The organism is Pseudarthrobacter siccitolerans, assembly GCF_001046895.1.
Taxonomy (GTDB): domain Bacteria; phylum Actinomycetota; class Actinomycetes; order Actinomycetales; family Micrococcaceae; genus Arthrobacter; species Arthrobacter siccitolerans.
The window spans coordinates 1-55,370 of the sequence record NZ_CAQI01000041.1 but is presented as its reverse complement, the minus strand read 5'-3'; the positions used below and the strand labels follow the sequence as shown (position 1 = coordinate 55,370).

General features: G+C 64.5%; 55 protein-coding genes (1 of these 55 running past the window's edge). 27 read left to right on the top strand and 28 right to left on the bottom strand.

Features of this window, described 5'->3' with window-relative positions; genetic code table 11:
* The 9 genes from ARTSIC4J27_RS09050 to ARTSIC4J27_RS09015 all read left to right on the top strand — a co-directional run.
* Nucleotides 1-362 carry the 3' portion of an HNH endonuclease gene (locus ARTSIC4J27_RS09050; protein WP_050054904.1) on the top strand. The gene continues 517 nt to the left of window position 1, outside the view, so the window shows 362 of its 879 coding nt (coding positions 518-879); its start codon lies off the left edge, out of view; its stop codon occupies nt 360-362.
* Nucleotides 363-372: 10 nt separating this feature from the next.
* Nucleotides 373-891 carry a DUF2087 domain-containing protein gene (locus tag ARTSIC4J27_RS09045; RefSeq protein WP_050054871.1) on the top strand — a complete coding sequence of 173 codons (519 nt, stop codon included), beginning with the start codon at nt 373-375 and terminating at the stop codon, nt 889-891.
* Between the two features lie 132 nt (nt 892-1,023).
* Nucleotides 1,024-2,046, top strand: coding sequence for a LacI family DNA-binding transcriptional regulator (locus ARTSIC4J27_RS09040; protein ID WP_050054870.1), 1,023 nt, complete (start codon nt 1,024-1,026; stop codon nt 2,044-2,046).
* A gap of 127 nt (nt 2,047-2,173) precedes the next feature.
* Complete coding sequence (locus ARTSIC4J27_RS09035) at nt 2,174-3,469, top strand: extracellular solute-binding protein (RefSeq protein ID WP_050054869.1); 1,296 nt, start codon at nt 2,174-2,176, stop codon at nt 3,467-3,469.
* Nucleotides 3,470-3,544: 75 nt separating this feature from the next.
* The gene (locus tag ARTSIC4J27_RS09030) at nt 3,545-4,513 is read left to right on the top strand and encodes a carbohydrate ABC transporter permease (protein ID WP_050054868.1); all 969 of its coding nucleotides are present in this window, start codon (nt 3,545-3,547) and stop codon (nt 4,511-4,513) included.
* Nucleotide 4,514: 1 nt separating this feature from the next.
* Entirely contained in the window at nt 4,515-5,402 is an 888-nt protein-coding gene (locus ARTSIC4J27_RS09025) for a carbohydrate ABC transporter permease (protein WP_050054867.1), read from the top strand.
* 2 nt (nt 5,403-5,404) lie between these two features.
* On the top strand, nt 5,405-6,955 hold the full coding sequence (locus ARTSIC4J27_RS09020) for a glycoside hydrolase family 32 protein (RefSeq protein ID WP_083435388.1): 1,551 nt from the start codon (nt 5,405-5,407) through the stop codon (nt 6,953-6,955).
* 116 nt (nt 6,956-7,071) lie between these two features.
* Nucleotides 7,072-7,308 carry a hypothetical protein gene (locus ARTSIC4J27_RS22470; protein WP_152683823.1) on the top strand — a complete coding sequence of 79 codons (237 nt, stop codon included), beginning with the start codon at nt 7,072-7,074 and terminating at the stop codon, nt 7,306-7,308.
* Nucleotides 7,309-7,511: 203 nt separating this feature from the next.
* Nucleotides 7,512-9,380, top strand: coding sequence for a vWA domain-containing protein (locus tag ARTSIC4J27_RS09015; RefSeq protein WP_050054866.1), 1,869 nt, complete (start codon nt 7,512-7,514; stop codon nt 9,378-9,380).
* Here the strand turns inward: ARTSIC4J27_RS09015 and ARTSIC4J27_RS09010 are convergent.
* Nucleotides 9,377-10,690, bottom strand: a complete 1,314-nt coding sequence (locus ARTSIC4J27_RS09010; RefSeq protein WP_050054865.1) for a hypothetical protein — start codon at nt 10,688-10,690, stop codon at nt 9,377-9,379. The genes ARTSIC4J27_RS09015 and ARTSIC4J27_RS09010 overlap by 4 nt on opposite strands.
* A gap of 187 nt (nt 10,691-10,877) precedes the next feature.
* Between ARTSIC4J27_RS09010 and ARTSIC4J27_RS09005 the strand changes: the two genes are divergently transcribed.
* Nucleotides 10,878-12,377 carry an HNH endonuclease signature motif containing protein gene (locus ARTSIC4J27_RS09005; protein WP_050054864.1) on the top strand — a complete coding sequence of 500 codons (1,500 nt, stop codon included), beginning with the start codon at nt 10,878-10,880 and terminating at the stop codon, nt 12,375-12,377.
* A gap of 135 nt (nt 12,378-12,512) precedes the next feature.
* Here the strand turns inward: ARTSIC4J27_RS09005 and ARTSIC4J27_RS09000 are convergent, their stop codons facing one another.
* Nucleotides 12,513-13,379 carry a hypothetical protein gene (locus tag ARTSIC4J27_RS09000; protein ID WP_050054863.1) on the bottom strand — a complete coding sequence of 289 codons (867 nt, stop codon included), beginning with the start codon at nt 13,377-13,379 and terminating at the stop codon, nt 12,513-12,515.
* A complete protein-coding gene (locus ARTSIC4J27_RS08995) occupies nt 13,379-15,130 on the bottom strand; it encodes an FAD-dependent oxidoreductase (RefSeq protein ID WP_050054862.1) in 1,752 nt (583 codons plus the stop codon). The genes ARTSIC4J27_RS09000 and ARTSIC4J27_RS08995 overlap by 1 nt, the downstream gene beginning before the upstream one ends.
* 161 nt (nt 15,131-15,291) lie before the next feature.
* Here ARTSIC4J27_RS08995 and ARTSIC4J27_RS22105 point away from each other — a divergent pair, with 161 nt between their 5' ends.
* From ARTSIC4J27_RS22105 to ARTSIC4J27_RS08950, 11 genes are all read left to right on the top strand, one after another.
* Entirely contained in the window at nt 15,292-15,666 is a 375-nt protein-coding gene (locus ARTSIC4J27_RS22105) for a UBP-type zinc finger domain-containing protein (RefSeq protein ID WP_407681125.1), read from the top strand.
* A gap of 62 nt (nt 15,667-15,728) precedes the next feature.
* The gene (locus tag ARTSIC4J27_RS08990; protein WP_050054861.1) at nt 15,729-16,421 is read left to right on the top strand and encodes an MSMEG_4193 family putative phosphomutase; all 693 of its coding nucleotides are present in this window, start codon (nt 15,729-15,731) and stop codon (nt 16,419-16,421) included.
* 24 nt (nt 16,422-16,445) lie between these two features.
* Nucleotides 16,446-16,994, top strand: coding sequence for a DUF3090 domain-containing protein (locus ARTSIC4J27_RS08985; protein WP_050054860.1), 549 nt, complete (start codon nt 16,446-16,448; stop codon nt 16,992-16,994).
* Entirely contained in the window at nt 16,994-17,761 is a 768-nt protein-coding gene (locus tag ARTSIC4J27_RS08980; protein WP_050054859.1) for an SCO1664 family protein, read from the top strand. Before ARTSIC4J27_RS08985 ends, ARTSIC4J27_RS08980 begins: the two co-directional genes overlap by 1 nt.
* 890 nt (nt 17,762-18,651) lie before the next feature.
* Nucleotides 18,652-19,176: a DUF2199 domain-containing protein gene (locus tag ARTSIC4J27_RS08975; protein ID WP_050054858.1), complete on the top strand. Its 525-nt coding sequence runs from the start codon at nt 18,652-18,654 to the stop codon at nt 19,174-19,176.
* Nucleotides 19,177-19,199: 23 nt separating this feature from the next.
* A complete protein-coding gene (locus ARTSIC4J27_RS08970; RefSeq protein WP_083435386.1) occupies nt 19,200-19,535 on the top strand; it encodes a PadR family transcriptional regulator in 336 nt (111 codons plus the stop codon).
* Between the two features lie 224 nt (nt 19,536-19,759).
* Entirely contained in the window at nt 19,760-20,185 is a 426-nt protein-coding gene (locus ARTSIC4J27_RS08965; protein ID WP_152683822.1) for a hypothetical protein, read from the top strand.
* 10 nt (nt 20,186-20,195) lie between these two features.
* A complete protein-coding gene (locus ARTSIC4J27_RS08960) occupies nt 20,196-20,798 on the top strand; it encodes a hypothetical protein (RefSeq protein WP_050054856.1) in 603 nt (200 codons plus the stop codon).
* Nucleotides 20,799-21,555: 757 nt separating this feature from the next.
* On the top strand, nt 21,556-22,638 hold the full coding sequence (locus ARTSIC4J27_RS08955; RefSeq protein WP_050054855.1) for a glycerophosphodiester phosphodiesterase: 1,083 nt from the start codon (nt 21,556-21,558) through the stop codon (nt 22,636-22,638).
* 141 nt (nt 22,639-22,779) lie between these two features.
* Nucleotides 22,780-22,944 (top strand): hypothetical protein, encoded by a 165-nt coding sequence (locus ARTSIC4J27_RS22910; protein ID WP_167344668.1) that lies wholly within the window; start codon nt 22,780-22,782, stop codon nt 22,942-22,944.
* A 429-nt stretch (nt 22,945-23,373) separates the two neighbouring features.
* Complete coding sequence (locus tag ARTSIC4J27_RS08950) at nt 23,374-24,159, top strand: hypothetical protein (RefSeq protein ID WP_050054854.1); 786 nt, start codon at nt 23,374-23,376, stop codon at nt 24,157-24,159.
* Nucleotides 24,160-24,236: 77 nt separating this feature from the next.
* Here the strand turns inward: ARTSIC4J27_RS08950 and ARTSIC4J27_RS08945 are convergent, their stop codons facing one another.
* Complete coding sequence (locus ARTSIC4J27_RS08945; protein WP_050054853.1) at nt 24,237-24,524, bottom strand: hypothetical protein; 288 nt, start codon at nt 24,522-24,524, stop codon at nt 24,237-24,239.
* A 281-nt stretch (nt 24,525-24,805) separates the two neighbouring features.
* Between ARTSIC4J27_RS08945 and ARTSIC4J27_RS08940 the strand changes: the two genes are divergently transcribed.
* On the top strand, nt 24,806-25,312 hold the full coding sequence (locus tag ARTSIC4J27_RS08940) for a hypothetical protein (RefSeq protein WP_050054852.1): 507 nt from the start codon (nt 24,806-24,808) through the stop codon (nt 25,310-25,312).
* Nucleotides 25,313-25,359: 47 nt separating this feature from the next.
* Here the strand turns inward: ARTSIC4J27_RS08940 and ARTSIC4J27_RS22755 are convergent, their stop codons facing one another.
* Nucleotides 25,360-25,536: a hypothetical protein gene (locus ARTSIC4J27_RS22755; protein WP_161799559.1), complete on the bottom strand. Its 177-nt coding sequence runs from the start codon at nt 25,534-25,536 to the stop codon at nt 25,360-25,362.
* A 747-nt stretch (nt 25,537-26,283) separates the two neighbouring features.
* Between ARTSIC4J27_RS22755 and ARTSIC4J27_RS22100 the strand changes: the two genes are divergently transcribed.
* Nucleotides 26,284-26,715: a helix-turn-helix domain-containing protein gene (locus tag ARTSIC4J27_RS22100; RefSeq protein ID WP_083435385.1), complete on the top strand. Its 432-nt coding sequence runs from the start codon at nt 26,284-26,286 to the stop codon at nt 26,713-26,715.
* A 101-nt stretch (nt 26,716-26,816) separates the two neighbouring features.
* Here ARTSIC4J27_RS22100 and ARTSIC4J27_RS08935 read toward each other — a convergent pair whose 3' ends face one another.
* The 9 genes from ARTSIC4J27_RS08935 to ARTSIC4J27_RS08895 form a co-directional block, all read right to left on the bottom strand.
* Nucleotides 26,817-27,365 (bottom strand): DUF3039 domain-containing protein, encoded by a 549-nt coding sequence (locus ARTSIC4J27_RS08935; protein WP_050054851.1) that lies wholly within the window; start codon nt 27,363-27,365, stop codon nt 26,817-26,819.
* Complete coding sequence (locus ARTSIC4J27_RS08930; protein WP_152683821.1) at nt 27,337-27,924, bottom strand: hypothetical protein; 588 nt, start codon at nt 27,922-27,924, stop codon at nt 27,337-27,339. The genes ARTSIC4J27_RS08935 and ARTSIC4J27_RS08930 overlap by 29 nt, the downstream gene beginning before the upstream one ends.
* Nucleotides 27,925-28,110: 186 nt before the next feature.
* A complete protein-coding gene (nrdF, locus tag ARTSIC4J27_RS08925) occupies nt 28,111-29,085 on the bottom strand; it encodes a class 1b ribonucleoside-diphosphate reductase subunit beta (RefSeq protein WP_050054849.1) in 975 nt (324 codons plus the stop codon).
* Nucleotides 29,086-29,182: 97 nt separating this feature from the next.
* On the bottom strand, nt 29,183-31,303 hold the full coding sequence (gene nrdE, locus ARTSIC4J27_RS08920; RefSeq protein ID WP_050054848.1) for a class 1b ribonucleoside-diphosphate reductase subunit alpha: 2,121 nt from the start codon (nt 31,301-31,303) through the stop codon (nt 29,183-29,185).
* Between the two features lie 20 nt (nt 31,304-31,323).
* Nucleotides 31,324-31,872, bottom strand: a complete 549-nt coding sequence (nrdI, locus tag ARTSIC4J27_RS08915) for a class Ib ribonucleoside-diphosphate reductase assembly flavoprotein NrdI (RefSeq protein WP_327077642.1) — start codon at nt 31,870-31,872, stop codon at nt 31,324-31,326.
* A 51-nt stretch (nt 31,873-31,923) separates the two neighbouring features.
* The gene (nrdH, locus tag ARTSIC4J27_RS08910) at nt 31,924-32,169 is read right to left on the bottom strand and encodes a glutaredoxin-like protein NrdH (protein ID WP_050054847.1); all 246 of its coding nucleotides are present in this window, start codon (nt 32,167-32,169) and stop codon (nt 31,924-31,926) included.
* 400 nt (nt 32,170-32,569) lie between these two features.
* On the bottom strand, nt 32,570-33,982 hold the full coding sequence (locus tag ARTSIC4J27_RS08905; protein ID WP_200900774.1) for a class I SAM-dependent methyltransferase: 1,413 nt from the start codon (nt 33,980-33,982) through the stop codon (nt 32,570-32,572).
* Nucleotides 33,979-34,704: a DUF1365 domain-containing protein gene (locus ARTSIC4J27_RS08900; RefSeq protein ID WP_050054846.1), complete on the bottom strand. Its 726-nt coding sequence runs from the start codon at nt 34,702-34,704 to the stop codon at nt 33,979-33,981. The genes ARTSIC4J27_RS08905 and ARTSIC4J27_RS08900 overlap by 4 nt, the downstream gene beginning before the upstream one ends.
* Entirely contained in the window at nt 34,701-36,101 is a 1,401-nt protein-coding gene (locus tag ARTSIC4J27_RS08895; protein ID WP_050054845.1) for an NAD(P)/FAD-dependent oxidoreductase, read from the bottom strand. The genes ARTSIC4J27_RS08900 and ARTSIC4J27_RS08895 overlap by 4 nt, the downstream gene beginning before the upstream one ends.
* Nucleotides 36,102-36,226: 125 nt before the next feature.
* Between ARTSIC4J27_RS08895 and ARTSIC4J27_RS08890 the strand changes: the two genes are divergently transcribed.
* Both ARTSIC4J27_RS08890 and ARTSIC4J27_RS08885 read left to right on the top strand, forming a co-directional pair.
* Entirely contained in the window at nt 36,227-37,144 is a 918-nt protein-coding gene (locus ARTSIC4J27_RS08890) for a LysR family transcriptional regulator (protein ID WP_050054844.1), read from the top strand.
* Between the two features lie 45 nt (nt 37,145-37,189).
* Complete coding sequence (locus tag ARTSIC4J27_RS08885; protein ID WP_050054843.1) at nt 37,190-37,696, top strand: DUF2004 domain-containing protein; 507 nt, start codon at nt 37,190-37,192, stop codon at nt 37,694-37,696.
* A 74-nt stretch (nt 37,697-37,770) separates the two neighbouring features.
* Here ARTSIC4J27_RS08885 and metE read toward each other — a convergent pair whose 3' ends face one another.
* The 8 genes from metE to ARTSIC4J27_RS08845 all read right to left on the bottom strand — a co-directional run bounded on the left by metE (nt 37,771) and on the right by ARTSIC4J27_RS08845 (nt 46,631).
* Nucleotides 37,771-40,101: a 5-methyltetrahydropteroyltriglutamate--homocysteine S-methyltransferase gene (metE, locus tag ARTSIC4J27_RS08880; protein ID WP_050054842.1), complete on the bottom strand. Its 2,331-nt coding sequence runs from the start codon at nt 40,099-40,101 to the stop codon at nt 37,771-37,773.
* A gap of 83 nt (nt 40,102-40,184) precedes the next feature.
* Complete coding sequence (locus ARTSIC4J27_RS08875; RefSeq protein WP_050054841.1) at nt 40,185-41,150, bottom strand: methylenetetrahydrofolate reductase; 966 nt, start codon at nt 41,148-41,150, stop codon at nt 40,185-40,187.
* A gap of 364 nt (nt 41,151-41,514) precedes the next feature.
* Entirely contained in the window at nt 41,515-42,225 is a 711-nt protein-coding gene (locus ARTSIC4J27_RS08870; protein WP_050054840.1) for a hypothetical protein, read from the bottom strand.
* Complete coding sequence (locus tag ARTSIC4J27_RS08865) at nt 42,222-43,268, bottom strand: vWA domain-containing protein (protein ID WP_050054839.1); 1,047 nt, start codon at nt 43,266-43,268, stop codon at nt 42,222-42,224. The genes ARTSIC4J27_RS08870 and ARTSIC4J27_RS08865 overlap by 4 nt, the downstream gene beginning before the upstream one ends.
* The gene (locus ARTSIC4J27_RS08860) at nt 43,265-44,296 is read right to left on the bottom strand and encodes a vWA domain-containing protein (RefSeq protein ID WP_050054838.1); all 1,032 of its coding nucleotides are present in this window, start codon (nt 44,294-44,296) and stop codon (nt 43,265-43,267) included. Before ARTSIC4J27_RS08860 ends, ARTSIC4J27_RS08865 begins: the two co-directional genes overlap by 4 nt.
* The gene (locus tag ARTSIC4J27_RS08855; RefSeq protein WP_050054837.1) at nt 44,287-44,754 is read right to left on the bottom strand and encodes a hypothetical protein; all 468 of its coding nucleotides are present in this window, start codon (nt 44,752-44,754) and stop codon (nt 44,287-44,289) included. The genes ARTSIC4J27_RS08860 and ARTSIC4J27_RS08855 overlap by 10 nt, the downstream gene beginning before the upstream one ends.
* Entirely contained in the window at nt 44,744-45,616 is an 873-nt protein-coding gene (locus ARTSIC4J27_RS08850) for a DUF58 domain-containing protein (protein WP_050054836.1), read from the bottom strand. Before ARTSIC4J27_RS08850 ends, ARTSIC4J27_RS08855 begins: the two co-directional genes overlap by 11 nt.
* A 7-nt stretch (nt 45,617-45,623) precedes the next feature.
* Complete coding sequence (locus ARTSIC4J27_RS08845; protein WP_050054835.1) at nt 45,624-46,631, bottom strand: AAA family ATPase; 1,008 nt, start codon at nt 46,629-46,631, stop codon at nt 45,624-45,626.
* Nucleotides 46,632-46,771: 140 nt separating this feature from the next.
* Between ARTSIC4J27_RS08845 and ARTSIC4J27_RS08840 the strand changes: the two genes are divergently transcribed.
* Complete coding sequence (locus ARTSIC4J27_RS08840; protein ID WP_050054834.1) at nt 46,772-46,975, top strand: hypothetical protein; 204 nt, start codon at nt 46,772-46,774, stop codon at nt 46,973-46,975.
* Nucleotides 46,976-46,981: 6 nt separating this feature from the next.
* On the opposite strand, the gene ARTSIC4J27_RS08835 is transcribed toward ARTSIC4J27_RS08840, so the two are convergent.
* The 6 genes from ARTSIC4J27_RS08835 to ARTSIC4J27_RS08810 all read right to left on the bottom strand — a co-directional run bounded on the left by ARTSIC4J27_RS08835 (nt 46,982) and on the right by ARTSIC4J27_RS08810 (nt 53,911).
* Nucleotides 46,982-47,863 carry a carbohydrate ABC transporter permease gene (locus ARTSIC4J27_RS08835; protein WP_083435384.1) on the bottom strand — a complete coding sequence of 294 codons (882 nt, stop codon included), beginning with the start codon at nt 47,861-47,863 and terminating at the stop codon, nt 46,982-46,984.
* On the bottom strand, nt 47,860-48,741 hold the full coding sequence (locus ARTSIC4J27_RS08830) for a carbohydrate ABC transporter permease (RefSeq protein ID WP_083435383.1): 882 nt from the start codon (nt 48,739-48,741) through the stop codon (nt 47,860-47,862). Before ARTSIC4J27_RS08830 ends, ARTSIC4J27_RS08835 begins: the two co-directional genes overlap by 4 nt.
* 3 nt (nt 48,742-48,744) lie before the next feature.
* Nucleotides 48,745-50,097, bottom strand: a complete 1,353-nt coding sequence (locus tag ARTSIC4J27_RS08825) for an extracellular solute-binding protein (protein ID WP_050054833.1) — start codon at nt 50,095-50,097, stop codon at nt 48,745-48,747.
* A gap of 109 nt (nt 50,098-50,206) precedes the next feature.
* Nucleotides 50,207-51,409 carry an ROK family transcriptional regulator gene (locus ARTSIC4J27_RS08820; protein WP_050054832.1) on the bottom strand — a complete coding sequence of 401 codons (1,203 nt, stop codon included), beginning with the start codon at nt 51,407-51,409 and terminating at the stop codon, nt 50,207-50,209.
* Between the two features lie 214 nt (nt 51,410-51,623).
* Entirely contained in the window at nt 51,624-52,775 is a 1,152-nt protein-coding gene (locus ARTSIC4J27_RS08815; RefSeq protein ID WP_050054831.1) for a class I SAM-dependent methyltransferase, read from the bottom strand.
* Between the two features lie 53 nt (nt 52,776-52,828).
* Entirely contained in the window at nt 52,829-53,911 is a 1,083-nt protein-coding gene (locus tag ARTSIC4J27_RS08810; RefSeq protein WP_050054830.1) for an FAD-dependent oxidoreductase, read from the bottom strand.
* Nucleotides 53,912-53,978: 67 nt separating this feature from the next.
* On the opposite strand from ARTSIC4J27_RS08810, the gene ARTSIC4J27_RS08805 reads away from it, so the two are divergent.
* Nucleotides 53,979-55,310 carry an SAM-dependent methyltransferase gene (locus ARTSIC4J27_RS08805; RefSeq protein ID WP_050054829.1) on the top strand — a complete coding sequence of 444 codons (1,332 nt, stop codon included), beginning with the start codon at nt 53,979-53,981 and terminating at the stop codon, nt 55,308-55,310.
* Nucleotides 55,311-55,370: the final 60 nt, after the last annotated feature.

Sequence of the window (55,370 nt, the reverse complement as noted above, 5' to 3'; positions counted from 1 at the left end):
ATGCACGCCGTGTGTGCCTGGCATTCCACGGAACCTCCTGCGCGGCCTGCGGTTTCTCCTTCGAGGCTTCCTACGGCGAGGCTGGTACTGATGCCATCGAGGTGCACCATGCAGTGCCCCCCGTGATGCTGGAAGACGGGTACATGCTGGACCCCGTGGCTGACCTTGTACCGCTGTGCCCCAACTGCCACACAGTGGCCCACCTCGGTGTGGCCTCGCCCCGGACAGTATCGGAACTCCGGAACATCATCGCCGCCGCCGGGCATCTGCGGGGCGAGGTGGTCAGTGACCTTGCCCTCGAGGCGCAGGACGATGCCCGGCGGATCCTTGAGGGGCCGCGCGCCACGAAAGACCCGGACTGAGGCAGGCGGCATGACGCGGAGTACGGAATATGGCGGTCCGCACTGGCGGCGGGTACTGGCGGCTCTCGCCAACACTGACGCGCGGACCGCCTATGCGCAAATAGTCCTCGGCGCAGAATTTCCGGCAGTGCTTGCCGGCTCGAAGGACCAGCGGCGAAACCGGGCCATTGCCGCCCTGCTTGAAGCGGGCCTCGTGGAACGGAATGCCGCCGGCGGGCTGGTGGCACCGGAAGCCATTTTCCGCGATCTTCTTGCCCAACAGCCCCGCCGCCAGGCGAAGACCGGAGTGGACCGCTTTATGCGGCTGGGGAGGATCGAGCGATATCCGGCGAACGTGGCCGAGAGGCGGGAACTCCTGGCCTGGATTGCCCGCGAGGCGATCGGGCCCGGCGAAATCCTGACCGAAAGACAGGTCAACGAACGGCTCCTGGGCTATACCGACGACGTTGTCCTGCTGCGCCGCTACCTGGTGGATTTTGGCCTGCTGGAACGGACAGCCTCGGGATCCTCCTACTCCCGGCCGGAGTAAGAAGGGGGCGGGCGGCGCTGCACCCCCACCCAGGAAACCGCAGATCCTGGCGCTACCCCTTGACGGCTACAAAACGTTTTGCATATAGTGATCCAAGCAACATACAAAACGTTTTGCAAAGGAACGCAGTCAATGGCGACAAAGGTGAACATCCGGGACGTAGCGAAAGCCGCAGGCGTCTCTGTGACCACAGTGTCACATGCGCTCAGCGACGTGCACAGCTCCCGGGTCAATGCCCGGACCGTGGAGCACATCAAAGCCGTGGCCGGCAATCTCGGCTACGCCCCCAACCGGCTGGCAAGCGGACTGCGCAACCAGCGCTCCCGGATTCTCGGCCTGGTCAGCGACGAGATCACCACCACCCCTTTCGCCGGTGCCATGATCCAAGGGGCACAGGATGCCGCCTCCGAGCACGGACACCTGCTGATGGTGGTCAACTCGGGCCTGGACAACGAACTGGAGCGGCAGGAAATCAGCGCGCTGCAGCAGCACCAGGTGGACGGCGTGATCTACGCCCGCATGTACAACCAGCAGGTGTCCATTCCTGCGGAGCTGCAGTCGATGCCCACCATCGTGCTGGACGCCACCTCCGACAAACCGGAGTTGTCCTCAGTGGTGCCTGATGAGTTCGGCGCCGGTGAATCCGCTGCAGAACTCCTGGTCACGGCCGGCCACCGCCGGATCGCCATGATCAACAACGAGGACGACATCCCGGCCGCCCACGGGCGGCTCGAGGGTTTCCGCACCGGGCTGGCCCGCCACGGCCTGCAGCTGCCCGAGGATAGCCTAGTGACCAGCCGGCCCAGCACCGCCGGCGGACGGGAAGCGGCACTGAAGCTGCTGTCCGCTGCGGAAAAGCCCACCGCCCTGTTCTGCTTCAGCGACCAAATGGCCATGGGCGCCTACCAGGCGGCCGGCCACCTTGGCCTGAAGGTTCCGTCCGATGTCTCAATTGTCGGCGTCGACAACCTCGAACTCATCGCAGACGGCCTCTGGCCGGGCCTGTCCACGATGGCCCTTCCCCACTACGAAATGGGCCGGTGGGCTGTCCTGAAACTCCTCGACGAACTCGAGAACCCCGACGCACCACGGGTGCACCGGAAGGTGGCCTGCCCGCTTGTACAGCGGGATTCGGTCGCTCCACCGAAACACTGAACCAGGGCTGTACCGCACCAGGCACAGCCCCGAAACCTTTCCCGGAAAAAGGGAACGCAGCCGTTGCAGCGGCCGCGTTCCCAGCAGGACCCCATCAATCACCCTGTCCAAACAGAAAGACTGACCCATGAACAAGAAGTTCACAAAGATCCTGGCGACCAGCATAGCCGCAGCCGCCCTCACTGCCACCCTCGCCGGCTGCGGCAAAGGCAGCTCCTCGTCCACCACCGAAGGCCCGAACGAAATCACCATGTGGACCCACGCCGCCGGAAACCCCGCGGAACTGGCGGCGACCCAGGCCATCGTGGACTCCTACAACAAAAGCAGCGGTGCGAAGGCGCAGATCAAGGTGCAGGCTTTCCCGCAGGAGTCCTACAACGATTCCGTCGTCGGGGCGGCGTCGGCCGGAAACCTCCCCTGCATCGTGGACATCGACGGGCCCAACGTTCCCAACTGGGCGTGGGCGCAGTACCTCACCCCCCTGAAACTGTCCGCCGATCTTTCCAAGAATCTCCCCAGCACCGTTGCCAAGTGGCAGGGCGAGACCTATGCGGTTGGGTACGGCGACGTTGCCTTGTCCATGTTTGCCCGCAAATCCGATCTCGCCGCGGCGGGCGTCCGCGTCGCCACCATTGAGAAGCCGTGGACGAAGGACGAGTTCCAGGACGCGCTGACCAAACTCAAGGCGCTGGGCAAATGGGATTACCCGTTGGACATGGGTACTGCCGGCACGGGCGAATGGCTGCCCTATGCGTACTCGCCGTTCCTGCAGTCCTTCGGCGGAGACCTGGTCAACCGCACGGATTACCAGTCGGCTAACGGAGCCCTTAATGGCGACAAGGCTGTCGAATGGGCCAAATGGTTCCGCGGACTGGCGGACCAGGGCTTCATGGCGACCAAGAGCGGGAAAGACTCCACCCAGGACTTCCTGAACAACAAGAGCGGCCTCCTCTACACCGGTTCCTGGGCCGGGGACAAAGCCCGTGAGGCGCTGGGAGATGAACTGGTGGTTATGCCCACGGTGGACCTGGGCAACGGTCCCAAGATCGGCGGCGCTTCCTGGCAGTGGGGCGTCACCAGCGGCTGCAACAATACCGATGCCGCGATGGACTACCTGTCCTATTCCCTCAAGCCGGAAAACGTGGCTTCAGTCATCAAGGCAACGGGAGGCATCCCCGCCACTGATGAAGCCGCGGCCCTGATCCCGGCGTTTGCCGAGGGCGGTGCCAACCGTATCTTCATGGAGTTCTCCCGCAACTACGCCGTGATGCGGCCGGAAACCCCCGCTTACCCCTTCATCGCCACCGAATTCGGCAAGGCAACCCAGGACATCCTTGCCGGAGCGGATCCGCAGGGCGCGCTGGACAAGGCAGCCAAGGCGATTGACGCCAACATCAAGTCCAACGGCGGCTACCAGAAATAGCCGGAGATCCCGGGTACGACGACGGCCGGCGAGTGCCGCCGTCGTCGTACCCCAGGTCCTGTCAAGGAGACTTTCATGACCCTCAGCCCACTTCCCACCCGTCCGCCACAGGCGGTTGCGGCCCAAGCCGGGAAAAGCAGCGGTCCCGCCCGGCGCCGCCGCCCCCGCCCCGGTTTCCTCCGCGAACAGCTGAGCGGTTGGGGCATGATCACCCCCGCCGCCGTTCTGCTCCTGTTGTTTGTGTTCCTGCCGGCCATCCTGGGCTTCGGCCTGGCCTTCACCAACGCGCGCCTGATCTCCCCGCGGCCTGTGGAATTTGTGGGGGCAGACAACTTTGCCCGGCTCTTCACCGACCCCACGTTCTGGCGGGCCCTGCTGAACGTGACGTACTTTGCGGTGGTCGTAGTGCCGGTGCAGTCCGCTCTTGCCTTGGCGATGGCCCTGCTGATCAACAAGAAGTTCCGCGGCGTCAACTTCTTTCGCACCCTCTACTTCCTGCCCGTGGTCACGTCCATGGTGGTGGTGTCACTGCTCTGGATGTTCATGTACCGCCGCGAAGGCCTGATCAACGAAATCCTCTCCACGTTCAGCTTCGGGCTCATCCAGGGCGCCGACTGGCTCAACGACCCGGCCACCGCCATGCCGGCCATCATCGCCCTGTCCATCTGGCAGGCAGCGGGGTTCCACATGATCATCTGGCTGGCCGGACTGCAGAGCATCTCCGGTGAACTGTACGAAGCCGCGCAGCTGGACGGCGCCAGCCGCTGGCACCAGTTCCGCTATGTGACATGGCCGGGCCTGAAGCACACCCGCAGCCTGGTGCTGGTCACCATCACCATCCAGGCGCTGGGACTTTTTGACCAGGTCAGCGTGATGACCCAGGGCGGCCCCCTGGATTCCACCACCACCGTCATCTACGAGGCAGTCCGGTCCGGATTCAAGCAGCAGGAAACCTCCTACGCCTCGGCCATCTCGCTCGTATTCTTCGTCCTGGTGCTGCTGATTTCCGCGGTGCAGCGCTACCTGACCCGAGAGAAGGACTGACATGCTGCAGACCCTCAAATCCGCGAAGCTGGGGAGCTTCGGAACCATGGCTGTGCGCATCCTGTTCGCCGCCGTCGCAGTTTTCCCCATCGTGTTCATGCTGGTGTCCTCCCTCAAACCGGACCAGCAGATTTTCGGTGACATGTCCTCCGTGGCGGCCTTCCTGCCCATCGGGAACATCTCACTCGATAACTACGCCGCAGTGTTCGACCGGGTGCCCGCCGCCCGGTTCATGATCAACTCCATCGGGGTGTCCGCAGTGACGGTGGTGCTGGGCATCTTCATCAACAGCCTGTGCGCCTTCGCCCTCTCCCGCATGGAGGTCCGTGGCAAGCGGATCGTCTTCGGCGCCATCCTGGCCACGCTGATTGTCCCGTTCCAGACCCTCGCGCTGCCCCTGGTGTGGTGGGTCAACCAACTGCCCTACTTTGAGCTCGACGGCTTCAGCCTGGAGTTCTCAAAGGGCTGGCTGGACACCTACCAGGTCCAGATCATCCCGTTCATTGCCAACGCGTTCTCCATCTACCTGTACCACCAGTACTTTGAATCCATCCCCAAGGAACTGGACGAAGCAGCACGGATCGACGGTGCAGGCTGGTTCAAGATCTACCGGCAGGTGGTCATGCCCCTGGCAGGCCCCGCCACGGCCACAGTAGCCATCCTGACCTTCCTGCCCGCCTGGAACTCCTACCTCTGGCCGCTCATGGTGGTCCAGTCCGAGGAACTGCGGCCCGTGATGATCGGCATCCAGTACTTTTTCCAGCTCAATGTCTCCTGGGGCGAAGTGATGGCCTACGCCTCGCTGATCACCGTTCCCGTGGTGATCCTCTTCATTGCCTTCCAGAAGTCCTTTATCAACAGCATCGCCTCCAGCGGCGTGAAAGGCTGACCATGACTTTCCCGACGACGGCTGCCGCGCCTGCCGCGGTAGCGGTTCCGGATGCCCTGGCGGTTCCCGTCATCGATCCGTTCCGCCCGGAGTTCCATTACACCGCCGAACGCAACTGGCTCAACGACCCCAACGGGCTGGTGTACCTCAACGGCACCTACCATCTCTTCTACCAGCACAACCCATTCGGCCCGGACTGGGGCAACATGTCCTGGGGCCACGCCACCTCCCGGGACCTGCTCCACTGGGACGAGCAGCCCGTGGCCATCCCCTGCGACGGGTCCGAGGCGATTTTCTCCGGCTCCGCGGTATTTGATGAGCACAACACCAGCGGGCTTGGTACGGCGGCCACTCCCCCGCTGGTGGCTATCTACACCAGCGCGTACAGTGCCGCCTCACCGCTGGCGGGCCGGCAGGCGCAGTCCCTCGCCTACAGCCTGGACGAGGGAAGGACGTGGACGAAGTACCAGGGCAATCCCGTCCTGGACCGCGCGTCCGCGGACTTCCGCGACCCCAAGGTTTTTTGGTACGACGGCGGAGCCGGCAGTTACTGGGTGATGGTCGCCGTGGAGGCAGTGCAGCGCCAGGTGGTGCTGTACAAGTCTGCGGACCTTGTGGCCTGGGAGCACTTGAGCACTTTCGGGCCCGCCAACGCCACCGGCGGGGTATGGGAGTGCCCGGACCTCTTCGAGCTGCCCGTGGACGGTGATCCTGAAGACACGAAGTGGGTCCTCATCGTGAACCTCAACCCGGGAGGGGTGGCCGGCGGGTCAGCCGGGCAGTACTTCCTGGGCGGGTTCGACGGCGTGACGTTCCGGTCCGAGTCCACCGTCACGGAGGGCCTCCAACAGGATGGCAGCCGGATGCGGGACTACGGCTGGCTGGACTGGGGGCGTGATTACTACGCTACCGTCTCGTTCAGCAACGCGCCGGACGGCCGCCGGATCATGATCGGCTGGATGAACAACTGGGACTATGCCGGATCCACGCCCACCGGGGACTGGCGCAGCGCCATGTCCCTGCCCCGGGAAGTCTGCCTCGCCCGGGTGGACGGGCAGGTGGTGCTGCTGCAGGAGGCCGTCGACCCGTTTTCGGGGTCCGAATCAGCGATCTTCCAACTCGGGCCGCAGTCCCTGGCGCCTGGCGTCCTTGAGCTTCCTGCCACTGCAGCCGTAGCGCGGATTGATGTGGAGTTCGAGCCCGGTACCGCGGACACTGTGGGGCTGGTGGTCCGGGCCGGAGGTGAGGGCGACGAGCGAACGCTCCTCACCTACGACGTTGCCGCGGGAGTGCTTTATCTGGACCGGCGCGAGTCGGGGCACGTATCTTTCCACGGGACTTTCCCCTCTGTTGAACGCGTGGCAGTGCCCTTGCAGGAAGGCCGGCTGCGGCTGCGGATCTACCTTGACCGCTGCTCCGTGGAGGTCTTCGCCCAGGACGGGCTCGCCACCATTACCGACCTGGTGTTCCCCGCTGCGGCGAGCACGGCGCTGGCGGTCTTCGCCGAAGGTGAGGGCGCGCACCTGGCGGCGCTCGCCGTCGTCGGCTGCTGAAGCAGTATGAGCGTGCCTGAAGCGGGTACCCGCGGCTCACATTAGGGGCTGACTGCGTAGTTGCCACGCCGAAAAACGGGTAAGCCATCCCCGCGGCCCCGCTCCTACACTTGATCATGGATACCATCCCGGCAGTGTTGCTGGTTTTGGCTGCGGCGATCGCCTGGCTGGGGCTGACGGTATTCGTACTCCTCCGATTGCGCCGCCGCAGGAGGGGATCCTCGGTGGTGGCTTCGGCTCCGGAGTCCGCCGATGGCGGCCATGTCCACAGGCCTTGGCGCCGCGTCCGCAGGCCGACGGGCAGCACGCCGGCAGGGCGGCGCAGACTCAGCGTCAGGAAGGTCCGCGGGTGAGGGGTTCCCGGACCCACAAAATTCCATCAAATATCTGTAACTCAACACTCACATCGCCCCCGCCGGGGTTATCCTCAAAATGCGTATCCAGTTGCGGGGGCATCCGGGCGGGGGGCTAGGCGCACCCGCGGTGTGAGTGCCGCGGGCCAGTTTCATCATTGTGTTCATTCCGGGAAACCGGGCGGATTTCAAAGGAAACGAGCATGGGCCGCCGGCACGCAGCATCTGACGTGAGTTATCCGCGCTGGATCTGGGTGGCCGCGGCGGCCGCCGTGGCGCTCCTTATTGTGGGCGGCGGATTCCTGCTGCGGGTGGTGATCTTTCCCGGCGGCTCAGGTGAGGGCGGCACCTCGGGCGGGGATGGCAACCCACCCCCGGCAGGCGAACCCTTGGCGCAGGACTCTCCTGCTGCCGCCGCCGGGGCCTCGCCCTGCATTCCCTTGACCATCCTCACGTCGCTGGAGAACGCCGACATGGTCCGCGCCCTGGCATCCGAGTACGCGGCGAAGCCCCGCAGCGTGGACGGCAAGTGTGTGACGCCGGCGGTGACGCAGGAAACCTCGGGAGCCGCAGCCAGCAAAGTGGCCGCCCGGTTCCCCGGCACTGCGTCCGCTGACAAACCCGCCATCTGGCTGCCCGACTCCTCCGCCTGGTTACATATCGCCAGGAAAGCTGCCGCCGGCAGCCCTGTCCCGGAGGAAGGAACCAGCATCGCCCGCAGTGCGATCGTCGTCGCGATGCCGGAGACCATGACAAGTACCCTCGGCTGGGATACCGATCCGCCGTCGTGGTCTGACGTCTTCAAGATGGCTGGTGAGCAGGACGTCTGGGAGCGCCTCGGCCACGGCGACTGGGGGAAATTCAAGTTCGGCAAAGCCAGCCCGCTCGTCTCGACCTCGGGCCTTATGGCCCTGGCTGCGTCTTACGGTGCCGCCGGCGGCAGCGTGGGCGGCCTGGACGGTACGGACCTGGAAGCGCCGTCCCTGGTGGAGAAGGTGCGCGCCGTGGAACTGGGAACCAGCCACTACATGGCCACCCCGGAGCATTTCCTGTGGCACGCCAGGGAGGCTGACAACGCGGGGAGCGTTTCCGAGTTCCTCTCCGCTGTGATCGTGGATGAGAAATCAGTCTGGGACTACAACCGGGGCGTAGTCAGCGAGGACGGAAAAACGAAAAAACCCGGGCCCGCGCCCAAGGAGCCCCTCAGGGCAATCTACCCGCAGGACGGCGTGCACGTGGCGGACAACCCGGCGGCAATCCTTGAGGGAGATTGGGTGGGGAACCAGCAGCGCCTTGCAGCCCGGGACTTCCTTGCCTTCGCCGTGACAGAGCAGGGCCAATACGTTGTCCAGGCCTCGGGGTACCGGAGCATCCAAGGCAACCTGGACGCCGGGGTGGCAGAAACCGGACGGTACGCCCGGACGCTCCAGCCGCTGCCACTGCCCAAGGCGGAGGCTTTGGTGGCCATGCAGGACAGCTTCCCCGAGGTGCGCAAACGGGCCAGGGCCTTGTTCCTGCTGGATGTCTCGGACTCCATGGTGCAGGAACCCGGAGTCACCAAGTTGCAGCGGGCCAAAGATGCCGTGCTGAAAGCACTGGACCATTTCACGGGGGATGACGAAATTGGACTGGCCGCCTTCTCCCATGAAGGCGACGGACCCCTGCAGCCCGGAGTCGTCAGTCCGGTGGCGCCCTTCAAGACCAACAAATCGGATATCGTCGCCAAACTTGGCGAGCTCCAAGCGGTGGAAGCTACGCCTCTGTTCGAAGCCGTGAGCCGCTTTGCGTCCGATCAGGCCAAGGACTACAAAGACACCTTCATCAACACCATCGTGCTGCTGAGTGACGGCAAAAACGACACCCGCCACCCGGGAGACCTCGGCGGGCTCTCAGAACAGCTGAGCCATCAGAACCACTCGACGCCGGTGCTTGTCTTTACGCTCGCCTACGGACCCGACGCCGACGTCCCCACTCTGCTGCAAATCGCCAAGGCCAGCGGTGCGCACTACTACGACGCCACCGATCCGACCCGGCTCGAAGAGGTACTCGGCGAACTGGTGACCAGCTTCTAGGTAAGCGCCAGGCTTCCTGCGGCCTTCGGCGCGTCTGCTTCTTCGTTGGGGGCTTCCTCGCTGGGGGCTTCCTCGAACGGCGCTTCATCGTCGTCGGGCGCCTCTGCCAGCGGCGTTTCTGCCAGGCCCAGCTCTGCCAGCAGCGAGGGATCGTCGAAGGCATCCGCAACACATCGGATCAGCGCCGGCGGCACCCGGAAATGCGTGTCGATGGTCAGCAGCCCCAGTTCCGCGAGCTCCTCCAACCGGCCCACGGCCACCTTGGTCAACAGTCCGGCTGCTTTCTTTTCTTCGTCGGGAGCGTGATCAGGTGCCGCCAGCACGCGTTCCACCAGCAGTGGTTCCGCGGTGGCCGCCGCCAGCAGGACGGATACCTGTACGGCTGCGATGGTGCGCTCCCAAGGCTGGTCAGGATCGAGCCGGAGCACGGCCTGCTCCAGGAAGCACGAGGTGAACATGATGAACTCGTCCAGCTGCTCGGCCACACTGCCGTCCAGGAAGTGTGCGGGATCCTCGAACGGCACCACTTTCGTGGGCTTGACCCTAATCAGCTCGGCCGCCTGGAGTGTCGCCCAAATCTCGGCAAGCAGGGGCACCTCGTACATGCTACGTACCGTGAGGACATCGCCGGCCGGATCCGCCTTCTTGGTACCGCCCTTGGCTGAGACACCGACGCAGGCGGCCGCCTCTTCAATGTCCCGCAGGCGGAGGGCGCCCGTTCCGGTAACAGGCTTCCCGTCACCGATCCATTGCAGCAAGGCTGTTGCTTTCTGGATCAGGGGCAGGCCGGTGAAAACTGCCAGGGCCTGGTCCTCGGGAATCTCCGGAACCTGGATGGTCTCCTGCCCGTCTTCACCGCCGGCCAAACCTTCGAAAAACTCCAGCACCTCGGCCAGGAGTTCCGCTGTCCCGGTCCAGCGGCCGGTTTCCGAGAGGAACTCGACGTAGCTGTGGACCGAATCAACGATCAGAGCAACCTGTTCCGGGTCCACGACGTCGGGGGCTTGTGCGCGCGCGGCGGCCGAGACTTCCTCCGCGACGGCGTTGGCCAGGGCAGCCGGGTCGAAGCTCGTCACGTCGGGCGCGGCCGTCATCTCCAAGTAGCGGCTCATGGTGGGCTCCATCAGCTTCAGGTACTGCAGGGCTGCAGCGCCTGCGCCGGGCGTGCCGTCGTCGAACCACTGGACATAGGCCGGCGCCAGGGCGTCCAGGGCCCGGCCGGCACGGAAAGAACTGAGCGAGACCGGAGCCTGGCGTCGTTTGTCCGCCGAAGTCTTGCCTGCGCGCCGGTTCTTACTGTTCTTGCCCAAGGGGTACCTAACTGCTGGAGAAATGTTGCTCGAACGACGCTACTGATTTCGACGGCGGCATGCCACTTTCGGGGCTGAGTGCCCGGCTGTTCGAGATTCATGCAGTTCCCCGCAGGTCTTTCCGTGACCTGCGCGCTTGGCGTTGCCGTCGCGGGAAAATGTCAGACCCCCTTGGGATGATTGCTGTATGGGGAAAGCGGCGGTGGTGAAGGCGTTTGAGGACATCAATGCTGCCCTTGCCGTGCTCAACGCGGAGGCGGAGGGCTGTGGTGCGGAGCCGTTCTCGGCTGCTGATCCGCTGGCCGGCCTGGGTGATGGGTGCCTGGACATTCTTGCCGGAGCGCGGGTGGCGGAGGCCGGGTTCGCCGCTGTGAAGGCCCGGGCTGCTGTGACGTACGCGGACACTGCCCACGCCATCGCACCGCCCGACACACCGGTGCAGGCGCTCGAAATGGCCGTCGCCGCGGAAATCGGCGCCCTCCTGGCCCTCGGTCCCCGGGCAGCCGGGGCGTTCCTGGCCGCGTCCCACACCGTGACCAAGGAGTTGCCGCTGACGTTCTCGGCGTTGCAGGCCGGAACGATCACCTGGCCGCACGCCCTGGTCATGGTGGAGGAAACCGCCGGCCTTGACCCCGCCGGCGCCGCCGCACTCGAGGCCCACTTCCTGGACCCCGACGTGCCCCGGCCACCCACGGCCGCCCCGACCGGGGAGCTGCCCGCCTACCGGTTCCGTACCAAGGCCAGGACCTGGCGGGAACGCCACCACCCCGAATCCATCGAGAAACGCCACGCCAAGGGTGTGGCGGACCGGCGGGTGGAATACCGGCCGGACCGCGACGGGATGGCCTGGCTGTCCGCCTGCCTGCCCGCGGACCAGGCCATGGCGGGCTGGAACCGGCTCACCGCCCTCGCCCGCGGAATGCAAGGACCCAACGAGCCCCGCACCCTCACCCAGTTGAAGGCCGACAACTACGCCGACGCGATCCTTGGCAGCGGCAACCACACCGGGTGCGCCCATGCAGACGTTGATGGCTCCGATGCGGCGGCTGGCCCATCATCCCGGATCCAGGCGCAGGTGCTGGTCACCGTGCCGGTATTCTCCCTCGAGGGCATGGCTGATGAGCCCGCCATGCTGGACGGGTATGGTCCGATCCCGCCTTCGATGGCCCGCAGGCTCGTTGCTGAAGGTGCCGGTTCGTTCTACCGGGTGCTGGTGGACCCCCGGGACGGGGCGCCGCTGGAAATCGGCCGCACCCGCTACCGGCTCACCAAAGCCATGAAAAGAGCACTGCAGCTCAGGGACGGTAAGTGCACCTTCCCCGGGTGCAACAACCCCTCCCTCGACAACGACACCGACCACCTTCAAGCCTGGAAGGATGGCGGCAACACCGGGATCAGCAACCTGGCCCAACTCTGCCCAAAACACCACCGCCTCAAACACTCCACCGGATGGACGCCCACCCCTGCCACCAAAACCGGGCCACCAGGCTGGACCTCACCCACCGGCCGCCACTACAAAGCCGAACACCACGACTGGGAACCACCACACTGGCCCCAACAACCGGCACCGCCCTGGACGAGCGCCCGGCGTCCACGATCATCGCTCAGTGACCCGCCGGACTTTATTTACACCGGATACTCCCCCGGAGAAGACTTCATAGAGCGGTTCCTCTACGGCAGCTCCTAAGGAACCAGTAAGCGGGGCGACCGGCGGGCCCTGCATCTTCATGTGCAGCACCCACCGCAAACGTCACAGGCCTTGTCGTTATCCCACTGCCATAAGGCGCGCCATACCCGCGCGCCCCTTCCCGAGCGAGGGTCCTCACGTCATTCCTGTCCGGGCTGCCGGCGCGCGGGATAGCGCAAGCGCCCACCCGCCGGCCACCCCAATGGCAAGTAGTACGGCTAGATAGCCGATCGCCGGTCCGCTCGGCCACGTCAGGGCGCCACCATACCGCAGCAGTGCGAGCGCCTGCAGAAGAACGAAGGCAACGGAGGTCAGGGCCACGGGGCGGACGGTGCGGAGGTCGCGGCTGAACTGTCCCTGCGCGGCAGCCCACCCGAGGCCGACCAGCCATGCCCCGATCGCCCTCCCCGTCAGTTCGGACAGTGTCCACGGCCACCACGCCGCGGCGAGAGTGGGTACGGCCAGGAGCGCCACGCCATACAGCAGCAGTACCCCGGCGATTGCCGCCAGGAGAAGCCGGAGCGCAGGGGGTAACACTGGCGTTCCCGCTGTCACAGTTATTGGCGCCGGAGGCCGCGACCGGATCTGCATCCTGCTGATGACGAGCATCGCCACTGGCACCACGGCATAGATTGCCAGCCACGCCCAGGTGGCTATCTGGGCAGTGGGGGCAGCGTTTGACGACAGGTGGAAGCGGTCGATATGAAGCAGGGTGACTCCCAGCGTCAATGCAGTGAAGATGAACACGGGCCACACTGCCAGCCTCGCTGACTCCCAACTCTCCGAACGGGCGCCCGTCACCTCCAGGCCGGCACTTGACCAGTAGGCAGCACCGAGGAAGACCGCGGTCATGGGCGGGTTGACTGTCCACGAGAAGAATTCATCCGTCCGCAGCGGAAACACGAACAGCACGAGCCCGGCGAGAAACACGAGGAATGCAGCGACGTAGAGCAGCCGCCGCATCGGCACAATCAACGGCGTGACCTCGGTTGAAGCGGACATCACCCCGGAAGCTCCTCGGGTTCGGCTTCCCCGGCAGGCACAGGAGTCGAGGCAGCCGCGCGGTTCTCCGCCAGGTAGGTGTGAAGCATCGAGACCACGGTGGCGCCGTCCCCCACTGCGGTGGCCACTCTTTTAATCGAACCGGCCCTCACGTCACCGATTGCGAAAATGCCGGGCATGCTGGTTTCCAGCGCCAAGGGCGGCCTGTCAGGCTTGACGGACCCGGGTGCGCTGACATCGCGGCTGACGCCCGTCCGCAGGAAACCCGCTGGATCCCGCTCCACCATGTCGGGAAGCCATGACGTCCGTGGCACTGAGCCGATCAGCACAAACAAGCCACCCGCTTCAATCTCCTCGCTTTGCACTGCATCAGAGGCGCCGGCTGGGGCGACCTTGACGGCGGCAAGGAAACCGTCCTGATCACGAGCCCCCACGAGGACGGTGCCATAGCGGATCGCGACGTTCCGCGTGGCCTCAAGTTGGGAGATGAGGTACTCCGACATACTGGCTGACAGAGTGGGTCCGCGAACCAGCAGCGTCACCTTCGCCGCGTACCTCGCAAGGTGCAGAACCGCCTGTCCGGCCGAATTGCCGCCACCCACCACGCAGACGTGCTTTCCGGTCATCGACGGCGCCTCAGAGACTGTTGCCCCGTAGAAGACGCCCCTGCCCACCAGATCCTCCAGCCGCGGTATGCCGAGGCGGCGGTAGTCCACGCCGGTGGCCACCACCACAATGCGGCACCGGACCACGCTGCCATCGGAAATCGACACGGCGTACAACCCGCCGTCCACACGGAGCCCCTCCACCTTGCGCAGGAAGAGGAAGTCCGTGCCCAAAGTCCAGGCCTGGTGGAACGAGCGGTAGGCCAGGTGGGCGCCGCTCACACCGCGGGAGAAGCCAGGGTAGTTGCGGATCAACGAGCTCGTGCCGGCTTGGCCTCCCACCGCCTCTCCCTCCACCACCATGGTGGAGAGACCCTCGGAGGAGGCATATACGGCGGTCGCAAGGCCGGAGGGGCCCGCTCCCACCACCACTACATCAAAGATCTTGTCCGCCGGTGGGGGCCGCGTCACCCCCATCGCCTCGGCGATCTCCAGGTCAGTGGGGTTTTCGAGGACAATCGGTGGAGCAGTGAACTCGAGCACCAGGACCGGCAGCACGGGGTCGCTCAGGTGCAGGCTCGCCAGCGTCCGTTGGGCGCTCTCGGACCCCGCGGGGTGGAATCCCACCGGGATGTGGTTCCGGCTCAAGGAGTCACGCAACATATGGGTCCTTTGGTCGCCCACCTCCCCGATCAGCCGGACCGCCTCGAACCCGACTCCCTGGGCCAAGTGCCAGTCGTCGAGGGCGTCGGTAATCGCCCCATGGAATTCTTCGTCGCGCGACCGCTCCGGACGGATGATGAGCAGTTCGGCGTACCCTTGGGCGATCGCCCGGAATACAGTGGGCGCGCTGGCGAAGTCGCCCCATGTCACCACAACAGCACGCTTGGCTGCCGGGTGGAAGCCATAGGCACGCCGCAGGAAATCGAGTCCACCACGGTCAGCCGGTCCGTAGCACCCTAGGATGAGGGCGACTTGGCGGTTCCACCGCCGGAGCCCCTCAAGCACCGCCCGCCCGTGGGCGTGTTCGGCACACACCACCACCTCGTAGTCGGCACCGTACCGCCGGCGCAGCTCATCCTCAAGAATGCGCCGCGAGGCCGGGTCTGGGGTGGCAATCAGCATGATCGGAACCGGTTCGTCCATGGCTGGCGTCTTTCCGGATCAATGGTTCGGTGCCGATCACGATACTCGCGCCGGGACAGTGGGGACAAGAGATTCCGTCATTCCAACGCCGCGGAGATTCTGCCACAATAGCTCCCGACGGCGGGCTACCGGCAGGCCTGATCAGAACCGGAGTGGTGGAAATGGAGTACCCCATGGAAGATCGCCCGATTCCGGGAATCAGCCTCACCGCCACTCCCAGCGGAACTGGATGCCTGGAGTGCCTCAACGGAGACGGCCAGGGTTGGTGGCTGCATCTTCGCCGCTGCGCCCAGTGCGGCCACATCGGCTGCTGCGATTCATCGCCCTCACAGCACGCCAGTGCCCATGCGCGCACCGCGGGTCACCCTGTGATGAGGTCCTTTGAACCTGGGGAGAACTGGTTTTACGAGCACACCACACAGAAGTTCTTCCACGGGCCGCGACTGCCGGATCCTCAATCCAGGCCCCTGGAACAGCCGTCACCCGCACCGCCGGACAAGGTACCGGCAGACTGGCAGGAACGCCTCCACCAGTAGCCGCAGAACCGGAGCCAAGCCACTGACGCCGGGACCTGGCGAGGACTGGTTAGGCTGTATGGATGGCGACAGTAATCCTCGTGCGGCACGGCCGCACCACAGCCAACGCCGCTGGACTCCTGGCCGGTCGGGCAGCCGGCGTCAGTCTGGACCAGATCGGGCTCGAGCAGGCAGCTTTGGCCGGAGACCGGCTCGCGGTGGTGCCCTTGGCTGGGGTGGTATCGAGCCCCCTCGAGCGTTGCCAGCAAACCGCGCGGCTCATCCTCAATCGCCAGGTCGGTAATCCTTTTGCGCCCAGCGATCCCGATCTCACCGAGTGCGATTACGGCCAGTGGCAGGGCCGTATGCTCAGCGATCTCGCAACCGAAGACCTGTGGGCGACTGTGCAGTCGCAGCCGTCCGCCGTCGTTTTTCCCGGTGGCGAATCCATGGCAGCTATGCAGGCTCGCTCGGTAGCAGCAATCCGGCGCCACGATGCAGCTTTCGAGGCCGAGTACGGGCCAGGCGCCGTGTGGGTGGCAGTGAGCCACGGTGACATCATCAAATCAATCCTCGCCGACGCGTTAGGTATGCACCTCGACCTGTTCCAGCGAATTAATGTCGGCCCTGCCTCCGTATCGATCGTGCACTACGGTGCTGTCCGGCCGAGCGTCCATGCGACAAACACCGACGCGGGGGATCTGTCCTGGCTGTCAAAAGGCATCAACTCCGGCGACGCACCAGTGGGCGGCGGTGCCGGGCAGACGGCGGAGTAACGCTCATGTGCCTAAAATACTGACATGCCCACACGTGTTCACGAGTTTGCCTGGCCTGACCGGGTCGTCATCGGTACCGTCGGTGTTCCGGGGGAGCGCACGTTCTACCTGCAGGTTCGCACAGGCAAGCAAATCGTGAGCATCGCCCTGGAGAAGCAGCAGTCGGCCCAGCTTGCCGAGAAGATTGACGAGATCCTCGATCAGCTCATCACCCTCGAGGGCAACCCCTTCAGTGTTCCCACGGGTACTCCCATCGAACTCGTGGACAATGACCAGCTTGAAGCCGTCGAGGAGCAGTTCCGAACCGGGGCCATGACCTTAGGCTGGGATCCGACGACGGCGCAGGTGGTCATCGAGGCATACCCGATCACCGATGTCGATGACGACGACGAACCGCTTGATGGGAACGGCGTTGAAGTGCCCGAAATGCTGCTGGTGCGGATGCCGGTAGGTACCGCCCGCGCGTTCGCCAAGCGGACCCGGGAAGTGGTGGGCGCCGGGCGTCCCGCGTGCCCGCTCTGCGGTTTTCCCGTGGACGCGGACGGGCACGTCTGCACCCTGCCCGAGGCCTGATGCCCGCACCCGACCTGCTGACTGACGAGCTGACGCTCACCGGGCGCATCACGACGGCGTCGAATGCCACCTTTGTGGGCGCAATCGGCGACACCACAGTCGTTTACAAGCCGGTAGCCGGGGAGAAGCCGCTGTGGGATTTCCCCGACGGATTCCTTGCCCACCGGGAGGTCGCTGCCTACCTGGTTTCTGAGGTCCTCGGCTGGAATGTGGTGCCACGCACCTGGCTCCGGGATGGTCCTCTGGGCAAGGGAATGGTGCAGCTGTGGCAGGACACTGACCCCGACCAGAACGCGGTGGATCTCGTTGCGGCCGACGACGTACCGGAGATCGGGTGGAAACAGGTCCTCGAGGGGCAGGATGAGACCGGCCGGATGGTCGCCCTCGTACATGAAGACACACCGGAGCTCAGACGCATGGCGGTGTTCGACGTCGTGGTCAACAACGCCGACCGCAAAGGCGATCATATCCTTCCCATGCCAGGCGGACACCGGCACGGCGTCGACCATGGGCTGACCTTTCACCGTGACCACAAGCTGCGCACGGTGCTGTGGGGGTGGCTGGGAGAGACTCTGACCGAGCAGGAAAGCGACGGCATCGGTCGCGTCATCGAAGGACTGCACGGTGAGCTCGGCCGAAACCTGGCGGACTTGCTCAATGCAGCAGAAATCGCCTCACTCGCCGCACGCTGCGCCCGACTGCGCGCAACAGGGCGGTTCCCGGCTCCGAGCGGCGGGATGCCCGCGGTGCCCTGGCCGCTTTTCTAAGCAGTCAGCCCGGAAGCCGCGACGACGGGACTCATCCCTTCCTGCGGACATTAGAAGGAAGTGTCCCGACGTGCTCGATATGGAGAACTCCCATCACGGGAATGGTGTCCTCGTCTGGCCTGGCAAAGCTCCACTGCGGATTGACGCGCTTGAAATCAGGAACCCATAGGGACCTGATTCCTCGCTGTGGCTGACCTAAAGTTGGCAAGGCTGGATGGCCCGTATACGAGCTGGTCGCTCGCGAGGTGGCCCCAGATCCGTCCCTTCTGCACCAGAGCGGCTTCCTGTTTCTTCGCGACGTTCGCCAACCGCCAGCCCCGGCTGTGCCAGTTCTCATCGGCGCTCACCAACTGAATATCACCCGGAGCCTTCCGGTCGGCTTGCTCATCGTGGAATCTCCTGTCGGAATCAAAGCGCTACGCAGACATCCGGGCCTTGCTGTTTCTAAGCCGCGCCCAGTGGGTAGCACAGAACTAGCCTGAATCAGCCTCCGGTCCGCCCAGTCGTTTCTCCTCGGCAACTGCGGAACCGCCAGCCATCACATACAGGCACGGCATGCTGCGTCGCCACTAACACCCGGAAAAGTGTCACAGGCCGCAGCTACACTCGCACTATGGTGCAAATGCAGGAGCTGCGCAATGACGACGCGGGGCTACCTTGTGATCACGGCTACGGGTAGCCACTCGAGTCCTGCGCTGTCGGCGCATCCGCCCGCTACTGGATCCAAGTCTGGGACGACCACATCGTTACGCTCAGAACTACCCCCTGTTTTGCGGATCATTGCCACCAACCCCTCGGAAGTCTGATCAGGCCGCCTAGGCTGTCCTATCGCGGAGCGCCGGGTACGGACTCCACGTAGACTCGCATCAAAATTGGAACTTGGGGGATCAATGATTGCTGACGAACACGCGTGCGAAATGTGCGGGCAGGCGACGTCTGCGCACAACAGGGACGTCCGCTTCCGGCTTCCTGACCCTGTCCTGAACAGTCCCGAGCAGCACAGGGCTGAGGACAGCTGGCTGAGCGACCCGGATCCCAACCAGGCCACGCTCATGCAGATCCCCTACATCAGCCCGTTCGTTCGGGCCCTGCTGCCGGTCAAGCTGGAGGGCGGGCACGAGCTCCGCTTCGGTGTGTGGATCGCGATACATCCTGATGACCTCCAGCATTCCTGCAGGGTTTGGAACGCGCCCGAGTACACCGACCTGAAGCTGACCGGCTACCTTGCAAACAAGATCCGGCCCTGGGGCATCTACAAGGTTCCAGTGGAGCTTGCCGTTCTGAACCCGAACCACACTCCATACTGTGTCTCCAGCTCAGATCGGGAGCTGAGCGACGTGCTCACCAAAGAGTGGCCGCACGACATCCTCACCTCCCTTCCAGAAGGCATCGAAAACGGATGGATTGACTTCTAAATCTATATAGCTAGATTTAGCGTATGGAGAACTTGGGGCGGGTCACACCCGCCACCGCGCTGGTCCTTGAGGCCCTACTCTCAGCCGACAGCGTATGGGGGCTGCAGATCGTGAAGGACGTCGGCAAAAAGCCGGGCACTGTCTATCCGATTCTGGACCGCCTTGAGGTTGCCGGGTGGATCCGGGGGGAATGGGACTCTTCCCATGACCGCAAAGGGCCCCGCCGGCGCTACTACCGGCTGCTGGCTGAAGCCCGCCCGATGGCCCAGGACTACGTGAACACGCACCGGGCAAAGGTCCGGACATCCGTGGTCAGGCCGTCGCCGTCCACGCTTGAGGGCCAGTGGCAGGGCGCATGAGGCTGGCGGAAATCGTGCTTGCGTTGGCTGTGGCCCTGACGCCAACCCGTCTCAGGGAAGTCCGCGAGGAGCAATGGAGAGCCGACCTGCGCGATGGTCCGGCTCTGGGCATCTCCGCGCAGTCGTTGCTTTTCGGGGCTGTGTGTTCGTCAGCAACGGCACGATCTCATGAATTGCTTCACCGCGGCGGCCACGTGCTGTCGCGCATCAAAAAGGGGGAAAACATGAAACTGGTACTGGGCATAACCGCTGCAGCTGCGATCCTGGTCGGCGGCGCAATCGGCATCCAGGCGGCCCACTCAAACACAGAGACGCCGGTGACCCGGACGCCTGTGCCAGACCGTCCGATCGGAGGCTACGAAGGCTGGTGGAACTCGACCCCTATTTCCGGCAGCACAGAAGGCCTCCCGCAGGAAACCGTGGCTGTGAACACCCGCACGGGCAAAATCATCGATGCCTTCAACAGGGCGAAGAACAGCACGCTGATCTCGGATGTTGCTTATGACCTTGTCCCCGATCCCGAGTGGCCGGCCGACTCCATCGTGATCATCGATGCCACGTCTGGCCTGGTCATTGAGGACTTCCGGATTGATGAGCGGGGCATCCCCCTTGACGAAAGCGGACGGCCCATCGACGCCGATGCCGGATAGGGAGCTTCACATGCCGGAACGCCGCCCCTGGCCCTTCGCCGCGGTGTGCGTCATGGTCCCAGCGCTGACCCTGATGGTGTTCAACCTGGCGGACCCTGTCATCCAGCTGCTGCCCTGGTACGCGGCCGCCTACCTCCTGATCGGGGCCTGCATCTTCGGCCCGACCCGGAAGCTGCCGTCGCTGCGGCAGTCCGCGGCGTTCCTGCTGCCCGGCGCCCTGCTCGTGGTCCTGGCACTGTTGAACCTCGGCTTCTGGGCCGTCGGCTGGCTCCTCGGCCTGCCCGCGTGGGGTCTGCTGCTGACCGGGTGGACAGCGGCTAACCCGCTCAAGGTTGGGCAGGTGCTGGCATTCGTGGGCTTGCTGGTGTTGGGCCTGGTGATCTTCACTTTCAACGCCGTCTTCGTGGTCTTCAGTCTGGGCCTGTTCCTGCTGCCAGCAATCCCCATCGTCCGACTGGCCTATCCAAAATACCGGACCAGGTCACTGCAGGCGACTGTGGAGGTTCTCCTGGCTGTGGCCGCCGTGGTGGTGGCCTTCGCGATTCCCACCCCGCGGGGGCCTTTAGCTCGCCGTGGATTCACGCCGGCGGCTCGGCCACGGCAGGGCTCATGATCGTGTTCTGGGCCAGGGGTGTCACCCGCCGCTCCCGGCGCCTGCACCTCGATGACGCGGCCATCGCTTAGGGCCAGCGACGAGGAAAGGCTTGAGGCCCTGCTTTCGCAGGGCCTCAAGCCTCGGCCTGGCTTGTCTTTGCGGTGTCGGGTGTGGGAACTCTCATTTTGCGAACAGCCGTAATCCGGGAGTCACCAATCGTGAGCCTGGTTGTCGCCTCCGGAGCGTTTGCCGCCGCCGCGTTCATGTTGGTGGCATGGCGCATAGCCCAAGGGTCGTGAACGAAACAGAGTTAGTTTTACCCTCTAGACATCCCATCGGCGGTACCGTAGTCCGACCTGAATCGACATGTGGTTGCGCCCGTTAGCCGGTGAAATGCACGGTATGGGGGGATTACTGCAACTGGGTTTCACGTGGCCCAAAGGAAGTTAGTTATACCCGCGTCTCGCCAGGCGACAAGGAACTGATCGCCCCAAGAGCCCTTGCGCACAGATTGCTAAGCATGCTTACAATAAGTGCAGTCGGATGGGGATCCGGTGTGAGGGGTAATCGAAATGGGTGCGCTCAGCGAACGGGGCGCACCTTTTTCGTGTCCGCACTTCGTCCGCGCCGCAGAGCAGGCCGACTACTCCCCTCCGACAGTCGCAGTTCACCAGCCCGCTACAGCCCGTTCACTACTGGTAAGTAGCTTGGGGGCTTTCCTGGGGCGGCAAATCCCTGCCGCGTCACTCCCCCAACATCAATCTGGAGAAGCATTGTGAAGTACACCAAGCTCCTGACCGCGGCTGCACTGACCGCCGGCCTCGCACTGGGGACAACCCTCCCGGCGCAGGCGGCCGACACCAACCCCAACGGCATGGATAACCGCTTCGACCTGCAGGCACACCGCGGCGGGCTCGGACTCACCGTCGAATCAACCCTGGCATCCTTTGCCAAGGGCTTGGAGACAGGGGTCAGCACTCTCGAACTCGACCTGCAGATCACCAAGGACGGCCGGGAAGTCGTCACCCACGACCGCAAGATCAGTGGCCTCAAGTGCCAGGACACCGCCCCCGTCACGGCAGGAGACCCGCAGTTCCCCTACGTCGGCAAGTACATCAAGGACCTCACCTTCGATCAGGTCCGCAGCCTGGACTGCGGCTCCCTGACGCTGGCCAACTACCCCGGCCAGCAGGCCTCCCCCGGCGCGAAGATGCCGACCCTGGCTGAGGTCTTTGACCTCACGAAGCAGTACCGGGCCAGCCAGGTGAAGTTCAACATCGAAACCAAGGTTGAGGCCGGTGCCCCCGAGCAGACCGCACCGCGCGAGCAGTTCGTGGACGTTGCCATCCGCGAGATCAGGGCCGCCAACATGGAACACCGCGTCTCCATCCAGAGCTTTGACTGGGGCGCCCTCCGCCTCGTGCAGGAACGCGAACCGGGCCTCCGGACCGTGGCCCTGACCAACAAGGACTTCCTGCAGGCCGGACAGCACGGAGCCTCACCCTGGCTTGGCGGCATTGACTCCGATGACTTCGGCGGGGACCTCGTCGATGCGGCTGCGTCGCTCGGCTTCGACGCCATCTCTCCCGTTCACGGAAACCCGCAGAACGGGAAGGTCACCGATGCAGGCTACGTCCCGTACGTCACAGCCGACATGGTGGAACGGGCGCACGCCAAGGGCATGCAGGTCATCCCCTGGACCGTCAACGACCAGCCAACGATGCGTGCCCTTATAGAGGCCGGCGTCGACGGGCTCATCACCGACTACCCGGACCGTCTCCGCGACGTCATGGCCGAGCGGTCCCTGAAGCTGCCCAAGCAGTACACGTTGGAGCCCGGCGAGCCAGCAGCGAGTTGACCGGCGAAATTGGCTGTCGAACGGCCGCATAACTGAAGGATCGAGAAAGGTGCGCCCAGCGGACGGGACGCACCTTTTTCGTGCCCGGCCGCAGGGGATCTCCTCGCGTAGCCTAGGGGCAACGACTATTTGGGGGTAGCAATGTTTAGTCTCAGTCCCGCGTTCAGCTTTCTCGGCATCCTGTCCGCAGCACTCAGCATAGTCCTGGCCGCTCTTGCGGTGTACGCCCTGGTGTTGGCAATCGTCTTCCTTCGGCTGCGGATCGCCGAGTTGAAACGTGCTGCCCCGCCAACGAACAACCTGTAAGCCCTATCACCCAGGTCAAGCGTTGTGCCCCAAATCCTGAGTGGGCCCTGATCGCTTTGCCTGGTCAGAGTCGACCAGTTGCAAGATGGCGTCGCGCGCCCTTACCGCAACGCCGCGCGCAGCCGCTCCGAAAAGATCTTCCACGGATTCTCGCCATTCGGGTTCCTCGGCATCCCCTGCTGGGATTCTTGCGTACCCACACGGAGGCCGCGGTCCTATCCTGGCCGCATATACGTCGTCGAGCAGCTGGAGCCCCGTACCGTCGGTTTCCTTGCCCGAACTGTGCTGAGGACGATCACCGTACAACTCTTAATTGTCACGGGTCATGTGCCGGAGGAGACTTGAGGCGACGGCATCCCATCCCGGGCCGCCCGCGAGGCCACCCGGCTGCGGGGCCTCACGGTACCCCTGTAGCGGCTTGGTGGATCGATGAGTTCCAGGACACCCCTCGAAAAAGCCGCTCAACGACCTCGCCACCTCCTGCCCCTGATAGCGATCGCACTGATTGCAAGTCTTGGCGGCTGTCAGTATGAGTCCGACGATGTTCCTCTCCCGTCCGTCAGTGCTCCAACTACGGAGCTGACACTCCCACCGCCGCCGACCGACGGCGGCACCCGCACGGTCCCACCGCTGCCGGAGAGTGGCGACATCGACGCCGGCACGTACCTCGTCCCCGTCGCCGGCTACAAGGAACCTTTCGAGATCACCGTCTCAGACGGCTGGTTTGCTCTCGACAGCAAAAGCTTGGGCAAGGACGACCCGGATCACCCGGCTGAATGGGCCGTCTATATAACGCTTTGGCCTGCCAACTATGTGTCGATGGACGCGTGCAGGTGGATGGGCGCCCTTGCCGATGTCGGTCCGTCGGCCGAGGCCTTCAGTAAGGCTATGGCGGCGCAGTCGTCAACGGCAAGCACCCCTCCCACCAAGGTCATGGTCGGCAATTACTCCGGCTTCGAGTTCGACCACTCCGTCGAGGGCGATGTGGACATCAACGCCTGCGATGCCGATAGGTTATGTATCCACTCAGAAAATAGATTCACCTGCACACACGGGTACTCCACTCGGGGCGAACGCGAAACCTGCCGGGTGGTCGACCTGAACGGCCAGCGGGCTGTGACCGGGGTGGGCCATATCGACGACTCGATCAACCCGGAGCTGATGAGAGAGGCACGCGCCGTCTTCGACTCGATCGTGTTCAGGTCCTACAAGTGACCAGCTAATCCGATAGGCGATCCCACCTGCGGCGCGCCAACTCATTGCATGGACGGGGAAATGCGGCGTCCCCGGCACTAAGCCCATGGGAGCACGAAATAGCTCTTCGGGTCGTCGGCGCCCAGCAGGTCATGGCGGAAGACAATGGCGTCCACGGGCCGGGTGTCCACGAACAGGACCGCCACCTCCCGGGAATGGACCACCGTGTAGCGGGTGAGGTCTTCCACCCAGGAATGGATCCCGGTGTACTCCTCGACGAACAACCCGTCACCGAGCAGGCCCCGCTGCCCGAGCAGGTCATAGACAAGATTCCAGGCGAGATCCATCAGTTCGTGGATCGCCGCCTCAACAGTTGGAGCCGTCATGCTTCCATGGTGCTCCCGGGCACCGACAGTCTTGCGGAACCCGTGAGGCGTGTCCTTCGCAGAGGGTAGCTCACGGCTTCGTATTAGGGTCAACGCAGCAAAATTGGGTAGGCCAGCCAGTCCATTTCAGAAATACAATTGCCGCACATTCAGGTCCTCTACGGCAGGACCGAGAGTGGCCGTTGTCGGCTGCAGTTAGGGCCGCGTCCCGAACGCCCCTTCGGGCTCAAATTTACGACCGGCAACCCGGCTCGTATTTAGACAATTCCTCGGAGACAATCATGACCCGAAATAAAGCTTTCGCAGTTTTGCTCATCACGCTTTCCGTTGCCGTCATCGGATCGATCGCACCGGCACAGGCAGCTTCTCCCAGGGCCGCCCAAGTTTTCAGCCTTCCCCTGGAGGGTGATCCGCTTTACATTGTCACACCGGACGGAGAGACACAAGAGATCCTCACCTTCGTTAGCGGTCAGATGAACGTCGTCATTCAGCAGATACCGGTGCCGTGGGAAGGCACATCTTTTGAGACATTGATTATCAAATCCTCATTGCAAAATGCCGTCGCGACAGATAGCACTGGTGCAATCACATGTCGCCTTTCAGGGGCAGATCAACAAGACAGCCGGGTTTCCGTAATCCAAGGGGAAACCTTCACCTTTAATCTGCTGTCGTCCACAGACACCTGCCCTTATTCAGGCTCCGTCGAGGCCTTCGTCCCCTTCCGATACAGCGAAGGCAACGCGACCAGCCTGAGGGTGTCAGGAGTGCGTGTTGTCCAACCGGCCTAAGGGGTCAGCCAACTTGAACCGTGAGGGTGAAGGCACGTTATGGGCGGCTACGCTTGCCCTTCATCCTTCAGTTCCCCAGCAGCAATCCTTTCGACGGTGCGCCGGTACGCTTCGGCGATGTAGTCCTCGATGTCGTTGGCCCCGATGCGCCACACGCCCCGGCCGCCGACCTGAATTCCGCGAAGCTCAGATTGTCGAACGAGTGTGCCTTCACTTTCGCCCACGGTACGATATGCGCCATCTCTAGGCCAGAGGTCCCCCTGCAAGTGGGGATGGCACACCTGTAGCCAGCTTCTTCTTTAATCTTTCGAGCAAGCCCGGCTAGGATATTCCGTCCAGGTGAACTCATCATGTCCCCCCACAATTCAGCACCGCTTTTGCCTTGCAAACTCCAGTTGAGTCTACAAGTCGATCATGAGGTCACGGCGAACCAATGCCCTGTTCGCTTCACTCGTCGTGGTGCAGCGCACTTTACGAGGGAGGCGGACTCGATTAGCGCTGGTGGAGTGACGGCCTTACAGCCACTTCTTGGACATAGACGGCACATCCGCTCATCACGGACTCAGCTCCGGCCGGTTGACGGCAGAAGATCGCCGGACGTATGTGGAACCGACGACCCGCAGTATCCGCCTCAGTACAATGAGGCGCCGGGGGGCACTGGATCTGGTCCAGGACCAAGCCCGGTTGGACGTCGCGCATGTAGTACCTGCCTATAGTGACTGCTGCGTGTTCGTTACGGCGGCGGGTGGGCCACTATAGTCGACCCGGAGCCGCCGCTCAGCCTGGAGTCCCACTACAGGCAAACCCCACCAGCCGCGGCATCCCTTCCTGGTTCACAGTGGTACCCCTCCTCCACGAGAGTCAGAAAGCATGTCCTTAGCTTGCCCGCGCGGGCTTTCACTTGCTACATTTACGACACCTGCTACACATGACATAGCCAAGGCGAGCAGAGAAGAAGTAGGCGATAAGTAATGAAAACCATCCCGGCCAACACCGTCCCAACTGCCGAAATAAACGCAGTTGAAGAGGCAGTTAAACATCTTGACCCGGAGTCGAAGATAACTGAGGCATTTCAGGAGGTCCTCGGCCTTGTGCGCCGCGGTCTCACCGTTCAAGTTCTGTCCCAATGCGAGGAGCTTACCCCCAATGAAGCGGCTCAAGTCCTAAACGTAAGCCGCCCCACTATTCTAAAAATGATCGCGGAAGGTGAACTCTGTTCCCGCGTGGTGGGAGCCCGTGACCAACGAATCTCAGCAGAATCGGTTTTTGCTTTGAAAGATCGCCAGGCGCAGGCATCTCGCGATGTTGCTGCTGCATTCGCGAACCGATCACAGGCGATTGATCAGTTGATACCGGCCGTCGCTGGCGTCGATCCAGACACAGCCCGGAAGCTCGGCTACTAGCTTCGTAAATCCCCAAAGATTCAAAAACCGGTCGGCCCCCTTCAGTTGGGACCGACCGGTTTTGTTTTGCGCGTCATGGTGAGGCCGCATTCGAGTTCGCCTCAACGTTGCAGCGGCCCTGCCCCCATCTGCTCAAGAAACCGTATGACAAGACCCTGCTTCGAACAGTCATCGCACAAAGGAAGGCCATCGGGAAACCTTGCTGGGACGAACCAATAACCACAAGCAGCCCGTAGTGGCTTTTGCTCAGCAATAGCGGATTTCAGTGCTTCGCCTGTAACAAAATGGTGGACATCGGCTCGAGTTGCCTGCCCTGAAGCTTCAGCAGAGATTCCCTCATTTTCTGCAGCAAAAACAATCTGGAGGGCGCGCATCCTCGACATTTCGATGCTGAACCTCAAGCTTCCATCCAAGCCATAGTGAGCCGCCGGTTCCTTCGCCCACGTTTCCTCGCGACTATCCAGAATAGGCAGGATCGTAGTCAGGAGAATAGTCTCGACACCCCGCGCATATGCCGAAGATCCGCCCTGAGCACCCACAAATTTCCACGAATCGAACTTGAGGTTGACCTCGGCAAGTGTCTCCCCGATTTCGTGGCCTTCTTCAGTCCCCTGAGGTTCCTCAGCGATCACGGAGATGGTGAGCTCCACGTCTACTGCAGGGATTCCGGACTGCAACAAGGCCGAAGGGGGGGCACGGAAGCATCACTTTAACTTCCCGACCGTCCGGATGCTCCTTGAACGCCTTGCGGAACGCCGTGAGCGTCACAAGAATGATGTGTTCCTGCCACTCCTTCACCGACCTCATCACTTCCCTCTCGGCCAGCTTGAGCTTCCTCAAAGCGAAATCCAGCTCGGTCGGCTCAGTTGCCTCCCGAAGCTGACCACCGAAACGGCTAGAGACCCCAGCGTGAAATCGATCGTGTGTATCGGCGTGGACGATCCACGAAACACCGTCCTGAACAATTACGGCTGCACGCCACCCTGGTCCGGTCTTCAGGTCTCTTGCCTCCACAACGGGGTACCCGGCAGCCTGCGTAGCCTCCTTGTGGCGTTCGTACTTTGGACTTGCCGGGTTCGTGTCAAAGTCCTGACACACTTGGATGGCGGGATGAGAGAGTTCTGATAGCGCCGGAAGGCTTTTCCAGTCGCCCCCGGCAATTAAGGAACGCTGACGAATGTCCTCCCAGCCTCGGGTAAGTTCTTTCAAGACGCGCATAGTTGGCCACGCCACAGGCGAGCTACCTCCATATTCCCAGTTGGCTCCAAATGCTGAAACAAGCTTCGAGACTTTCAGGCAAAGCCGCCAGATAGGCCGGTCTTCGCCAAATCTCCGGTCCCAAATCGCCAACTAGTCGCTAAACCGCCAACTAGCCTCCGATCTCACAGAAAAAAACTAGAAGTCCCAGTCCTCGTCTTCGGTGTTGACAGCCTTGCCGATGACGTACGAGGAACCCGAGCCGGAGAAGAAGTCGTGGTTCTCGTCAGCGTTCGGGGACAACGCAGAGAGGATGGCCGGGTTCACATCGGTAACGGAGGACGGGAACATTGCCTCGTAGCCCAGGTTCATCAGGGCCTTGTTGGCGTTGTAGTGCAGGAACTTCTTGACGTCCTCAGCCAGGCCAACGCCGTCGTAGAGGTCGTGCGTGTACTGGACTTCGTTTTCGTACAGCTCGAAGAGCAGCTCGAACGTGTAGTCCTTGATTTCCTGCTTGCGTTCCTCGGACAGGCCTTCGAGGCCCTTCTGGAACTTGTAGCCGATGTAGTAGCCGTGCACGGCCTCGTCCCGGATGATCAGGCGGATCAGGTCAGCGGTGTTCGTGAGCTTGGCGCGTGAAGACCAGTACATGGGCAGGTAGAAGCCCGAGTAGAACAGGAAGCTCTCCAGCAGCGTGGAAGCCACCTTCCGCTTCAGGGGATCGTCACCCTGGTAGTAGTCCATGACGATCTGGGCCTTCTTCTGAAGGTTCGAGTTCTCGGTGGACCAGCGGAACGCCTCGTCGATCTCCTTGGTGGAGGCCAACGTGGAGAAGATCGAGGAGTAGCTCTTGGCGTGCACGGACTCCATGAAGGCGATGTTGGTGTACACGGCTTCTTCATGCGGGGTGAGCGCGTCCGGGATCAGGGAGACAGCGCCGACCGTGCCCTGGATGGTGTCCAGCAGGGTCAGGCCGGTGAACACGCGCATGGTGAGCTGCTGCTCAGCGGGCGTTAGGGTGTTCCAGGACTGGACGTCATTGGACAGCGGCACCTTCTCCGGCAGCCAGAAGTTGTTGACGAGCCGGTTCCAGACCTCTACGTCCTTGTCGTCCTGGATGCGGTTCCAGTTAATGGCCTCGACGTGGCTCAGCAGCTTGACCTTCTCGGTCATGTCATCCCCTAAACGTTGGGTGGGTTTCTCTAAGTTAAAGCGTACGACGGCGGGCGGGCGCCCGCCGTCGTACTTCACAAGTTAGTTGAAGCTACAACTACAGCATGCATGAAACGCAGCCCTCCACCTCAGTCCCTTCCAGCGCGAGTTGGCGGAGACGGATGTAGTAGATGGTCTTGATGCCCTTCTTCCAGGCGTAGATCTGGGCCTTGTTGATGTCGCGGGTGGTGGCGGTGTCCTTGAAGAACAGCGTCAGGGACAGGCCCTGGTCCACGTGCTGGGTGGCGGCAGCGTAGGTGTCGATGACCTTCTCGTAGCCGATCTCGTACGCGTCCTGGTAGTACTCCAGGTTGTCGTTGGTCAGGTACGGCGCCGGGTAGTAGACGCGGCCGATCTTGCCTTCCTTGCGGATCTCGATCTTGGACGCCACCGGGTGGATCGAGGAGGTGGAGTTGTTGATGTAGGAGATGGAACCGGTGGGCGGGACAGCCTGCAGGTTCTGGTTGTAGATGCCGTGCTCCATGACCGAAGCCTTCAGCGCCAGCCAGTCAGCCTGTGTGGGGATGTGCACGTTTTTGAACAACTCGCGGACCTTCTCGGTCTGCGGCATCCACTCCTGCTCCGTGTATTTGTCGAAGAACTCGCCCGAGGCGTACTTGGACTTTTCGAAGCCGCCGAAGGTCTGGCCGGTCTCGATGGACAGCAGGTTGGAGGCGCGGATGGCGTGGTACACCACCGAGTAGAAGTAGATGTTGGTGAAGTCCAGGCCTTCTTCGGAACCGTAGTGCACCCGCTCGCGGGCAAGGTAGCCGTGCAGGTTCATCTGGCCCAGGCCGATGGCGTGGCTCTGGTCGTTGCCCTTGGCGATGGAGGGCACCGAGGTGATGTTGGACATGTCCGAGACCGCCGACAGCGAGCGGATGGCCGTCTCGATGGTCAGGCCGAAGTCCGGCGAGTCCATGGTCTTGGCGATGTTCAGCGAGCCCAGGTTGCAGGAGATGTCCTTGCCGGTGTCAGCGTAGGACAGGTCATCGTTGTACGTGGTGGGCTGGGAGACCTGGAGGATCTCCGAGCACAGGTTGGACATGATGATCTTGCCGTCGATCGGGTTGGCCCGGTTCACCTTGTCCTCGAACATGATGTACGGGTAGCCGGATTCGAACTGGATCTCGGCGAGGGTCTGGAAGAACTCGCGGGCCTTGATCTTGGTCTTCTTGATCCGGGAATCGTCCACCATCTCGTAGTACTTCTCGGTGACCGAGACGTCGGAGAACGGCATGCCGTAGACGCGTTCGACGTCGTACGGCGAGAACAGGTACATGTCCTCGTCCTTCTTGGCCAGCTCGAACGTGATGTCCGGGATGACCACGCCAAGGGAGAGGGTCTTGATGCGGATCTTCTCGTCCGCGTTCTCCCGCTTGGTGTCCAGGAACCGGTAGATGTCCGGGTGGTGCGCGTGCAGGTACACGGCACCGGCACCCTGGCGGGCACCCAGCTGGTTGGCGTAGGAGAAGCTGTCTTCGAGGAGCTTCATCACCGGGATGACGCCGGAAGACTGGTTCTCGATCTGCTTGATGGGCGCGCCCACCTCACGGATGTTGGTCAGTGCGAAAGCCACGCCGCCGCCGCGCTTGGACAGCTGCAGGGCGGAGTTGATGGAGCGGCCGATCGACTCCATGTTGTCTTCGATGCGCAGCAGGAAGCAGGACACCAGCTCGCCGCGCTGCTTCTTGCCGGCGTTCAGGAAGGTGGGGGTGGCCGGCTGGAAGCGGCCCTCGATGATCTCGTCCACCATCTGCAGGGCGAGCTGCTCGTTGCCGCGGGCCAGGTGCAGGGCAACCATGCACACGCGGTCCTCGTAGCGCTCCAGGAAACGCTTGCCGTCAAACGTCTTCAGTGTGTAGGACGTGTAGAACTTGAACGCGCCCAGGAAGGTCTCGAAGCGGAACTTCTTTTTGTAGGCGCGGTTGAACAGGTCACGGATGAAGTTCATCGTGTACTGGTCGAGGGTTTCGCGCTCGTAGTAGTCGTTCTTGACCAGGTATTCGAGCTTCTCTTCCAGGTCATGGAAGAACACGGTGTTGTTGTTCACGTGCTGCAGGAAGTACTGGTGGGCGGCCTCGCGGTCCGCCTCGAACTGGATCTCGCCGCTGGGACCATACAGGTTCAGCATCGCGTTCAGCTCGTGATAGCCCAGGCCCTTGTAGGCGGCAGGCATCTCAGGCTTCTGGGCCCTGGTTACTTCTGTGTCTGCGACAGTCGTGTCCAAAACGTGTCCAATCCATTGTTTACACGGGTCACGTCGTCTGGCGTGCCCATTAATTCGAAGCGGTAGAGGTGCGGTACTCCGCACTTGACGGCGATGATGTCCCCCGCCATGCAGTAGTTGTCCCCGAAGTTTGTGTTGCCGGCCCCGATCACGCCGCGGATCAGCTGCCTGTTCTGCGGGTTGTTCAGGAACCGGATGACCTGCTTTGGAACGGATCCTTCTCCCCTGGTGCCGCCATATGTTGGCACCACCAGCACATAGGGCCGGGTGGCAAGGAGGGGTGCATCCTTCGGGAGCAGCGGAATCCGGGCCACCTCACGGCCAAGCTTCGAGACGAAGCGGCTGGTGTTCTCGGATGCCGAGGAAAAGTAGATGAGCTGGCTGCCGGTGACAACCGCGGAAACCGGCTCCGCAGCATCCCCGCGCTGAGCCGCGTTGATTTGCTGCCTTCCGGAGGCTCCCTGCGATGTATAGGAGTCCTGCGCCGTGTAGGATTCCTGTGCTGCTGGTGCTGCCATGGGAGTCACCTCAGCTGGTTGACGGTTGCCGGCAGGAAAAAGTGTGACCCCTTAGGCCACGGAGGAAACTGCGGAGAGCGCCAGTTCCTCGATCTTGTCCGGGCGGAAGCCTGACCAGTGGTCCTGGTCGGTGACCACAACGGGGGCCTGCATGTAACCCAGTGCCTTCAGGCGCTCGAGGGCTTCGGCGTCCTGGGAGATGTCAACACTCTGGTACGCGATGCCCTTCTTGTCGAGAGCCCGGTAGGTGGCGTTGCACTGAACACAAGCAGGCTTTGTGTAAACCGTTACGGTCATGGTTCCTGTCCCCTTTTCTGGAAAACTTGCTCGTCCGGTGTTCCCGCCCAAGCTGTACCTAGATACTACATCTAGTGCAGACGCCTCTTTGGAACCCCAAGATGATGTATTACAAGTATGTCATTTAATGCACCTTTAATCCACAGGGAGAGGCCTTCAAAATGTCCGGAATCCCGCTGTTTTCGCGGACGGAATCCACACCCTGTGGAGTACTTAGCCACAATTAACGCCCAGCGTGTCGTGGAAAAGACGGCGTGTCGCACCTGCCGCGCGGAGTAGCGGCGGAGTGCGGACGGCACCAAAAAGGGGCTCCGAAGTGACCTTCGGAACCCCTTCAGGTGACCAAACGCACGACGCCGGCCCGCGGCCAGGTGCCACACCCCGCCGCAGGCAGCGGCTGCTAGAGCTGGACCTCCCGGCGGTCCAGCACAACCTGCTGCACATCCAGGTAGCCGGACTGGAAGCCTGCCCGGGAGTAGCACAGGTAGAACAGCCACATCCGCTGGAACACCGCATCGAAGCCTAGCTCCGCCACCTCGCGGGACCGCTCCAGGAACCGCTCCTCCCACAAACGCAGCGTGGCGGCGTAGTGGTCCCCCATGCCCATCCGCTCGCGCACGCGCAGCGTGGTGTGCTGCTGGGTGACGGTCTCGATCGCCCGGACGGACGGCAGGAAGCCGCCGGGGAAGATGTACTTGTGGACCCAGGTGTAGGCGTTCCGGGTGGCCAGCATCCTGCCGTGGGGCATGGTGATCGCCTGGATGGCCACCTTTCCGCCCGGCGCCAGGACGCGGTCGATGGTCTGGAAATAGATGGGCCAGTATTCGTAGCCCACGGCCTCGATCATCTCCACGGACACCACGGCGTCGTACTCGCCTTCCACTGCCCGGTAGTCCTGCAGCGCCACTGTGACGCGGTCCGAATAACCGGCCGCGGCGATGCGCTCCTGTGCAAGGGCCTGCTGCTCGCTGGAGAGGGTGACGCTGTAGACGGTGGCGCCGCGGGCCGCTGCCCGCAGTGCCAGCTCGCCCCACCCGGTGCCGATTTCCAGCAGCCGGGTCCCTTCTCCCACGCCGGCTTTGTCCAGCAGCCGGTCAATTTTTGCCCGCTGTGCTTCCGCCAGGGCCTCCCATCCCACGGAGCCCAGCGCTCCGGCGTCAGCCGGGAACAGGGCTGAGGAGTAGCTCATGGTGGAGTCGAGGAAGTTCGAGAACAGGTCGTTGGAGAGGTCGTAGTGCCGGGAAATGTTGCTGCGCGTGTTGTGTTCGGCATTACGCTCCTGCCGCGGGGTACGCGGCAGGTACAGGGCCCGGAGTTTCTGCAGCGGAGTGGGAATCAGCGTGTCCACCGACGCGGCAAACACCTCGAGGACGCCGGCCAGGTCGCTGGCCTCCCAGTCCCCGGCCATAAACGACTCACCCAGCCCGATCAGGCCGTTGTCCCCGATCCGGGCTTCAAACGCTTCCGGCCGGACCATGACCATCACCGGGGCATCCGGCCCGCCTATCCCCAGGACAGTGCCGTCCGGGTACTCCACCCGCAGCGGCAGGCGCTTGACTGCCCCCTTGAAGAGGAGTCCGGCGGCCTTCCCGGCGATGGCTGCTTTGGCTCCCGACGGCGGCTGGGCCACTCCCGGCCACAGCTCCGCATCGATGGTGGCGGGCGACGCCGGCACTCCCGTTGGGTTCCAGGCTCCCGCCAGCTGCGTGGCGCCCTGGCCGAGCGCCGCCTTCGTGGCTTTGCCTTCAGCCTGCTGCGCGGCCTTGTCCCGGAAAGGAGCTGCAGCCGTTTCGTTGTTGTCCGTCATTGTCATTGAACTGCCTCCTGTGAGGGGTGGTGTGGTCTGGCGACGACGGGCAGGCGTCTTGCCCAGAGTGTAATGCCCTGTACCCGGATGAGCGCCGAAACCAACAGCGGCGCGGCCGGAACCGTGAACGCCGCCGCCAGGATGTTCCGCAGAGTGGCGGGCCGGCGCGAACCATCCATGGCTGCGACAAACGGCCGGTGGCCCTCGCGGTCCAGGACGATGGAAACGGCCAGCTTCTCCCCTGGCGCAGGCAGCTTCATCCGGTATTGCCCGTCCACATCGTTGAACGGTGAAACGTAGAACGCCTTGGGAACGGAAGCGCGCCCGGAGGGGTCCGTCCGGAGGAGATAGCAGTGCCGCTCACCGTACGTGTTGTGGACTTCGGCAACCACGCACTCAAGCTCGCCGCTGGAGCGGTAGCACCAGAACAGCGTCAGCGGATTGAAAACGTAGCCGAAAACCCTGGCGCTGGTCAGCATGTGGATAGGGCCGCCGTCGGGCTCTATCCCCTGCGTGCGCAGGTACCGCTCCACGTTGCTGCGGATGGTGGCGTCCGGATCGCCCAGATGGTCGCCGGACCGGAAGACGGCCAATGGCCGCAGCAGGAACGGCAGCCGCGGAAGCCTGTCAACGTCGACGAACCAGCTGTAGCTGCGGTACGTAAACGAGTTTTTCAAGGGGGTATGCCGCACGTGCGAGATGGACGTGCGGTAGATCGCGGAGCTCATACTGGTTCCGCGGCGGCAGCAAGCTGCCGCCCGCCGTCGTCGAACGAACCGGGCCCTTCAGCGGGCAGGACAGGAGCCCATTGCCGGCCAAGCTTTCCGGCGGCCCGGACGCCGGACAGCGCGCCGTCCTCATGGAAACCCCAGCCAAGGTAGGCGCCGGCATAGGCAATCCGGCTGTCGCTGAGTGCCGCGATTGCCTGCTGTGCCTGCACTGATTCAGGCGTGTACTGCGGGTGCTCGTAGACCATCCGCTCCAGTACGGCGTCATCGGCGATGAGTTCAGACTCCCCCAGGCTCACCAGGTACCGCTTGCCGTCCAGCGGGCTCAACCGCTGCAGGCGGGTCAGGTCGTAGCTGACCAGGACCTTGTCCGGCCGGGCTTCGCAGGACGGCAGCCGGTAGTTCCACGATGCCCTGGCGTTCCCGGCGGACGGCAGGACGGCAGGGTCCCGGTGGAACACCGTGTGGTTCACCGAATACGGCATCCCGCCCAGCGCTTCCTTCTCATCCGGCGTGGCGTCGGCCAGGAACCCGAGCGCCTGCGCCGGGTGGGTTGCGATGACAACGGCCTCGAAATCCTCGACGCCGGCTTCCGTCACCACCTCGATGCCCAGCGCATGCCGCCGGACTGCGGAGACGGGTGTGTTGAGCCGGACATCCGGGAGGGTGGCCGCCAGCTTCTCCACGTACCGCGCCGACCCGCCGGTGACCGTGCGCCACTGGGGTGAGCCCTTGACGCCGAGCAGCCCGTGGTGTCCCAGGAACGTGAAGAGATAGCGGGCCGGGTAGGCCAAAGCGGTGGTGGGATCGCAGGACCAGACGGCGCTGACCACCGGGGTCATAAAGTGGGAAACGAAGTAGGGGCTGAAGTTTTCACGCTCGAGGAACTCACCCAGGGTCAGTTCGGGAACTGCCTCGTCCGGGCTGACTGCGGAAACCGGGGCCGTGGTCAGCAGAGCCCTGGCCTTACGGTAAAAGCGGGTGACTTCCAGGAGCATCAGCAGGTAGCGCCCCCGCAGCAGGCTGGACGGGCGGGCGATGATGCCGCGGGCACCGCCGCGGGCACCGGCGTATTCCAGCCCGCAGCCGTCGCAGCGGATGGACATGCTCATTTCGGAGTCCTGGGTTTCCACCCCCAGCTCGGCAAACAGCCGCAGCAACGTGGGGTACGTCCGCTCGTTATGGACGATGAATCCGGTGTCCACGCCGAGAACCGAGCCGTCCGGTTGCGGCATGTCGTGGGTGTGGGCGTGCCCGCCCAGCCGCGAATCCGCCTCGAACAAGGTCACGTCGTCCTCGCGGTTGAGGACATAGGCGGCCGTCAGGCCGGCGACGCCGCTGCCGATGACGGCCACCCGCCGTCGTCCGGTTCCGCTTACTGCTGGGTCAGGTGACAATTGATGCTCCTCTGCTGAACATTTGCCAGTGATGGGTATACAGAGGGAAATTCGCACCACCCGGGCCGCCGGATGGGTCTGGGCTTCAGCTTCTTCGACGGTGTACGGCAGAGTACTGTGGGCTGGTGGTAAATCCGGTACACCTGAAGACCCTCCTGGAGGTCACGCGGCTGGGCTCGTTCGCGGCCGCCGCGTCAACGCTTGGCTACACCGCCTCAGCCGTTTCCCAGCAGATGTCCGCGTTGGAACGGGACACCGGCGTGGTCCTCTTCCAGCGCTCGGCGCGCAGCGTGGTGCCCACGGAAGCCGCCGTCGTGATGAGCCGGCACGCCGCCAAGGTGCTCACGGACATCGAGGCACTCATGGCCGCAGCCTCCAAAACCCAGGATTCGGCGCACCAGGAACTGCGCCTCGGGATCTTCCCCAGCCTGGCCACCTTTGTCCTGCCGCGGATCCTGAAGAATCCAACATGGAAGAACCTGGGCATCGACCTGAAGGTCTCCGTCGCTGAGCCCGGCCAGACCATCCAGGGCCTGCGTGCCGGCGGCGACCTGGACCTGGCAGTGGTTTTCCAGGTGGGCCAGACCGGCTTCGCCTGGCCCAACACGATCAACAGGCAATGGATCGGCGACGACGACTTCCGTGTGGTGTTGCCTGCGGGCTGGGGTTTCCGTGCCGAGGCGAAGGTGGCAGCGGACCACCTGTCCGAGATGCCCTGGATCGTGCACCATCCCGGAACGAGCGATGCCATGGTCATCGAACGGCTCTTTGCCGGCTGCAACCTGCACCCGCGGGTAGTGGCCCACAGCGACGACTTCCATGCCAGCCTGGAGATGGCCGCTGCCGGGCTGGGCGCGGCCCTGGTCCCCGAGCTCGCGCTGCGGAACAAGCCTGCCGGTGTGGTGGTGCTGGACGTCCCGGAAATCCGTCTGGCCCGCAATGTTTTTGCACTGCTCATCAACGACAGGAAAACCGCCCGGGTCCAGCTGTTCGTCGATTTGCTGGCCGAGACGTTCGCCGGGATGCCCAAGGCGGTGAATTAGGCCCGAACGCTGGAATGCACCGCACTTCGGGTCTATGTTGAAACTATGAACAAGGTAGCGAGCCAGCACTTTGGCGAGATCGAGCTCAACCACGGCAGCGATCACAACATTGCTGCCAAACATGAGCTGCGCGGCCATCCGCTGGAGATCGACCTGAACATCACCGCGCACGACCACTTCGACGAGGCGGCGCTTCGCAAGGTGGATTACCGGCTGCGGTTCCTGCCCGAACTGGTGGACGAGGTACGGGACATGATCGCGGAGGAGCTGGACCAGGAAGGCACCAGCCCCCAGGAATACCTTCACTTCCACTGCAACGCGCTCAAGGATGAGCACCTGCACAAGGTTTTTGGTGTCCAGCACCGGAGCCAGCTCACCAAGGAAGTGTTCCTCAAAGCACTGAAGCTGGGCCGCGTGGGTATTTATCCGGGCCAGCCTGAACGCTACTTCGTGATGGACTTCACCCTGGGCGAGCACTTCACCGATGAGGTCCTGGTGGCATCGGCGGACGAGGACGGCGTAGTGGACGACGAGATCGTCTGGGAGTCCTGACTTCTTGATTAAAGCCCGACGGCGGGTGGTCATCATTGGTGACCACCCGCCGTCGGGCATTTAGTTTGCTCTGATTACTTCGCCGCTTCCAGCAGTCCGGCGCGGACCGTCTTGGTGGCCTCGACCAGGTTCCGCAGGGATTCCTCGGTCTCAACATAACCGCGGGTCTTGAGGCCGCAGTCAGGGTTGACCCAGAGCTGGCGGGACGGAACGTGCTTCACAGCGGTGCTGAGCAGTTCGGTGACTTCCTCGGTGCCCGGAACGCGCGGCGAGTGGATGTCGTAGACACCCGGGCCAACGCCGCGGCCGAAACCGTGCGACTCGAGGTCGTGCACAACCTCCATGCGGGACCGGGCTGCCTCGATGGAGGTCACGTCCGCGTCCAGGCCGTCGATCGCGTCGATGATCACGCCGAACTCGGAGTAGCAGAGGTGGGTGTGGATCTGGGTGGCGTCGGCAGCACCGGCGGTGGCCAGGCGGAAGGAGTCCACGGACCACTTCAGGTAGTCGGCGTGGTCTGCCTTGCGCAGCGGCAGGAGTTCGCGCAGGGCGGGCTCGTCCACCTGGATGACCTTGATGCCGGCGGCTTCGAGGTCGGCGATCTCGTCGCGCAGGGCCAGGCCCACCTGGTTGGCGGTCTCACCCAGGGGCTGGTCGTCACGGACGAAGGACCAGGCCAGGATGGTGACCGGACCGGTGAGCATGCCCTTCATCGGCTTGCTGGTCAGGGATTGTGCGTACTGGGCCCACTCAACCGTGATGGGGGCGCTGCGGGTCACATCGCCCCACAGGATGGACGGACGGGTGCAGCGCGAACCGTAAGACTGGACCCAGCCGTGGACGGTGACGTCGAATCCTTCGAGGTTCTCGGCGAAGTACTGCACCATGTCGTTGCGCTCGGGCTCGCCGTGCACCAGGACGTCGTAGCCCAGCTCTTCCTGCAGGTCCACAACCCGCTTGATCTCGTCCTTCATGAGCTTTTCGTACTGCTCGTTGGTGAGATCGCCCTTGTTGTTGCGGGCGCGGGCCGAACGGATCTCCGACGTCTGAGGGAAGGAGCCGATGGTGGTGGTGGGCAGCGGCGGCAGGTTCAGTGCTTCTTCCTGGGCTGCTTCACGGACCGAGTACTCGGAGCGGGAGAAGTCGGCGGCGGTCAGGGCCTCGGTGCGGGCCCGGACGTCTGAACGGCGGACGCCTTCGGCGGTGGCGCGGGAGGCGATCACTGCCGTCGCTTCGTCGATGGCTGCCTTCGCGGAGGCGGGGTCTGCCAGGTACGCGGCGAGGGTCTTGACCTCCACGGCCTTCTGGTCGGAGAACGCGAGCCAGCTGCGCAGCTGCTCGGACAGCTGGGTTTCCTCGGCAACGTCGTGCGGAACGTGCTGGGTGGAGGTGGAGGTGGAAACGGCGAGCCTGCCGGCGGCCTCCTTCAGTGCATCCAGCTTCGCGGCGGATTCGGCGAGGTCGTTGCGCCAGATGTTGTGACCGTCCACGACGCCGGCAACCAGGGTTTTGTTGCCAAGGCCCTCCAGTGCTGCGGCCGAGGGAACTGCGCCCTTGAAGACGTCGATGTGCAGGGCGTCGATGTTGGTGGCGGCGAGGGTGCCGAGCTGGCCGTCGAGGGCGCCGTACGGGGTGGAGACGAGGATCTGCGGGCGGTTGGCTGCAGCGGTGAGGACCTCGTAGGCACGGGCAACGGCGGCTTCGATGTCGGCGGCCGGGGTGTCCTGGTCAACCACCAGGGCCGGCTCGTCGAGCTGGACCCAGCCGGCACCGGCTGCTGCGAGCTTCTCGAGCAACTGGACGTAGACGGGCAGGATGTCCTCAAGGCGGGACAGCGGGGCGAAGCCGGCAGGGGCGTCATCGGAGGCCTTGGAGAGCAGCAGGTAGGTGACCGGGCCAACGATGTACGGGCGGGTCTCGATGCCGTTGGCCAGGGCGAAGGCGAACTCGTCAACCTTGGCCGTGGAGGCGAGGGTGAACTCGGTCTCCGGACCGATTTCCGGCACCAGGTAGTGGTAGTTGGTGTCGAACCACTTGGTCATTTCCAGCGGCTGCTGTTCCTTGTTGCCGCGGGCCAGGGTGAAGTAGCCGTCGATGTCCAGCTGTCCCTCAGCGTTGAGGAGGTTGCCGAAGCGGGCCGGCACTGCGCCGAGGTGCGCGGTGGTGTCCAGGACCTGGTCGTAGTAGGAGAAGGTGCCGGGGACGGCGGCGGCTTCGGTCAGGCCGAGTTCCTGCAGGCGCCTGGCGATGGCCAGCTGGATGTCCTTGGCGGCGGCGTCCAGTGCGGCGGCGTCGATCTTGCCGGCCCAGTAGGCCTCGACGGCCTTCTTGAGCTCGCGGCGGCGGCCGATGCGGGGGTAGCCGAGGAGTGAGGCGGACGGGAAAGGCGTGTTGTTTTCAGGCATGGCAAATCCTCAGGTAGGAGCTGGGTTTGAAAGTGTGGGCTTAGAAGCCGGGGTCTAAAGCGCGGAGCGGCTCTGCGAAGGCGTCAGCTTGCGAGCTGGCGCCCGGCGAGGGCGGCCCGCCGGATCCCGGAACGGGAGTGCCGGGGAAGGGCCAGTTTGTCCAGCACTTCCAGTGCGCTTTGGTGTTCATTGAAGGTGTAGAGGTGGATGCCGGGCGCACCTGCATCCAGGGCGGCGTTGGCCAGGTCCACCGTGGCATCGACGCCAATGTGGAGGCGTTCAATGTCGTTGTCCGCGGCGGCCAGGCGTTCCATCAGTTCCGCGGCCGGCTCAACTCCGGCCAGTTCGCCCAGCCGCTTGAGGCGGCGGAGGCTGGTCAGCGGCATCACGCCGGGAATGATGGGGATGGTGACGCCGGCACGGCGTGCCCGGGTGAGGAGGTCGGCGTACTGCCCGGCGTGGAAGAAGACCTGGGTGATGGCGAAGTCCGCGCCGGAACGCTGCTTGGCGAGCAGCACCTCGACGTCGTGCTCCTCACTTGGCGACTCGGGGTGCCGGGTGGGGTATGCCGCCACGCCAACAGCGATCTTTCCTGCACAGAGCAGTGCTGAACGGCGCTGCTCCACGCGGCGGATGAGTTCGATCAGGTCCTGGGCGTACCGCAGGGCCCCGGGAACGGGTTCGCCGCCGTCCTTGGGGAGATCACCACGCAGGGCGAGGATCCCGCGCACACCGGTGTCCAGCAGTTCGCCGATGATGCCCGCCAGTTCCTGGGGCGTATTGCCAACGCAGGTCAGGTGGGCCAGCGGCCGGAGGGTGGTTTCGAGCAGGAGCCGGTTGATGAGCTCGACGGCGGTGTCCCGGTTGGAGCCGCTGGCACCATAGGTGACGGAGACGTAGTCGGGCTCGGTGGTTTCCAGTTCCCGGATGGTGGTCCAGAGCGTTTCCGCGGCTGCCGGCGAACGGGGCGGGAAAAGCTCGTAGGAAAGCGCCACCGGGGCGGTGTCGGAGAGATTCGGGTGTGTGTCAATAAGGCTTGGTGGCGACATTTGCATCCTTGGCTTTGGGCCATTGGGGGCTCCCCTGCCAAAAAACGGCGGGAGGCCGGCAATGAATTGAGTTTGGGGAACACGGAGGAACTCCACAAGGACGCAGCCGCGACTGTTACGCCTGGAATGAAGTTGTCCGTGAGCAAATGTCAGGCCCACATGGGGGCACCCACACCCTCCAAAACGGAGGATCGCTGACACGTTACCGCGGTAACTTGTATAGAACTCTATGAGTGGCGCGAGGAGCTTTCAAGTTGGGCTCCGAATTAAGACGCAGTCTTACGCCTTGTTTCTTTCCCGAACAGAACAATGTTCGCTCCGGCGCCGCTTCACGTTGCCGGCCGGCGCCCCGCTTCAAGGCCGGTCACCAAGGCCGGTCCACGCCGGGACCGGTTCCGGAGTCCTCGAGGTAGTCCGAGCGTTCCCGTCCATTGTTGCGTTCCCGCTGGGACTCCCGGGCGCTTTGCTCCAACTGTTCCAGCTGGTTCGGGCTCGGGGGATCTGCCTCCGGTTCCTCCGGCACGCCCTCCTCCGCCGCATTGCCCTGCTCCGCAACGGAGTCTCGGGCCGTGCTGAGTTTCCCGTTCAGGCGTCCTTCTGCCTGGCTGAGTTTTTCGCCGGCATCAGCAGCCGCTCCCCCTGAAAAGCAGCCGTCCGGGGCTGCACGGGCCACCTCCAGCGCCTCGGTAAACAGGGCCGCGGCACCCGCCCCATCCTCCGCACGCTGCTTCCCGTCCCCGAGCCGTTCGATGGACAGGACCAGGTTGAGCCGGATGGCGCAGGCGTCGGGGGAGCCTGGCGGGGCAAGGTCCAGGGCGTCCTCGAAGCGCAGCCGGGCAGCGGCAAAGTTGCCGGCGAGCGCCTCGGCGTCCCCCGCTGCGAAGGGCGCCTTGTGCCGTTCCACGATGTTTCCGGCCATGAGCGCATCTGCAGCCTGTCCGACGGCGGCCGCGTCCTTGGCGTCGAAGGCAGCGGCTGCGTGCCGGGCGAGGGGATCCAGGCTGAGCAGCCTGGCCGCCAGGCACAGCAGCAGCACGGCGGGCAAGGCTGACCACACCAGCAGGCGGCGCCTCATCGTGCCCCCTCCCTGGGCTGGCCGCCGTGCGGCGCACGAAGAGGGCTGCCTGTAAGCCGCACCTCACGCAGCTGCCGGATGATCCCTCTCATCTCCAGCAGTCCGAGTACAAAGGCCGCGGCGGCAAGGAGCCAGTACACCTCGGTCCGGCCGGTCAAAGTGCTGTCCTCCGAAGTCCGTTCCAAGGCCCCGGGCCGCGCCTCCTGCAGCATGGCTGAGGCCGCGTCCCCGTCCGACCGGTGCACGTAGGGCACGCCCAGCTGAGCCGCAATCCCCCGAAGCCGGTCCTCATCGATGACCGACAGGGCGTCCCTGGCGGCACTCCCGGTGAAGTCCTGGATGTAGGGGGAACCGGCGTCGGACTCCATCCCGGTGTTCTCCTTCATGCGTCCACCGCTGGAGGTTCCGTATCCCAGCACTGCTCCCCCGGCCACCAGTCCGTCATCGAGCGTGAGGGGTGCTGGTTCCGTTGCGCTGGTTTGCTCACCGTCACCCAGGTAGAACACCAGCCGGGGCCGGCCGGGGTGACTGTCCTTGGCAGCGGACAGGCGTTCAGCCAGCACCTCACGTGCGGCGGTGATGCTGCTGCCCTTGGCATAGACCGTGACCTGCGGTTCGAGAATGGCGGTGATGGTTTCCAGCGCTGAAGTGTCGGCGGTCAGGGGCATCCGGACACGGGCTTCGGTGTCAAAGGTGATCACGGAAAACCGGGCCCCCGGCAGTTCCTCGGCGATGGCCATGATGTCCTGGCGGACGCCAGCCAGGCGGGGCGCCGCATTTCCGTAGTCCTCGGCCACCATGCTGCTGGTGGTGTCCACTACAAAAAAGACGTTGAGGTCCGCCGTGGCTGCCTGGACGGAACCGCCGGGCACGCCGGGCCGGAGTGCAGCCGCCGCCACGAGAAGAACCAGCACGCTGCGGCGGACCCACGCCCGGCCTCCCGGCCGCAGCCGTTCGAGCACGATCCGCCAGACCATGAACAAGAGGGCAACCGCGATGACGGGCAGGAGGATCCACCACGGCAGGACCGGCAGCAACGTCATGGCCTGAGCCGCCAGGAAGCCACACCAAGGACGAGCCCGGACAGCAGGGCGGCGGCCAGCGGCAGGTCGGGCCCCTCGGTGACTACAGCACGGGGCGCCCCCTGGAGGGCGGATGCTTCGGTGTCCTGCACCGCGCGCACAATGCCGGGCACTGCCTCCGGGCTGTCCAGGGCGTAGTACGCTCCCCCGCTGAGCTCGGCGGCCGACCTCAGCTGCGCCCCGGGCTGGTTCTCATCAGTTCCGTAATCGAAGTCTCCGGGGTTGAGGGCATAAACATGCACATTCCGCTCCTTCGCCATCCGGGCAGCCTCCGCAAGACTCATGATGGGATCCCCCGAAACGAAGTTGTCCGTTGCGAGGACCACCGACCGCGAGCGCCGGGGCGGGCCGCTCTCCCGGCCGCCGCCCGCCTCGTTGCTGCCTGCCTGGTCCGTGCCGGACGGGAAGCTGGTGATGCAGGAGGCCAGTCCGTCCCCGATCAACGATGACCCGCGGCCGCTCCAGGTCCCGTCGAGGAAGCCGGATGATCCTGGTTTGCCGTTGAAGGCGTCCCGCGCAAGGGTCAGCTGTTCCCGGGCGTACTCATAGTCGTCGGTGAGGGGGAAGACCTGGACGGCTGTGCTGTCAAAAACAGTGAGCCCGATCCGTTCGCCCTTAAATTCATCCGCCAGCCGGGCAAACACCTCCACCACCTCGGCGTCCGCGCTGCTCATGGATCCGGAGGCGTCCAGGCACAGGACAATGTCACGGTTGTGCTGCTCCGGCCTGATGGTGTCCACGGCCACCGGGCGGCCGGCGGCCAGCAGGGTTGACGCCAGCAGGGCGCCGCAGGCGGCTGCTGCAACAACAAGCCAGCGGCGGTGCCTCCGCAACGCCGCCTGGTACTCGGGCAGTGACGTGAGCCTGTCAACGTGGGCTGCCGGCCGGCGTCGTGCGTTGGCGTTCCTGGCCGGATGCAACGCCGTCCAGGCCGCGAGGCCCGCCCCGGCTGCACCCAGCGGAACCACCCACCAGAACATCAGCTCCACGAGCGCACCGCCTCGCGTGCCGTCGCGGCGGAGGATGCGACGGCGGGCAGCGGCTCGGGCCCGAACTCGCCCGGGTACAGCGCACCGACGGCGTTCGCGGCCTGGGGCAGGGGGTGCTTGGCGAGGTCGGACTGCGTCATCCTGGGCGCGTCCACCCCGGTGGCGTCGCGCACGAACCGCCGCAGCAGGAGGCTGATCTCCTGATGAGCGGCACGGGCACTGATGCTCCCCGCTGCCGCCTGCTGCTCCACGTCAGCGATGCGTTGGAGGTAGGCCGCCTGGAGTGCGGGCAGGTCGGTGAGCGGGGCGGGGCGGGAAGCGGGCTTTGGGCGGGGACGCCTGGTGCCGGCCAGGACAAACGCGTACCAGGCTGCCACCAGCAGCACCAGGATTGCGCCTGCCCAGGTCCATAGCGGACTGTAGGGCAGCGGGCCGAGGAATCCGGGGTCAGCCTGCACGCCGGTGCCTTTCCAGGAGTGCGAACAGTTCCGTCATGACGTCCTGGCTGCCGGAAACCGAACCCTCGGTGATTCCTGCCAGGCGGAGCATGTCCTGCCTGCCGGCGTCCCTGTCCATCACCGCCCGGGCATAGGCTGCGGCAACACCGGCGGACCCTGCCAATTGCCCTGGCAGTGGCGTGGCATCGTGCACGCTGTACCAATCCCCTCCTGTGGCCAGTTCGGCATCGCGGACCGTGAGCCAGAGGATCTCGTGCTGCGCCCGGAGCCGGCGGAGCAGACCGGCCAGCGACGGGGTGGCCGTTAATTCATCCGCGACGACGAACAGCAGGAATCTCCCCTTGACGGTGCGGGCCACATGCTCCAGCTGGTCCTCCAGCCTGCTGGCAGCGGAATCCGCGGTGGCACTTGCATGGACGTGGCGCAGAAGCCGTTCGAGGTGGGCTTCGCCGCCTTTGGCCGGCAACGACCTTGTTTCCGTGGCGTCGCCGCTCACCAGGCCCACCACATCCCCGTGCCGGTGGGCCAGGTACGCCATCACCCCAAGCGCCATGACGGCTACATCCTTTTTGATTTCCCCGCCGGCAGCTTCGGCTGCCATATTGCGCCCGGTATCGGTGATGAGCAGGACCGTTTGCCTCCGGACGGCCACGTATCTTTTGATCAGCGGCGTTCCGTGGCGGGCCGTCGCCTTCCAGTCGATGTCGCGTACCTCGTCGCCGGGGACGTAGGCGCGGAGATCGTCGAAGTCCAGGCTGCGTCCGTGGAACACGGAACCGTATTCGCCGTCGAGCATGCCGCGGGCCTTGCGGTGCGCGAAGATGGCCATCTTCGACTTCACCCGGTGAAGGAGGCTTGTCATTCCGGCATCAGGGTGTCTGGACGGCGGCGACTACGGCGTCAATCACCGTCTCCACCGGTACCTGCTCCGCCACTGCCTCGAAATTCAGGATGAGGCGGTGCCGCAGGACGCGGTGGGCGAGTGATTTCACGTCCTCCGGAATCACGTGGTCCCGGCCCTGCAGCAGCGCCACTGCACGTGCCGCCTGGCTGAAGGCGATGCTGGCGCGCGGGCTGGCGCCGAACTCAATAAAGCCGGCGAGCCGCGCGTCGATGTACTGCTGCGCATTCCGGGTGACGTAGACCAGCCCCACGATGTAGTTGATGACCGCCGGATCGATGTAGATCCGCTTCACCACGTCCTGGACGCCGGCCACCGCATCCAGCGAAGCCGCAGCCGCCGGCTTTTGCCCGTCGGTGAACACTCCGGCATCGATCCGGCGGATGATCTCGGCTTCCTCCACGGGCGAGGGGTAGTCGAGGACGTCCTTGAGCATAAAGCGGTCCATCTGGGCTTCCGGAAGCTGGTAGGTGCCTTCCTGCTCGATCGGGTTCTGGGTGGCCAGGACCAGGAACGGGGACGGCAGCCGGTATTCCTGGCCACCGATGGAGGTCTGCCGTTCCTGCATGGCCTCCAGCATGGCGCTCTGGGTCTTGGCGCTGGAGCGGTTGATCTCATCCAGCAGCACGATGTTGGCGTGCACCGGGCCCAGCTGGGTGACGAAGGTTCCCTTGGCGGCGTCGTAGATCTGGGTCCCCACGATGTCGCTTGGCAGCAGGTCCGGTGTGCACTGGATCCGCCGGAACTCCGCGCTGATGGCTTCGGCGACGGTCTGGGCAGCGGTGGTCTTGGCAAGGCCCGGAACGCTTTCAAGGAGGATGTGACCACCGGTGAGCAGGCCCACCAGCAGCGATTCGCGCAGCCGGGACTGGCCTACCATCTTCGCGTCGAAGCTCCTGGAAATGCTGGCGGCAACCTGCTGCGCCCGGGCCAGCTCCTGCGGTTCGATCCTTGCCGAAGAGCTGGTTTGAAGCACTGCAATTCCCCCTGGTGGCTGTGTTGGGCGCGCGTTCCCGGCCGGACCGCGCTCCGCCGCCATCCTATCCAAGACGGATCCCCGGGTTTGGGCAATGGGGACCCCTCCCCACCGCAGCTGCGCAGGTCTATTCTTTTGACATGAGCGAGCTTCCAGCCAGTTACAAGGAGTTTCTCGCCGACAAGAGCGAGATGTTCATCAGCACCGTCAAGCCTGTCCTGCAGCAGTCAGCCGCGGACAAGCTTCATGGCGTCCGGGTTGTTTACAACCCCGGCGCGACCGGCCACCAGGCACACCTGGACGACAGCATCCCCTTCGGCGTGGTGGTGGAGGACATCGACTAGCAGCGACTACCCCCGCACCGCTCCGGACAATGCAAAGGAGTTGCCGGCACCCCTGGCCACAATGACGTACAGGGCCAGCACCGGCAGCGAATACAGGATGGAAAATGCGGCCAGCTGGCCGTAGGCAACTGCTCCATGCTGTCCAAAGAAGCTGAAAATGGATACCGCCGCGGGCTGCTTTGCCTCGGACAGGAGCAGCACAAACGGGACAAAGAAGTTGCCCCAGGCCTGGATAAACACAAAAATGAACACGACGCCGAGCCCCTGCCGCATCAGCGGCAGGACGATGGTGCGCAGCGCGGTCATCCTTGACGCGCCGTCCACCCACGCTGCTTCCTCCAGGGATACCGGCACGGCGTCCATGAAGTTCCGGGTCATCCAGATGGCCATGGGCAGGGCGGTGGCGGCCATAAACAGGGTGGTGGCCGGCAGCGAATCCAGCAGTTCCAGCTGGACGAAGAGCCCGTAGACCGGCACCATAATGGCCGTGATGGGCAGGCAGGTGCCCAGAAGCACCACGGACATAAACGGCGTGTTGAAACGGGACTGGAAGCGGGACAGCGGATAGGCGGCGAGGACGGCCGCCGCAAGCGTGACAAGGGCAGTCCCGGCCGAGAGGAGCAGGCTGTTCCACAGCGGCTGCAGCAGGAGCCCGGGTGTCATCACGGCAGCGAAGTTGTCCAGGGTGACGGCCTTTGGAATCCGTGTCTCGTGGCCCGCTTCGGCGTCAAAGGACGCCAGGACGAGCCACAGCAGGGGAAGCACAAAACAGGCGCCCAGCAGCAGGAGAGCCAGATCTGCGGGACTGCTGCGGCGGTGCCGCGGCCTGCGCGGACGCGCGGGCGCTTCGGAGGGGGCAACCCCTGGTGCCCTTGCCGGCGCGGTCAACGCTTCCCCTCCCTCAGCAGCCGGATGTAGCCGACACCGAACACCGCGCCGATGAGGAGCAGCACCGAAGCCACCGCAGTCCCGTACCCGATGTCGCCGAACTTGAAGGCTTCCTGGTAGGCCAGGACCGGGAGGGTAGTGCTGGAGTTGGCCGGGCCGCCGGCAGTCATCACCCAGATCAGGGTGAAAACAGCGAGCGTCTGCAGTGTGATGAGCATCAGATTGGTGGCGATGCTGTTCCGGATCATGGGCAGCGTAATGAAGGCCAGCCGTTGCCAGCCGGTCGCGCCGTCCATCTGGGCGGCTTCAACCACCTCGGCAGGAATATCGTTCAGGGCAGCGCGGTACACCAGCATGGAAAAGGCCGTGCCACGCCAGATATTGGCCAGCACCACCGCCGCCATCGGCCATGTATAGAGCCAGTCAGGCTGCCCCGCCCCCAGGCCACCCAGCAGTTGGTTCAGCGTTCCGTCCCGGCTGAAGTAGGCGTAGGCGGCGAAGGCCGCCACGATTTCGGGAAGCACCCAGGCCGCCACCACTGCGGTCCCCACCACCGCAGACACGGCCCGGCGCGCCCGCCGCATCAGTACAGCCAGAGCCAGCCCCAGCAGGTTCTGGCCCAGGACAGCGGACCCTCCCACGAACAACACGGTCAGGCCCAGCGAGAGCGGAAACACCGGGTCCAGCAGCAGCCGCTGGTAGTTCTCCAGCCCCACCCATTCAGGATTGCGTGCGTTCCTTCCCGTCAGTCCGGTATTGGTGAACGAGGCCTGGAAGGCCCAGAACACGGGTCCGGCGAGGAAAACCAGCAGGAGCAGGAGGGCAGGCAGGACAGGCAGATAGCGCAGCAGGCCCCGTCCCCCCGATCGGGCCGGCACCGCTTACTTCCGGACGGTCTTGTCGCCGCCCACAATGTCCGCAACGGCTGCGTCGTAGTCCGCAGCCGCCTGTTCGGGCGACTTTGCTCCGGTGATGACGGCCTCCGTTGCCTCCTGGACTGCCGCCGAGATGCGGGGGTAGTCGGAGGTGGCAGGGCGGTATCGGGTGACGGAGACGAGTCCGGAGACGTCCTTCACGAACGGATTGGCCGCCTGGTAGCCGGAGTCACCGGCAACATCGCTTCGGACCGCGATCTGGGAGCTGTCAAGCGTGAACTTCAGGGAGTTGTCCCGGTTCAGTGCAGTGCTGAGGAATTTGAAGGCGAGGTCCGGTTCCTTGGTCCCGGCTCCGATGGCCAGTGTCCAGCCTCCGGACATGCTCACGGCCCCGGGGTCGCCGCCGTCCTGGGTGGGGAACGGGGCCACGGCCATGTCCTGGGCGTAACCGGGCCATTCGTAGCTGCCGCCGTCCTGCCAGAACGACGGCGCGTAGGAACCTTCCACGGTGGCGCCGAGTTTTCCGGTGGGGAACCACTCGCCGAACACTTTCTTCCACACGTTCGCGTCAAGGGCTTCGGCAGGCGTCACGGCCAGCCCCTCGTCATAGAGGGTCTTGAGGAAGCCCAGCGAATCCTTGAACCCGGCGGATCCCACCACCCACTTTTTGGACTCTTCGTCGTAGAGGGTGGAGCCGGTGCCGTAGAGGAGCTCGTAGAAGCCCTGCATCACGGTGCCTTCGCCGGTGCCCTTCCCGGCGTACATGTTGAAGGGGATCACGGAGGGGTCGTCCGCCTTGATCTTCCGGGCGGTGTCAAGAATCTCCTGCCAGTCGCGCGGCTGCCAGGGCAAACTGATCCCGGCGGCTTCGAAGACCTTTTTGTTGTACCAGATGGCCCGCGTGTCGGTGCCCAGCGGCACTGCGTAGGTGCCGCCGTCGTCCGCGCGCCCTGCTGCCTTGGCGCCGTCGTCGAACTTCGCCCAGTCCGCCCAGCCCTCAAGGTAGCTGTCCAGCTTCAGGAGGTATCCGGCGTCCACGTCGGAGCGGACCTTGAAGGTGTCCTCGTAAAAGACGTCCGGGGCGGTGGATGGGGATCTGAGCGCAAGGGCCAGCTTGGTGCCGTAATCGTCGTCGTTCCCCTGGATGGGCAGCAGCTCAACGGTGACACCCTGGTTGGCCGCCTCAAACTCCTGCTTGGCGGCCTGGAACATCGTCTCCAGCGCGGTGAAGGAATCGGTCTTCTGATAGACCACCTTCAGGGACTTGGAGCCCTCTTGGGGAGACGCCGGCGTACACGCCGTGAGGATGAACGCTGCAGCAGCGATGAGGGACATGCTCTTCAGGCCCGGGCGGCGCATGGTGCTCCATTCGATCGAAGGCTGCGGACCCCGTTGTCAGCGGGCCCCAGCCGCGGCAATACGCAAATGCTAGATGGGAGTCCTGCCCCGAACAAGGGCAGGGCGCCCCCTAACTCTCCAGGAGGAGCCTCTGGGCACGCGGCGCCAGGGTGTGTTCCAGGACCAGGGAGGCAGCGCCGATGGCGCCCACATCCTCGCCCACCCCGGTTCCCACCACCTCGATGCGGTGGATCAGCCGCGCAGCGCTGTTGGCCTCCAGCAGCGGCGGCACCTTCGCGAGGTAGCGTTCGGCCAGGCCGCTCCAGAACGGGCCGCCAAAGACCACCCGCTCCACGTCAAGGGTATTGGTGACCACCGACACTGCGCGGGCAACCAGCACCGCAGACTTGTCGATGATGGCCAGCGCCCGTTCGTCACCGGCGTCCGCGAGTTCGCACAGCCGGGAGAAGCTTTGCTGTACCTCGGCGCCGCTGTTGCCGGACCGGGAGCCGTCCAGGATGCCTGCAGCCTCGGCCTCGGCCACCAGGACCTGCGGGATGCAGGAGGACTTGACGCAGCCCCGCAGGCCGCAGTCGCACTCAGGGCCGTCCGGGTCCACCATGATGTGGCCGATTTCGCCGGCGTTGCCCGAGGTGCCGCGCACCACTTCGTCGTTCAGCACAATCCCGCAGCCGATGCCGGTGCCCATGTACATAAAGATGAAGCTGCCCGCTCCGCTCGGACCGCCGGCCCACGTTTCGGCCACCGCGGCGCTGGTGACATCCTTGTCCACCAGGACCGAGTATCCGGTGGCCTCGGAGAGCGCGTTGCGCAGTTCCACCCGGTCCCAGCCGGGCAGGAGAGGCGGGTCCACCACCGTGCCGTTGTCCAGGTCGATGGGGCCGGGAGCCGCCACGCCGAGGCCTGCGATCCTGTCCCGGTCCACGCCGGAGTTTTCCACCAGCTGGGCGATCTCCGCGGCGATAGTGGAAATGACTGCCGAAGGATCGTTGCCGCCGGGCGTCTTGATGCGGGAGTGCTGCACCACCGCACCCACGAGATCCAGGACCACGAACGTGGTGACGGCGGGGTCCAAGTGGACGCCGACGGCGAACATCCCGTGGGGGTTGAGGCGGAGGATGGTGCGGGGCTTGCCCGGGCCGCTGCCCTCCTTGCCGGCTTCGACAATGAGGTTCTGGTCCAGGAGGCGGCGGGAAATGTTCGAGATGGTCTGCGGCGAGAGGCCCACGATCTGGGCGAGTTCCACCCTGCTGAGTCCGCCTGAGGACCTGCGGATGGCATCAAGGATCACCGTGAGGTTGAAGTCGCCCATCCGGGGAAGGTTCGTGCCGCGCCTCGGTGAGGATTGACGGATCTCAGTCACGGCGTCCCCTTCGTCTTCTGCACATACTTACTGATGTCTGAATCGTACGTTACGCACCCCCGCAGACCCATAGGAACGGCCGACGGCGCGGCGCATTGTGCGGGAAAGCGCAATGGGCTGCGGGGCGCGGCGGTCCGCTGCCCCGGCGGCGCAGTTTGCAAGGTCAGCCCGGGGTGCGGCGGGTGCTCAGTGTCACCGTGAATTTGGGGTTCTGGCCTTTGACGACGGTAGGGCCGACGTGGCGTTCAAGGGCTGGGGAGTAGGCCAAATGCCGGTTGAAGACGGTCCAGAGTTCCCCGCCCGGGGCCAGTACACGGCCTGCTGCTTCGATGAGCTTCAGGCCTGCTCCGGCATGCACACCGGCCCCCACATGGAACGGCGGGTTCAGGAGGATCAGGTCTGCACTGCCGTCCGCGAGCGTTGCCATGGCGTCGTCCTGCAGCACGTTGACCTGCCCCGCCAGGCCGTTGGCGGCGGCCGTCGCCAGTGCGGATGCCACCGCTGCGGCTGACTGGTCCGTTGCAGTGACGGTTCCCCCCGGATGCTGCCGGGCGTACATGGCGGCAAGGATCCCGGTGCCGCAGCCAAGGTCGACGGCGTGCCGTGCGGTGCGCATGTCAGGCAGGAACGTCAGCAGGAACCTGGTGCCGATGTCCAGGCGCGGGCCTGCGAAGACGGCGCCGTGGGCGGCAACGTTGAGGTCGATTTCGGCGAGGTGTTCGACCACGGGAAAGCGCTCCGGTTCCCCGCTCCCCCGTGGACCGCTGGCCACAATGACGCGGGATTTCTGCCGCGCCAGCTGGGGTGTGACCGAGCTGAAGTGACGTTCCAGGACAGCATTCATGCCCAGGGACATGTGTTTGACCCGGCCGCCGGCCAGGAGCACGACGTCCGGCGCGGCATGCCGTGCCACTGCCTCCGCGATCTGGTCCAGTTCGGCGAGGGTCTTGGGTAACTGCAGCAGCACCATGCCGGCGCCCTGGAGCAGTTCCGGGCCGAGGGGCAGCTGGGTGAAGCCGGCCTCCGCAGCATCGGGGCCGAGCACCTCCGCGGTGTTCAGGCGCAGCGCCTGCTCGCCGGTGATGAGGTCCTGGTGGACGCGGAGCGTTCCGGGATTGAGTACTGCCAGGGCCCCGAGGGTCAGGGCGCCGTAGCGGTCACCGATGACCGTTATGCTGCTTCCCGGCAGCATCCGCTCGGCGGCAGCGTCGAGCAGCAGGCGGTCCGTTGCATCCCAGGCCTGCAGGTTGGGTGCTTCAACGTCCGGCCGCCGCCGGAGCCTGGGGAGGACCTCGTCAAGCCTCGTTACTGCCACCTGGTTCCTGCCGCCTTCTCCTGTTTGCAAGTCTCCGTCCGGGCTCCGGACGGTCAGCCCCAATTTACCGTCCCGGCGGTGGGGCGGATCCCGGGCAGTTTCAGGATCGCCGCAACCGCGGCGCGTCCGGCGCGGTTGGCCCCGATGGTGGACGACGATGGGCCGTAGCCCACCAGATGGACGCGCGGCTCGTTTGCCACCTGCGTCCCGTCCATCAGGATGCCCCCGCCCGGCCCGCGGAGGTGCAGCGGGGCGAGGTGTTCAAGTTCCGCCCTGAACCCGGTGGCCCACAGAATAACGTCTGCCGCCAGGTGGCCTCCGTCCGCCAGCCGGACGCCGTCTGGTTCAATGGCGGTGAACATGGGCTGCCGGTCAAGGGCACCCCGTGCTGCCGCCGCCCGCAGTGGCGGTGTCCAGATCAGGCCTGTTACGGACACAACGCTTTGCGGCGGCAGTCCCTGGCGCACCCGTTCCTCCACCAGCGCCACGGCATCGTGCCCGGCTTTGGCATCAAACTCCGCGTCCCGCCATACCGGCTTCCGCCGGGTGAACCAGCTGGTGGTGGTCACAAGGGAGATCTCGTCCAGGAGGCCCACGGCGGAGATCCCGCCGCCCACCACGATGACGTGATGGCCCACGAATTCTTCGGCTGAAACATAATCGGCCACGTGCAGTTGCCTGCCCCGGAATGTGTGCTGGCCGGGGTAGATCGGCCAGAAGGGCCGGGTCCAGGTTCCGGTGGCATTAATCACCGCGGCGGCGCTCCAGTCCCCGCGGGACGTGCTGACCAGCAGCCTCCCGGCCGGGTCGTCGTCCTCGCGGCTGACGGAGGCGACCTTGACCGGGCGCTGGACGCGCAGGCCCAGTTCTTCCTCATAGTCCCGGAAGTAGCGCGTCAGGAACTCCGAACTGGGTTCCCTGGGGTCCACGGCAGGCTTGGCGATGCCGGGAAGATCGCTGATGCCGTTCACAGTGGCCATCCGAAGGCTCTTCCACCGGTGGCGCCAGGCACCGCCCGGACCCTCCTCGGCGTCGAGCACTGTAAAGTCCAGTCCGCGCCGCTGGAGGTGGTAGGCGGCGGAAAGCCCCGCCTGGCCCGCACCGATAACAACAACGTCGGCGCGGGGAGAATTCACCCACCCATGATAGTCGGGCGGGCCCTCCCTCCCTTAGTGTTGGCCCAACGACACAGGGAGGACAGCCATGACCACCAGAAGAGGGAATGCAGACCGGCTCGCAAAAGCCCTGGCCATTGTGCTGGGCACGAAGGAAATCCCGCTCCGGCTGCGGGCGTGGGACGGTTCCGAAGCCGGCCCGGAAGACGCTCCGGTGCTCGAATTCCGCTCCCGCCGGGCATTGCGGCGCATCCTGTGGTCCCCCGGCCAGCTGGGCCTCAGCCGCGCCTACGTGTCAGGTGACATAGACTCCCCCGGGGATATCTTCGCCGCCTTCACGGCGCTCAGTTCGGCCGGCAAGTTCGCCGAACCAGGGCCGTTCAAGCCGCTCACCACAGGTGAACTCTGGACGCTGGTGCGCACGGCGGTGAGGTTGGGAGCGCTCGGCCCCAACCCTGCTCCCCCGGCCGAGGAAGCGCGGGTTGCCCGGAAGGGCCGCCCCCATTCCCGGCGCCGTGATTCCGCTGCTATTTCCCACCACTATGACGTGGGCAACGATTTCTATTCCCTGGTACTGGGGCCGTCCATGGTCTACTCCTGCGCTGTGTGGCCCGAAGAGGCCTGGCCCTCCAACGGGGAAGGACCGGTTCCCACCGGTTCACGCCTTGCCGGTGGTTTGGACGCCGCCCAGGAAGCCAAACTTGACCTGGTGTGCCGCAAACTGGGACTCACCGCAGGCATGCGGGTGCTGGACGTCGGCTGCGGCTGGGGCAGCTTCGCCCTCCATGCCGCGGGCAAGTACGGTGTCACGGTGGTGGGCGTGACGCTGTCCACAGAGCAGGCAAACCTGGCCCGCAAACGGGCGGCAGAAGCGGGCCTCACGGAGAACGTGGACATCCGGGTGCAGGATTACCGGGATGTCCAGGACGGGCCCTTTGACGCCATCAGTTCCATCGGCATGTCGGAGCACGTGGGACGAGCCGAAATGCCCCGGTACACCGCCGCATTGTTCAGCCTGCTCCGTCCCGGCGGCCGGCTGCTGAACCACGCGATCTCGTGGAATGCCGGGCCCACGGACCCCGATCCAGATTCCTTTATCCCCCGGTACGTTTTTCCTGACGGCGAGATGATCAGCCTGGGCGAAATGGCAACAGCATTGGAATCCGCAGGCTTCGAGATCCTGGACGTGGAGGCACTGCGCCGGCACTACGCGCTCACGCTCCGGGCATGGGTCAACAGGCTGGAGGAACACTGGGACGAAGCCGTAAAGCTGACCAGCCTGGGCCGCGCGCGGGTGTGGCGGCTGTACATGGCGTCCAGTGCGTTGGGTTTTGAAAACGGGCTCACGGGAGTAAACCAGGTCCTGGTCCAGCGGCCGGGCGGAGACCCGCCGCCCCTGCGCCGGGCCCAGTGGCTGTAGCGGCTGCTTCCTGACCGCCCGCTAACCCGGGCTCCTGGGCTTGTTCGTGGATCCGAACCT

What these genes read in the sequence shown, in the direction of transcription:
- nrdH (WP_050054847.1), bottom strand. Translation starts at nt 32,169, where the DNA reads ATGACCGTAACGGTTTACACAAAGCCTGCTTGTGTTCAGTGCAACGCC.
- ARTSIC4J27_RS08820 (WP_050054832.1), bottom strand. Translation starts at nt 51,409, where the DNA reads ATGGGCGACTTCAACCTCACGGTGATCCTTGATGCCATCCGCAGGTCC.
- ARTSIC4J27_RS22470 (WP_152683823.1), top strand. Translation starts at nt 7,072, where the DNA reads ATGGATACCATCCCGGCAGTGTTGCTGGTTTTGGCTGCGGCGATCGCC.
- ARTSIC4J27_RS08870 (WP_050054840.1), bottom strand. Translation starts at nt 42,225, where the DNA reads ATGAGGCGCCGCCTGCTGGTGTGGTCAGCCTTGCCCGCCGTGCTGCTG.
- ARTSIC4J27_RS09035 (WP_050054869.1), top strand. Translation starts at nt 2,174, where the DNA reads ATGAACAAGAAGTTCACAAAGATCCTGGCGACCAGCATAGCCGCAGCC.
- ARTSIC4J27_RS22910 (WP_167344668.1), top strand. Translation starts at nt 22,780, where the DNA reads ATGTTTAGTCTCAGTCCCGCGTTCAGCTTTCTCGGCATCCTGTCCGCA.
- nrdI (WP_327077642.1), bottom strand. Translation starts at nt 31,872, where the DNA reads ATGGCAGCACCAGCAGCACAGGAATCCTACACGGCGCAGGACTCCTAT.
- ARTSIC4J27_RS22100 (WP_083435385.1), top strand. Translation starts at nt 26,284, where the DNA reads ATGAAAACCATCCCGGCCAACACCGTCCCAACTGCCGAAATAAACGCA.
- ARTSIC4J27_RS22105 (WP_407681125.1), top strand. Translation starts at nt 15,292, where the DNA reads ATGGAGTACCCCATGGAAGATCGCCCGATTCCGGGAATCAGCCTCACC.
- ARTSIC4J27_RS08900 (WP_050054846.1), bottom strand. Translation starts at nt 34,704, where the DNA reads ATGAGCTCCGCGATCTACCGCACGTCCATCTCGCACGTGCGGCATACC.
- ARTSIC4J27_RS08985 (WP_050054860.1), top strand. Translation starts at nt 16,446, where the DNA reads ATGCCCACACGTGTTCACGAGTTTGCCTGGCCTGACCGGGTCGTCATC.
- ARTSIC4J27_RS09020 (WP_083435388.1), top strand. Translation starts at nt 5,405, where the DNA reads ATGACTTTCCCGACGACGGCTGCCGCGCCTGCCGCGGTAGCGGTTCCG.
- nrdF (WP_050054849.1), bottom strand. Translation starts at nt 29,085, where the DNA reads ATGACCGAGAAGGTCAAGCTGCTGAGCCACGTCGAGGCCATTAACTGG.
- nrdE (WP_050054848.1), bottom strand. Translation starts at nt 31,303, where the DNA reads ATGCCTGCCGCCTACAAGGGCCTGGGCTATCACGAGCTGAACGCGATG.
- ARTSIC4J27_RS09030 (WP_050054868.1), top strand. Translation starts at nt 3,545, where the DNA reads ATGACCCTCAGCCCACTTCCCACCCGTCCGCCACAGGCGGTTGCGGCC.
- ARTSIC4J27_RS08875 (WP_050054841.1), bottom strand. Translation starts at nt 41,150, where the DNA reads ATGTCGCCACCAAGCCTTATTGACACACACCCGAATCTCTCCGACACC.
- ARTSIC4J27_RS08990 (WP_050054861.1), top strand. Translation starts at nt 15,729, where the DNA reads ATGGCGACAGTAATCCTCGTGCGGCACGGCCGCACCACAGCCAACGCC.
- ARTSIC4J27_RS08950 (WP_050054854.1), top strand. Translation starts at nt 23,374, where the DNA reads ATGAGTTCCAGGACACCCCTCGAAAAAGCCGCTCAACGACCTCGCCAC.
- ARTSIC4J27_RS08865 (WP_050054839.1), bottom strand. Translation starts at nt 43,268, where the DNA reads ATGACGTTGCTGCCGGTCCTGCCGTGGTGGATCCTCCTGCCCGTCATC.
- ARTSIC4J27_RS09045 (WP_050054871.1), top strand. Translation starts at nt 373, where the DNA reads ATGACGCGGAGTACGGAATATGGCGGTCCGCACTGGCGGCGGGTACTG.
- ARTSIC4J27_RS08960 (WP_050054856.1), top strand. Translation starts at nt 20,196, where the DNA reads ATGCCGGAACGCCGCCCCTGGCCCTTCGCCGCGGTGTGCGTCATGGTC.
- ARTSIC4J27_RS08850 (WP_050054836.1), bottom strand. Translation starts at nt 45,616, where the DNA reads ATGACAAGCCTCCTTCACCGGGTGAAGTCGAAGATGGCCATCTTCGCG.
- ARTSIC4J27_RS09040 (WP_050054870.1), top strand. Translation starts at nt 1,024, where the DNA reads ATGGCGACAAAGGTGAACATCCGGGACGTAGCGAAAGCCGCAGGCGTC.
- ARTSIC4J27_RS08805 (WP_050054829.1), top strand. Translation starts at nt 53,979, where the DNA reads ATGACCACCAGAAGAGGGAATGCAGACCGGCTCGCAAAAGCCCTGGCC.
- ARTSIC4J27_RS08885 (WP_050054843.1), top strand. Translation starts at nt 37,190, where the DNA reads ATGAACAAGGTAGCGAGCCAGCACTTTGGCGAGATCGAGCTCAACCAC.
- ARTSIC4J27_RS09015 (WP_050054866.1), top strand. Translation starts at nt 7,512, where the DNA reads ATGGGCCGCCGGCACGCAGCATCTGACGTGAGTTATCCGCGCTGGATC.
- ARTSIC4J27_RS08970 (WP_083435386.1), top strand. Translation starts at nt 19,200, where the DNA reads ATGGAGAACTTGGGGCGGGTCACACCCGCCACCGCGCTGGTCCTTGAG.
- ARTSIC4J27_RS08905 (WP_200900774.1), bottom strand. Translation starts at nt 33,982, where the DNA reads ATGACAATGACGGACAACAACGAAACGGCTGCAGCTCCTTTCCGGGAC.
- ARTSIC4J27_RS08840 (WP_050054834.1), top strand. Translation starts at nt 46,772, where the DNA reads ATGAGCGAGCTTCCAGCCAGTTACAAGGAGTTTCTCGCCGACAAGAGC.
- ARTSIC4J27_RS09005 (WP_050054864.1), top strand. Translation starts at nt 10,878, where the DNA reads ATGGGGAAAGCGGCGGTGGTGAAGGCGTTTGAGGACATCAATGCTGCC.
- metE (WP_050054842.1), bottom strand. Translation starts at nt 40,101, where the DNA reads ATGCCTGAAAACAACACGCCTTTCCCGTCCGCCTCACTCCTCGGCTAC.
- ARTSIC4J27_RS08965 (WP_152683822.1), top strand. Translation starts at nt 19,760, where the DNA reads ATGAAACTGGTACTGGGCATAACCGCTGCAGCTGCGATCCTGGTCGGC.
- ARTSIC4J27_RS08975 (WP_050054858.1), top strand. Translation starts at nt 18,652, where the DNA reads ATGATTGCTGACGAACACGCGTGCGAAATGTGCGGGCAGGCGACGTCT.
- ARTSIC4J27_RS08995 (WP_050054862.1), bottom strand. Translation starts at nt 15,130, where the DNA reads ATGGACGAACCGGTTCCGATCATGCTGATTGCCACCCCAGACCCGGCC.
- ARTSIC4J27_RS08980 (WP_050054859.1), top strand. Translation starts at nt 16,994, where the DNA reads ATGCCCGCACCCGACCTGCTGACTGACGAGCTGACGCTCACCGGGCGC.
- ARTSIC4J27_RS08825 (WP_050054833.1), bottom strand. Translation starts at nt 50,097, where the DNA reads ATGCGCCGCCCGGGCCTGAAGAGCATGTCCCTCATCGCTGCTGCAGCG.
- ARTSIC4J27_RS08945 (WP_050054853.1), bottom strand. Translation starts at nt 24,524, where the DNA reads ATGACGGCTCCAACTGTTGAGGCGGCGATCCACGAACTGATGGATCTC.
- ARTSIC4J27_RS09025 (WP_050054867.1), top strand. Translation starts at nt 4,515, where the DNA reads ATGCTGCAGACCCTCAAATCCGCGAAGCTGGGGAGCTTCGGAACCATG.
- ARTSIC4J27_RS09000 (WP_050054863.1), bottom strand. Translation starts at nt 13,379, where the DNA reads ATGTCCGCTTCAACCGAGGTCACGCCGTTGATTGTGCCGATGCGGCGG.
- ARTSIC4J27_RS08940 (WP_050054852.1), top strand. Translation starts at nt 24,806, where the DNA reads ATGACCCGAAATAAAGCTTTCGCAGTTTTGCTCATCACGCTTTCCGTT.